Genomic DNA, 44160 nt, shown 5'->3' with positions numbered 1-44160 from the left:
GGATTTCGCCGAAGAACCCGAGCTGCAAGCTCGAGGCGATACGTTCCGCCACCAGGATCGCCTCCTTCGCATCCTCCGCCCCGAAGACCTCGATCGCCGTCAGCTTGAACAGCGTCAGCCAGCGGACGAAATGCTCCTTGTCGATGCCGCTCAGGGCCATGTGCTTGCCGAACACATTGCCCTCGAACTCGCCGGTCCCGAGCAGGACCTTGGTCCAGAAGGCGTACATCCTGGGCATGTGCTCCTGCCACTTGCCCGCCAGCTTGGCCTCGAACACGGGCCCCAGCACGGAATCCGTGCGGACGCGGCCGTAAAAGGTATCGACCAGCCGGATGATGGAAGATGGTGTGATTGCAACTGCGCTCATCGCTTTGCCTCTACTGGAAACCCCGCCATTCTAGCAAATATGCATTTTCGATGCTGCTTATAGAGACCGTGGCGGCGCCGTTTTCACCGAATCTTTCCGGTAGAGCTTGCGTCGTCCGATTTGCAGCCTAAGCTGAATGTGCGCCGCCATTCCGGCAGCGCCGCGCCGGGCTTGCCAGGTGCGCCGACACATTCGATCACTCCGGAGACAATGATGAACCATCGCCTGATCTTCCGCATCGTAGCCATCGTCGGACTAGCCTTCGGTCTTGCGCTGCTGCTCGCACCGGACGCCCTCATGAACGCCTACGGCGTCGAAAGCATGAACAGCACCGGCCGCCACATGGCGATGCTGTACGGGGCCGCGCTCACCGGTTACGGCTTCATGAACTGGGGCGCCAGCCGCGCCGTCGACCTCGCAGAGATCCATTATGTCCTGATCGGCAACCTGGTCGGCAACGCGCTCGGCCTGGTCGTGAGTCTCTACCGTGTGCTGATGGTGCCCGCGGAGCCGCAATCCGTCTGGCTGAACGTTGCCATCTTCCTGGCCTTTACTGGCATGTTCGCCTACCTGTACCGGACCAGCCCGGCCGGCTACCGCCTGCATGCGGCGGCGCGGCACGCGTGATTCACGCCGCGCTGTCCTGCGACAGCGTCTCGTACCATGGCGCGTAGGGAGTGTTGACCACCAGGCGCCGGTTGAGGTCCGGCGCGCCGTCCGTCCACCAGACGGGTCCGCGCTCCCCCAGCGCGCGCTTGACCGCGTCGACGGCGGCGCGGGCGCGGCGCTCCGCCTCGGCGTCCTGCGCCTTCATCGCCGCGCCCACCTGCCGGCGCGCATGCATGAGTTCCTTGACCAGTTCCTGCCTCCGCTCCGGCGCGAGCTGGGGATTGCTCATGCGCCAGAGGCGGCCCGCTACGACGAAGTAGCGTCCGTCCGGCGTGACGGGATGGTGGCGGGCGTCGGGCATGGCCCTACTATACCCAGCCTTACTGCCGCGTGTCGTCCTCCAGGCCGCGCAGGACCAGGGTCGCTTCCAGGCCGCCTTGCGGATGATTCCTGAGCGTCAGCGCGCCATCCATCGCCTGCGCCAGCTGCCTGGCGATGGACAGGCCCAGGCCGGTCCCGCCGGTATCGCGGTTGCGCGAGGCTTCCAGGCGGTAGAAGGGTTCGAACACCTTCTCCAGCTCGGCCTCGGGAATGCCGGGCCCGAAGTCGCGGATGCGGATCGCGATCTCTCCCGGTCCCTGGCGGCCGATGCCGACCTGGACGGCGCCCGCATACTTGAGGCCATTGTCGACCAGGTTGCCGAGGATGCGCCGCAAGGCCTGCGGGCGGGTCGCGATCGTCATGTCCGCCCTCCCCTCCAGCCCGACCTCCTGGCCCGCGTCCTGGTAGTCGCCCACCAGGCTCTCCAGCATCGCATCCGGATCGATCCGGCAAGGCGCCTCGCGCGCGCCGTGCAGGGTGCGCGCGTAGGCCACCCCGTCCTTCACCAGCGCTTCCATCTCGCGCAGGTCGCGGTTCATCTTGTCGCGCTGGACCTCGTCGTCCAGCATGTCGGCGCGCATGCGCATGCGCGTGATCGGCGTCTGCAGGTCGTGCGAGATCGCGGCCAGGATCTGGGTGCGCTCGGTCATGTAGGCGACGATCCGCTCCTGCATGGCATTGAAGGCCCTGGCCGCGCGCGCCACTTCCAGCGGCCCGGATTCCGGCAGCCGCTCCGAGCGCAGGTCCGGCCCCAGGCTGTCGGCCGCGCCGGCCAGCTGGGCCAGCGGGCGGGTCGCCAGGCGCACGCCGGCCCAGGTGCACAGCGCCAGCAAGGCCAGCTGGGCGAGCAGCAGCGCGGGCAGCCAGCCGGATACCGGCAGCCCGGCCGGCCGCATGTCGATGGTGAGCGGCGTGCCGTCGCTCAGCGTCACGTGGGCCTGGACCCGGTTCGGATGCCCGGGCGCCGCGCTTGCGGTGACGCGGTAGCGCTGGCCGATCGCCTCGACGAAGGCATCGGCGATGCGGCGCGACAGCACGGTATCGGGCGCGTGTCCGGGCTCGCCCGGAGTCAGGGAAAAGCGGTAGGTGCGGCGCTCCAGCCTGGGCAGCCACGCGGCGCGCTCGTTCGCCGGCAGCCGGTCCAGCAGCGCGACCGAGCTGGCCACGTCCTGTTCCAGGAAGTTGAGCATCAGGCCGACGGTGGCTTCCCTGCGCTCGCTCATGATCAGCACATAGGACAGCGCCTGGGCGAGCGCGAGCCCCGCCAGGAGGATCAGCATCAGCCGCATGAACAGGGTCCGCGGCCACCGCAGCCAGGTCTTCATGCCGGACCGTCCGCGACCTCGACCGAGGACGAGAACACATAGCCCTCGCTGCGCAGGGTCTTGATGTAGCGCGGCTCGCGCGCATCGTCGCCCAGGCGCTGGCGCACGCGGCTCACCAGGAGGTCGATGGAGCGGTCGAACAGGTCGGCTTCGCGGCCCTGGGTCAGGTTGAGCAGCTGGTCGCGGGTGAGCACCCGCTGCGGGTGGTCGAGGAAGACGCGCAGCAGGCGGTATTCGGCGCCGCTCAGGGCCACCATCGTGCCCTCGCGGTCGAGCAGGTGGCGGCCGACCGTGTCCAGCTTCCAGTCGCCGAAGGCCAGGAACTGGCCCGGCTCCTTGACTTCGAAGTTGGGCGGCAGCATGCGCGTGCGGCGCAGCACGGAACGGATGCGCGCCAGCAGCTCGCGCGCCGCGAACGGCTTGGTCAGGTAGTCGTCCGCGCCCATCTCCAGGCCGACGATGCGGTCGGTTTCCTCGTCGCGCGCGGTCAGCATCAGGACCGGGACCGCGCGCCATTTGCCCGCCCGCAGGTCGCGGCACAGGCTCAGGCCGTCCTCGCCCGGCATCATCAGGTCCAGCACCACCAGGTCGACCTGCTGCTGCTCCATCAGGGTGCGCATCTGGCGGCCGTTGGCGGCGGTGGAGGCGCGCATGCCGTTCTTTTGCAGGTAGGTAGCCAGCAGTTCGCGGATTTCGAGGTCGTCGTCGACGATGAGGATGTGGTCGGTGGTGTCCATGTTGTCTCGGTCAGAGTGAGCGGCCATGCCGTCTTTATAGCCTGCTTGCGCCAGGCTTTTGTATCCCAGTGTATCCGGCGCCGCCATCGCTACAGTGGCTTGCAAAAAACCCGGGGTTGGACACAGCCGGGATACGCCGGGGCGATGTAATGCGGTCATCCAACCAGGAGGACCGTGCCATGCAACATCTTATCGACGCTCCGCTCGCCCTGCTCGGCGGCGTACTGACCATCGCCTCGCCCTGCGTGCTGCCCATCCTGCCCATCGTCCTGGGCGGCACCCTGCAGGAATCCAGCCGCAGCCGGCCCCTGTTCATCGTGGCCGGCTTCGTCCTGGCCTTCGCCTCGCTCGGCCTGCTGCTGGCCAGCGCCTCGCAGCAGGTCGCATTCGCCCACGAGACCCTGCGCCTGGCCGGCATCGCCATGCTGGCGCTGACCGGGCTGGCGATGCTGTGGAAGGCGCCCTATGCCTGGCTGGCGAACCGCGTGAGCCAGTTCGCGGGCGCCATCCTGCCCGCCGGCGGCGAACGCGCCGGCAAGCTGGGCGGCTTCGTGCTCGGCATGTCGCTGGGCGCCGTCTGGACGCCCTGCGCCGGCCCGGTGCTGGCCTCGATCCTGGTGCTGGTCGCCCAGGCACAGGATATTGGCTGGTCCTCGACCCTGCTTCTTCTCTACGCCATAGGCGCCAGCATCCCCATGCTGGCCATCGCCTACGGCGGCCAGTTCGCCCGCCAGCGCATCCGCGCCCTCGCCCGCTACACCGGGCGCCTGCAGCAGGTCTTCGGCGTCCTGATCCTGGCGACCAGCGCCGCCATTTACTTCCAGTACGACGTCTTGCTGGTCGCCCACCTCGCCAATTTCATCTCGCTTTGAAAGGAAACGCATGAAAACCATGATCGCCCTGCTGTTCGCCGCCGCCAGCCTGTCCGCCCACGCCGCCCCCGCACCGGAGTTCACCGGCATCGACAACTGGCTCAACTCGCCGCCCCTGAGCATGCAGCAGCTGCGCGGCAAGGTGGTGCTGGTCGACTTCTGGACCTACACCTGCATCAACTGCATCCGCACCCTGCCCTACGTGAAGAGCTGGCACGAGAAGTACAAGGACAAGGGCCTGGTCGTGGTCGGCGTGCATACGCCCGAGTATCCCTTCGAGCGCTCGACCGCCAACGTCCAGTCGGCCATCAAGCGGCTCGGCATTCCCTACCCGGTCGCCCAGGACAACCGCTACGCCACCTGGCAGGCCTATTCGAACCAGTACTGGCCGGCGGTGTACCTGATCGACAAGCAGGGCCGGGTCGTCTACACGCACTTCGGCGAAGGCGCCTACCAGGAAACCGAGGCGAAAATCCGCGCCCTGCTGGCGCAGGCGCAGTAAGGCCCCGCTTTGTATCCCACTGTATCCACTTGCGCGCCATACACACGCGATTGCAAAAAACCGGGTTCCGAACACATCCGGGATACGTGGGGGGAATGTAATGAACACATCGACCAACGCATGAAGGAGCAAGCATGAACACCCAGAAGAAAACCGCACTCGTCATCGGCGGATCGCGCGGCATCGGCGCCGCCATCGCCTGCGCCTGGCGCGCGATGGCGCCAACGTCGCCCTCACCTACGCCAGCGCCGCGGCGAAAGCGGAGCAGCTGGCCGGCGCCATCGAGGAGCACGGCGTGCAGGCCCTGGCGCTGAAGGCGGACAGCGCCAATGCCGCCGAGCTGCAGGCCGCCGTGCGCTTCGGCCGCATCGACATCGTCGTCCTCAACGCCGGCATCCTGCACATCGCCGATATCGCCGAGTTCGGGATCGAGACGCTGGACCGCATGCTGGACGTGAACGTGCGCGGGGTCTACCTGGCGATCAAGGCGGCGCTGCCGCACATGCCGCCGGGCGGACGGGTGATCACCATCGGCAGCAATACCGCCGTGCGCAGCGGGCACCCGGGTTCCAGCGTCTATGCGATGACCAAGGGCGCGGTGGCGGTCATGGTCAAGGGCCTGGCGGTCGACCTGGCGCCGCGCGGCATCACCATCAACAACATCCAGCCCGGTCCCATCGAGACCGACATGACGGCGGACATGATCGAACTGGTCAAGGACTGGATTCCGCTCAAGCGCGTCGGCCAGCCGTCCGAGATCGCCGGCCTGGCTGCCTACCTGGCCGGCCCGGAATCCGGCTACATGACCGGCGCCAGCCTGACCATCGACGGCGGCATGTCCCTCTGACCCATCCGACTGGAGAAACGCATGAACACCAATCTGAAACGCAGGAGTTTCCTGAACGCCGCCTCGCTGGGCATCGCCGCCGCCCAGCTGGGCTTGATCGCCGGCGCGAGCGCCGCCGTGCCCACCGTTTCCGGCGGTATCTCGCCGGCCAGCAATACCTTTACGGACATCAAGCAGATCCGCGCGGGGTTGCTGGACGTGGGCTATGTCGACATGGGACCGCGCACGGGCTATCCGGTGGTGCTGTTCCATGGCTGGCCCTACGATATCCACGCCTTCATCGATGTCGCGCCCATCCTGGCGGCCGCCGGCTACCGCGTGATCATCCCGCACCTGCGCGGCTACGGGACGACCCGCTTCCTGTCCACGGACACCCCGCGCAACGGCCAGCAGGCCAGCTTCACGGCGGACGCCATCGCCTTCCTGGATGCGCTCAAGATCGACAAGGCCATCGTTGCCGGCTTCGACTGGGGCGCGCGCATCGCGGCGACCCTGGCGGCGCTGTGGCCCCAGCGCTGCACCGCCCTGGTGTCCGTCAGCGGCTACCTGATCGGGAGCCAGGAGGGGAACCGCAAGCCCCTGCCGCCCAAGGCGGAGCTGCAATGGTGGTACCAGTATTACTTCGCCACCCCGCGCGGCGAGCAGGGCTACCGCGAGAACACCCATGCCTTCGCGCGCCTGATCTGGGAGCTGGCTTCGCCTGACTGGAAATTCGACGACGCCACCTTCGCGCGCTCCGCCAGGTCGCTCGACAATCCGGACCACGTGGCCATTTCGATCAGCAACTACCGCTGGCGCCTGGGCCTGGCGCCCAGCGAAGCCCGCTACGAAGACCTGGAGCAGCGACTCGCGAAGTTCCCGGACGTCGCCGTCCCGGCCATCACGATGGAAGGCGACGCGAACGGCGCGCCGCATCCGGACCCGAAGCTCTACGCCAGGAAATTCCTCGGCAAGTACGAGCATCGCCACCTGAGCGGCGGCATCGGCCACAACCTGCCGCAGGAAGCCCCGCAAGCCTTCGCCCAGGCCATCCTGGACGTGGCCAAGTGGATTTGAATTTTTATTGAACAGGAAACATCATGCGCGACACCACCACTGTGCTTTATACCGGCAAGACCCGTACGACTTCCGGAGGCCGCGACGGCGCGGCCCGCAGCAGCGACGGCCGGCTCGACATCCAGCTGTCCTCGCCCGGCTCCAAGGGGGCGGGCACCAACCCCGAACAGCTGTTCGCGGCGGGCTGGTCGGCCTGCTTCATCGGCGCGATGGGACTGGCGGCAGGCAAGCTGGGCCTGAAGCTGCCGCCCGAGGCCCACGTCGATGCCGAAGTCGACCTGTGCAACCTGAACGGGGCCTATTTCCTGCAGGCGCGCCTCGACGTGCACCTGCCCGGCCTGCCGGCCGAGATCGCACAGGCGCTGGTCGCCGCGGCCCACCAGACCTGCCCCTACTCGAAGGCGACCCAGGGCAATATCGACGTCGACATCCGCGTGCTATAAAAATGTCTGCCGGCGTGTCGAATTCCGGCCCGCCCGTTCGTCGTGATGGCAGAGGGATGTCCTCTGCCATCACCAGACAAAGGAACCGATCATGTCCAATACCGTCGAATTTCACCGCGTCCTGAAATCCACGCCCGACCGCGTGTACCGCGCCTTCACGACACCGGCCGCCCTGGCCAAATGGCTGCCGCCGCACGGCTATGTGGGCACCGTGCACGAGATGGACGCCAGGGTCGGCGGCCGCTACCGGATGTCCTTCACCAATTTCACGACCGGCAACAGCCACGCCTTCGGCGGCGAATACCTGGAACTGGTGCCGGGCGAGCGCCTGCGCTACACGGACGAGTTCGAAGACCCGAAGCTGCCGGGCCGGATGGAGACCACGGTGAGCCTGCGCCAGGTATTTTGTGGAGTGGAAGTGAAGATTCGGCAGGAAGGCATTCCCGCCGCGATTCCGGCCGAGCTCTGCTACCTGGGCTGGCAGGAATCGCTGGAGCTGCTGGCCAGGCTCGTGGAACCCGAGATCAAGGAATGACTACTTCTTTGGAGAGAACCATTTGACCGCGGCGCGCGCATTGGCCTTGACGGTGTAGTCGATCACGGCGAACTGTTCTTCCAGCGCCTCGGCCATCACGCTGCCGGGGCTGGGCGGCGGCAGCTGCAGGTAGGCGTCGGCCTCGCCGTGTTCGCGCTTGATGCGCATGCCGGCCTTTTTGGCGATGTGCATCATGGTCTGGTTCGAGGACAGGCACTGCATGTACAGGGTGTCGATGTCGGAATTGCGGCAGTGAATGGCCGCGCGCTGGAACAGGCGCGTGCCCACGCCCTGCCCGCGCGCCGAGGCCGAGACCGAGACGCCGAATTCGGCCACCCGCTCCTTGGTGGTGGTGCCGCGCCCTTCGGAGGTCGAAAATCCGAGGTGGCCGACGCCCACCAGCTGGAAGATGCCGTTATAGACGCCCAGCACGATGTCGCGCGAAAAATCGATTTTCGCGACATAGACCTTGATCTGATCGTCAGGAATGATGCTGCCGAAACGCAGCAGGCGGTCATTGCCGTCCAGCGCCAGGAAATGCTTCAGCACCCGGCGGCGGTCGCGCTCGGCCAGTTCCTTGACCAGCACGGTCGGCTGGCCCTTCTTTCCGCCCAGGCCCCGGATCCAGCGGCGTAACGGATTGTCCAACATGATGACGCCCTTATTGTGCACTGCAACAAACCAATTCTAGCCGAAGCCGGCCAGCTCTGCTTTATTGTGGGGCTTGCTGTGCGGAAAGGCTAGCTTGGCGTGAGCCACTGTGACTCCGGGCTGACAACGAAGGTGCCCTTGCCGGATTGCTTGGCTTCGTACATGGCCTTGTCGGCGTCGGCCAGCAGGGCCGCCTGGCCGCGCGCGGCGCCGGCCTGGCCCCTGGCGGCGGCGATGCCGATGCTGGCGGAGATGCGCACCGGGTTGCCGTCGGCCTCGGTGATCGACTCGATCTGCTCCAGCGCCAGCCGGGCGACGCGCAGCGCGCCTTCGCGCGCGCTGACATCTTCGAGCATGATCACGAACTCGTCGCCGCCCAGGCGCGCCAGCGCATCCTCGGCGCGCAATTTGTCCTGCACGCGGCGCGCCACCATCTGCAGCACCAGGTCGCCGGTGGCGTGGCCCCAGGTGTCGTTGACGGCCTTGAAGCCGTCCAGGTCGATGAACATCAGGACCACCACGCTGTCGCGGCGGTCGGCGCGCGCCAGGGCGCGGTCGAGCAGGCGGGTCAGCTGGCGGTAGTTGATCAGGCCGGTCAGGCTGTCGTGCTGGGCCAGGCGTTCGAGCTGCTTCGATTGCGTTTCGAGTTCCGCCGTGCGCTCGGCCACGCGGTGTTCCAGGGTTTCGTTGGCGGCCTGCAAACGCTGGTTGACCTCGCCGATGATGCGGTAGCTGCGGCGCAGGCGCCAGCCGGCATAGGCCAGCAGGACCAGCAGCACCGCCGAATAGGCGAACAGGTAGCCGCGGAAGCGCTGGCGCTCCAGCAGCACGGTGTCGAAGGAGCGGTCGAACTCGCGCCCCAGGCGGTCGAGGGCGGCGCCGGTGCCTGCGCCGGCGATCTGGGCTTCCAGGCGGTTTTCCAGCGGCCGCTTTTCCAGGATCACGCGGCAGCTGTGGATCAGGGCGTCCATCTTTTCGACCACGGCCGGCGAGAAGGCGATTTCCTGGGCCGCGACGTCGCCCAGGATCTCGTCGATGCGCGTGGCCAGGGCCGGCGTCGGCGCCAGGTTGTAGCGCAGGATCTCGGTGAGCAGCGCGTTGAGCGTGGTGTCGAGCCGGACCACGATGCGCGCCGGCGCCAGCGCGCCTTCGATGCCGCTCAGCTCGGTCTTGAGATCGGCCACGGCGGGCGGCACGTGCATCAGGGCCTCGCGCAGCGGCGGGTTATGGACGGCGAACAGGGTGACCAGCTGTTCCTTGGTGCGCATCGACTGGCGCAGCTGGTCGTAGGCGGCGGGCGCGGCGGTGCCGGTGGTGTGGGGCAGCGCTTCGCCCAGGCGCGCCACCAGGTCGTGCATGCGCGGCAGCTGGGTGGTGAGGCGCTGTTCCGGAGGCGCGCGGCCGATGTGGGCGCGCAGGATGTTGGCGTCCCACTCGGCGTCGAGCTTTTCCAGCTCGCGCAGGTTGAGCATGACGCGGTTGCGGATTTCCGGGTCGACCGATTCGGTACGGATGTAGAGGAAGGCGAGCAGGATGCTCAAGGCGACGACCGCCGCCCCGGCCAGCAGCAGGCGGCGGCGCGGACTCAAGTTCGCTACACGCTGCGCCAGTACGGCAAGCATAATTTTCCCCTAACGCAACAAAACCCGACAGCGAAGGATAGCAAATCTATTAAATGTATTACGGGTAGGGTGTAAGCGAATGTAACACATGCGTGGCGGGTAGCCGCGCCTGTACGCCTCAGTGTCCTGGGCCGAGCGCTTCCTCGACCGCGCTCACCCGTCCCGCATGTACGGCTTCCGGAATCCTGTCCTTGCTTTCCACGTAGCGCTGGGCGATTTCACCCGCGTTGACGGCGCGCGCCGCGGCCAGGGCCTTTGTGAGTTGGGGCGCCGTTTGCTGCAGCAAGTTCGGCACACGCGGCGCGCTGGCGGCGGCCAGCAGCATCTGGGCAAAGCGCTCCGGCTTGCGGAAGGCGTCGCAGCGCTCGAACAGGCTCACGATCGCCTCCGGGTCGAGCGCGACGCTCCGCTGCGCGGCCAGGCCGGTTTCACGCGCGGTCATCAGCGCCAGGTCGCGGCATTCGTTGGGCACCTTGAGCCGCTTGCATACGTCCTGGACCGGCTTCGGGTCCGGCGCCGCGCCTGCGCCGATGCCAAGCATCAGCACCGCGAAGCGCACCTCCAGCGGATGCGCGCGCCGCGCCGCGCCGTCGATGGCTTCCATGATGCGCGCGTCCCCCTCCTCTCCTGGCTCCTGCGGAACACCGAGCTCCGGCAGGATGCGCGCCAGCGCGCCGCAGTCGCGCAGCACCGCCAGCATGCGCGAAGGCCGCTGCTCCATCAGGCCGCGCGAGAGTTCCTGCCACACGCGCTCCGGGACCAGGGCGTCGACCTCGCCCTCGTCCACCATGCGCCGCATCAGGGCGTTGGTCGTGTCCGCCACGCGAAACTCCGGCAGCCGCGCGGCGAAGCGCGCCACGCGCAGGATGCGCACCGGGTCTTCGGCGAAGGCCTCCGAGACATGGCGGAACACACGCTCGCCCAGGTCGGCCTGGCCGCCGTAGGGGTCGACGATTTCGCCCTCTTCCCCCAGGGCCATGGCGTTGATGGTCAGGTCGCGCCGGACCAGGTCCTGTTCCAGGGTGACGTCGGGCGCCGTGTAGAAGGCGAAGCCGTGGTAGCCCTTGGCGGTCTTGCGCTCGGTGCGCGCCAGCGCGTATTCCTCCTGGGTCTCGGGATGCAGGAACACGGGGAAGTCCTTGCCCACCGGGCGGAAGCCCGCCGCCAGCATCTGTTCCGGCGTGGCGCCGACCACGACATGGTCGCGGTCCTGCACGGGCAGGCCCAGCAGCTGGTCGCGGACCGCGCCGCCGACAACGTAACTGCGCATGCTCAGTCGCCCGGCAGGTCGGCGTCGTGCAGCGGGGTCGGGTCGTCCTCCGCCAGCGCCTCGGTCACCCAGCGCGCCACGGCCGGATGGGCCAGCACACGGTCGCAATAGGCCTGCAGGGCCGGCGCCAGCGCCACGCCGTAGGTGCGGAAGCGGGTCACGACCGGCGCGTAGAAGGCGTCGGCGATCGAGAACTCGCCGAACAGGAAGTGATGGTGGCCGAAGCGCGACAGGCAGTCTTCCCAGATCTCGCAGATGCGGCCGATGTCGGCCTGGGCGCCCGGCGTGCGCCCGCGTCCCGGCAGGTGGGCCTGGATGTTCATCGGCATGGCGCTGCGCAGCTCGCCAAAGCCCGAGTGCATCTCGGCCACGATGGAACGGGCCAGCGCGCGCGCCGCCACGTCCTGCGGCCACATGTGCTTGTCGGGGAATTGCTCGGCCAGGTATTCGGTGATGGCCAGGCTGTCCCAGACCGTCATGTCGCCGGCCAGCAGCACCGGCACCCGGCCGGCATGGGAATAGCGCGCGATGTTGGCCGAAGTATCGGGCTGGTCGAGCAGCACGCGCACTTCGGTGAACGGAATGCCGAACGCGACCGCCGCCACCCAGGGACGCATCGACCAGGACGAGAGGTTCTTGTTGCCGATGACGAGCGTCAGGCCCGGCCGGCGCGCCTGGTCCAGGGTGTGCGAGAGGATCGGGTCGAGTTCGATGGTCTGCATGGCGTTCCTGTATCAAAAATGTTGGGATCTTGGTCGGTGCTGTCCCCGTTTCCCGTAGGGTGGACGGCTCTGCCGTCCACGCGGTGATCGTTAACGGCTCCGTTTTCGCGCACGGTCCGGATGGCGTGCGTCGAACGCGTGGACGTCTGTCCTTCAGGCCACTGGCCTGAAGGACCCCGTCCACCCTACGATCAGCGTCCGGCCCTGGTGCGGTAGGCATCGAGAGGATCGCGCCCCGCCAGGTAGTGCGGCGCCACGTCCTCGATCGACGTGAGCTTGATTCCCAGTGACTCGGCTGTCAAGGCTTTCGTTCCCGGATCGACCACGTTATCCACTTTCATGGAATCGAGGTTGTCGCGGCTGATGAGGGGATCGCCCGGCAGCAGCTCGATCAGGCCGGCCTGCAGGCGCGCCATCCAGTCCGGCAAGCCAACCACCGCGCGTTCGTGGCCGGCGTAGCGGCCCGCCAGGCGCACCAGTTCGGCCAGGGTGTAGACCCGGGGGCCGCCCAGCTCGACCACTGCGCCGCGCGTGTGCGGCTGGGCCAGCGCACGGACGAAGGCGGAGCACACGTCGCCCACGTAGACCGGCTGGAAGCGCGCCTCGGCGCAGGCCAGCGGAATCACGGGAAGGTGGCGCTGCATGCGCGCGAACATGGTCAGGAAGTGGTCGCCCGGGCCAAACACCACCGAGGGCCGGACGATCGTGGCCGCGATCTGCGGCCGGCTGCGCGCGGCGGCCTCGCCGTCGGCCTTGGAGCGCTGGTACATCGAGGGCCCGTGCGGGTTCGCGCCCAGTGCGCTCATGTGCAGGTAGCGCGGCACGCCCAGGTCGGCGCAGGCGGCGGCGATGCGGTGCGGCAGCTCCACGTGCAGGCGGCGGAAGCCCTCGCCGTAGGGTTGGCCGTGGCCGCCGTGCAGCACGCCCACCAGGTTGATCACGGCCTGGCAGCCTTCCATCAGGCTGCGCAGCACCTTGTCGTCGTGGATGTTGGCCACGCGCAGGTCGACGTCGGGCAGCAGGGTCAGCTGCTTGGCGGCTTCGTAGTGGCGCGCCGGCACCACCACGTCCACGCCCTCCTCCGCCAGCCGGGCGACAAGGTGGCAGCCGATGAAGCCGGTGGCGCCGATGGCCAGGACCTTGAGGGAGCCCATGGCGGCCTCAGGGCAGCACGATACTGCCCGTGCGCGGCTGGATGGTGGACAGGCGGGTCTTGATCGACTGCGGCTTGCCGTCGAACACGGCCGCGTAGTTGGTGGCGTTGGCCATCACGTTGCGCACGTAGCCGCGCGTTTCCGAGAACGGGATGGTCTCGACGAAGACCGCGCCTTCCATCGGTTCGCGCAGCAGGCCGCGCCAGGCGCGCGCGCGTCCCGGCCCGGCGTTGTAGGCGGCGGTGGCCAGCACCTCCGAGCCGTCGAAGTTTTGCAGCACCATGTTCATGTAGTTCGCTCCCAAGGTGATGTTGGTGCGCAGGTCCGTCAACATGTCGTGCACGAAGTTATCCAGGCCGATCTTGGCGGCCACCCACTTGCCGGTGGACGGCATCACCTGCATCAGTCCCGAAGCGCCGACGCCGGAGCGCGCGTCCTGGATGAAACGCGATTCCTGGCGGATCAGGCCATACACCCAGGCCTTGTCCAGCCCCAGGTCCTGCGCGGTGGGGCGCAGGATCTCGAGGTGGGGCGCCGGGAAGCGCTGGGCGTAGTCGAGCTCGGTGCGCGTGCGCAGCGAGGTTTCGACCATGCGGTCGAGCAGCTCGTTGCGGCGCGCGAACTCGGCGGCGGCCAGCAGCTGACGTTCAGACAATCCGCGCAAGCCCCAGTTCCATTCGCGGTTGCCTTCCGCGCGCAGGCGCAAACCATAGAACTTCAGGGCGCGCTGCAGGCTCGGGTTGGCGCCCGCCTGCGCCAGTTCGGCGGCCGTGACCGGGGCCGCCGGCGGCGGCGCCGTCACCATGCGGCCCAGCTCGTCCATCGCCAGCTGGCCATAGAAGTTCGACTGCACGGCGATGCGCTCGAACAGCTCGCGCGCCTGATCCCCGCGTCCTTCGGCCTTGTGGGCGCGGCCCAGCCAGTAGACCCAGGCCGGTTCGGCGCGCAGGCCGGCCGGCATGGATTCGATGGCCGTACGCACCCCCTTCCAGTCGCCGTGGCGCAGCGCGATGCGGGTCTTCCACTGCATTTGTTCGTTCGTCAGCTGGGCGCCGTTGGCGCGGCGCCAGTAGTCGTCCGCCTCCGGCGACAGGCCGATCGAGGCGGCCAGCGCCAGGTTGGCCCAGCCGACGGCGCGTTCCTCCGCCGTGAGCTTGGCGCTGTTCTTCTCCAGGGCGACGGTGGCCAGCTTGAGGCTGGAGCGCGCCATGCGTCCGAGGGCGACCAGGTAGATGGCGCGCTCGGCCTGGGTCTTGCCGATCCCGCGCGCCATCGCCACGGCCGGCAGGTCGACCGCCTGGGCCGCACGGGTGTCCGATGCGCCGAGCAGCAAGGCGGCGCGCCGGGCCGGGCCGGTGGCGTTCATCTCGCCGGCCAGGCGCAGCTGCCACAGCAGGTCGGCCTGGGTGAACTGGCCGCCCTGTGCCAGCTGCGCGATCAGGGCCGCGCAGCCTTCGCCGTAGGCGGGTGGATTGGCCAGGATGGCGCGGGCTTCCTGCGCCACGTTGTCGCCGCGGCTGGCGCGCGCCAGCAGTGCGTAGCAGCGGATCTGCAGCTCGCCGTTCTGCCCCAAGGCGCCCATCTCGCGCTCGAAGCTGGCCCAGTCGCGGCGCCGTCCCAGCTCCAGCAGCCAGTCGGCGCGCAGGCGCTCGGCGATGGCGCTGCCCTCGTGGCGGCGCAGGGCCTCGCGGATTTCCTCGGGCGCCGCCTCGCGCAGGCGGGGTTTCAGACGATAATAGTCGACATACGAGGCCAGCTGGTAATGCGGCAGGCGCGAGGCCAGCGCGTTGACCTTGGCGCTGTCGTTCTGGCGCGCGGCTTCGCGCAGAAGCAGGAAGTTGCTGTCGTCGTCCGCAGCCGGATTGGCGTTCTGGGCGCCAGGCACGGTCGGGGCGCCGGCGGGAACGGGAGGCACGGCCTGCTCGGGCTGGGGAGCCTCGGGGTCCTCCTGGGCCGATGCGGGCGGCATCCACGCAAGGGACAAAGCAAGGGCAATGGGGGCAATGGCGGTCGGCAAGACGCCGGTTGTCAGACTCGATCGAAACATCAGAACTCTCAAAGTACGCTGCATTCAAACCATGACCGGCGATTCAAGAATACCACGCGCTTCCGGGCCACTGCCAGACGCGCACGGCACTAATGATGACGTGCTACAACAAGATAAATCCGCCTTGCGCAACGCGCTCAAGGCGCGGCGCCGCGCCATCGACCACGCCACCAAGCTGGCCTGGGACGACCGCATCGGCGCCCAGGTGCTGGCCTGGCTGCGGGCCCATCCCCAGGCCATGCTGGGGGTGTACTGGCCGCTGGCCGGCGAGCCGGACTTGCGTCCAGCCTACGCGGAATTGGCGGAGGCGGGCGTACGGCTGGCCTTGCCTGTGGTGGTGGCGCGCGACACGGCGCTCGGCTTTGCCGAATGGATACCGGGGGAGCCGACCGTGACCGACAGGCTCGGGGTGGCGGTGCCGGCGGAACTGCGCATGGTGGAAAGGCCGCCGGCGCTGCTGGTGCCCTGCCTGGGCTTCGACGCGGATGGATACCGGCTGGGATATGGAGGCGGGTTCTACGACCGCACCCTGGCGGCGCAGCCGCGGCCGCGGACCCTGGGCATCGCCTATGCCTTCCAGCGCGCGGAATTCCCGCTGGACGCGTACGACGTGCCGCTGGACCGGGTGATCACCGAGGAAACGTGATCGATCGTTATGGAATGCGGGATTGCGTTGAGCGCGTGGACGGCGAAGCCGTCCACGCTACGGAAGATGCCGCGATGTTTCATGTAGGGTGGACGGGTTCCCCGTCCACGCGTCAAACGGCCTGGATCACTTGACCAGGCGTTGCCAGAGCGCGGTGGTCGCCACCGCCTGGTTCATGCTATAGAAATGCAGTCCCGGCGCGCCGCCCGCCAGCAGGCGTTCGCACAGCGCCGTCACGACGTCCAGGCCGAAGGCCTTGATCGAGGCGCTGTCGTCGCCGAAGCTGGCCAGCTTGAGGCGCACCCAGCGCGGGATCTCGGCGCCGCACATGTCCGAGAAGCGCATCAGCTGCGTATAGTTCGTGATCGGCATGATGCCGGCCACGATCGGCACGTCCACGCCCAGCTTGCGTGCGTTGTCGACGAACTGGAAGTAGGCGTCGGCGTTGTAGAAGTACTGGGTGATCGCGGCGTTGGCGCCGGCCTGTACTTTACGCGCGAAGTTCTGCAGGTCGTCCTGGGGCGAACGCGCCTGCGGGTGCATCTCGGGATAGGCCGCCACTTCGATGTGGAACCAGTCGCCGGTTTCCTGGCGGATGAATTCGACCAGCTCGTTCGCGTAGCGGAACTCGCCGGCGCCGCCGTAGCCGCTCGGCAGATCGCCGCGCAGGGCCACCAGGCGGCGGATGCCGTTGTCCTGGAACTGCTTGAGGATGGCGCGGATCGACGCGCGGTCGCCGCCGATGCAGGACAGGTGAGGCGCGGCCTCATGCCCTTCCTGGCGGATCTCGAGCACGGTCTGCAGGGTGCCGGCCTGGGTGCTGCCGCCGGCGCCGAAGGTCACCGAGAAATACTTGGGCTGCAGCTCGGCCAGTTTCTGGCGCGTGACGCGCAGCTTCTCCGCGCCCTCTGCCGTCTTGGGCGGGAAGAACTCGATACTGAAATTAGGAGTTTCCATCTTTGTCTGAGAGGAGCAAGGTTGAAAGCGCCCACGAAATGATGCTGTACAAAATGGCCGCCAGGAAGGCGGACCAGAAGCCCGCCACTTCGAAACCTTCGATCCAGTGCGCCACCAGCCAGAACAGCAAGGCGTTGATTACCAGGATGAACAGGCCCATCGACACCAGGGTCACCGGCAGGGTCAGGATCACCAGCAGCGGACGGATCAGGGTGTTGACCAGTCCCAGCACCAGCGCGGCGATGAGGGCGGTGCCGACGTTGGTGATGTGGACGGAATCCATCAGGAACGGCAGGGCCATGAGGGCGGCGGCGTTGATCAGCCAGGTCAGGAGCAGGCGCATCGGGGCATCGCTTTCGTGGGCGGCTTTGAGGGAAGCGCCAGGCGCGCTGCTGCGCGCCTGGCGTAACAGTACAGCGGAGCTACCGGATCAGTAGCGGTAGTGTTCCGGCTTGTACGGGCCTTCCTTGCTCACCGAGATGTAGGCAGCTTGCTCTTCGGTCAGTTCGGTCAGCTGCGCGTTCAGCTTCTTGAGCTGCAGGCGCGCCACTTTTTCGTCCAGCTTCTTGGGCAGCGTGTAGACGCCGACCGGGTAGGCGGCGGTGTTGCTGAACAGTTCGATCTGGGCGATGGTCTGGTTGGCGAACGAGGAGCTCATCACGTAGGACGGGTGGCCCGTGCCGCAGCCCAGGTTCACCAGGCGGCCTTCGGCCAGCAGGATGATCCGCTTGCCGTCCGGGAAGATCACGTGATCGACCTGGGGCTTGATGTTGTCCCACTCGTACTTCTTCAGCGCGGCGACTTCGATTTCGTTGTCGAAGTGGCCGATGTTGCAGACGATCGCCTGGTCCTTCATCTTGAGCATGTGCTGCTCGGTGATGACGTGGTAGTTGCCGGTGCAGGTGACGAAGATGTCGCCATGTTCGGCGGCGTAGTCCATGGTCACGACGCGGTAGCCTTCCATCGCGGCCTGCAGGGCGCAGATCGGGTCGATCTCGGTGACCCAGACCTGGGCCGACAGCGCGCGCATGGCCTGGGCCGAGCCCTTGCCCACGTCGCCGTAGCCGGCGATGACGGCGATCTTGCCGGCGACCATCACGTCGGTGGCGCGCTTGATGCCGTCCACCAGCGATTCGCGGCAGCCGTACAGGTTGTCGAACTTCGACTTGGTGACCGAGTCGTTGACGTTGATCGCCGGGAAGGCCAGCTTGCCGTCCTGGTGCATCTGGTACAGGCGGTGCACGCCGGTGGTGGTTTCCTCGGTGACGCCCTTGATACACGGCAGGCGCTTCGAGTACCACTGCGGATCGCGCGCGAGGCGGCCCTTGATGGCGTTGAACAGGCAGATTTCCTCATCCGAGCCCGGCTTGTCCAGCACCGAGATGTCCTTTTCCGCGCGCACGCCCAGGTGCAGCAGCAGGGTGGCGTCGCCGCCGTCGTCCAGGATCATGTTGGCGTGGTTGTCCGCCGGCCATTCGAAGATGCGGTGGGTGTATTCCCAGTACTCGTCCAGGGTCTCGCCCTTGACGGCGAACACCGGGGTGCCGACCGAAGCGATGGCGGCGGCGGCGTGGTCCTGGGTCGAGTAGATGTTGCACGATGCCCAGCGCACTTGCGCGCCCAGGGCTTCCAGGGTGCGGATCAGGACCGCGGTCTGGATGGTCATGTGCAGGGAACCGGCGATGCGCGCGCCCTTGAGCGGCTGGGCAGCGGCATATTCCTCGCGGATCGCCATCAGGCCCGGCATTTCGGTTTCGGCGATGCGGATTTCCTTCTCGCCCCAGGATGCCAGGGAGATGTCGGCGACGAGGTAGTCGGGGGATTCTTTGAGTACGGCGCTCATCACGCCCTCCTTTCAATGTTTAGAAAAAAGTAACGTGAGCGCGGTTGCTGATATCCGAGCCTGGCGAAGATGGGAACCTTCGTCGCAACGCTCCTCGGAATGGGCTAGTTTAACACGAGTGTGCGGGTGCTGCCCGGGGGTGTTGTTGGATTGCTTGCTGTGGGGGTGGTGCAGGGATGCGGATCGGTGTGCTACGAAACTTGGGCCCCGGCCTTCGCCGGGAGTCGTAGCCTCCAGTGGAGGCTACGACGTGCTGAAAGTATCACTTAAAGATGAGGCGTCGTTCCGGGACTCGGCGTCCCCCTCGGCCGGAACCCAAGTTTGCGTACGTAACGATACCGCCCGCTTGAACCCTGAATTACGCCAGCCCTGCCTCGGCACGCAGCAGCGCCGCCTTGTCGGTGCGCTCCCAGGTGAATTCCGGCTCTTCGCGGCCGAAGTGGCCGTAGGCCGCGGTCTTGGCGTAGATCGGGCGCAGCAGGTCGAGCATCTGCACGATGCCTTTCGGGCGCAGGTCGAAGTGTTCCATCACCAGCTTGGCGATCTGCTCGTCCGGGATCACGCCCGTGCCTTCGGTGTACACGGTGATGTTGATCGGACGCGCCACGCCGATCGCGTAGCTGACCTGGACCTGGCACTGGCGCGCCAGGCCGGCGGCGACGATGTTCTTCGCCACGTAGCGCGCGGCATAGGCTGCCGAGCGGTCGACCTTGGACGGATCCTTGCCCGAGAACGCGCCGCCGCCGTGCGGGGCCGCGCCGCCGTAGGTGTCGACGATGATCTTGCGGCCGGTCAGGCCGCAGTCGCCCTGCGGGCCGCCGATGACGAAGCGGCCGGTCGGGTTGACCAGGAACCTGGTGCCGTCCAGCCATTCGCGCGGCAGCACCGGCTTGATGATTTCCTCGATCACCGCTTCCTGGATCTGCGAGTGGGTGATTTCCGGTGCGTGCTGGGTCGACAGCACCACGGTGTCCACGGCCACCGGGCGGCCGTCGACGTAGCGCAGGGTCACCTGCGACTTGGCGTCCGGACGCAGCCACGGCAGACGGCCATCCTTGCGCAGCTGCGACTGGCGCTCGACCAGGCGGTGCGAATAGTAGATGGCGGCCGGCATCAGTTCCGGGGTCTCGTCGCAGGCATAGCCGAACATCAGGCCCTGGTCGCCGGCGCCCTGGTCGAGGTCGATGCCCGCGCCTTCGTCGACGCCCTGGGCGATGTCGGGCGACTGCTTGTCGTAGGCGACCAGCACCGCGCAACCCTTGTAGTCGATACCGAACTCGGTGTTGTCGTAGCCGATGCGCTTGATGGTGTTGCGCGCGACCTGAATATAATCGACGTTGGCATGCGTGGTGATTTCGCCGGCCAGCACCACCAGGCCGGTGTTGCACAGGGTTTCGGCAGCGACACGCGCGCGCGGATCCTGTTCCAGGATCGCGTCGAGGATGGCGTCGGAGATCTGGTCAGCGACCTTGTCGGGATGGCCTTCCGAGACGGATTCGGAAGTAAAAAGATAGTCGTTGGACATTGAGGCTCCAAAGTTACTGTTCAATAAACTGCCGCAGCAACTCGTGCCTGCGACGCTTTAGCGACATTTATATTCCGCTTCGCAAGTTGTCATTAACTCGGCGGATCCTGCATAAAGTGGTATTTTACGCTCCTTGTGAATTTTGGTGTGGAAACTCACGCGCCACTCAACCCTGATCAATCGAATGCTAGTCGTCCTCTTCCGCGTCCTGTCCGTGTTTCCGTTGCCAGTCTTGCATGCACTGGGAGCGGCGCTGGGCTGGCTCGTCTATCTCCTGTCGCCCTCCTACCGCCGCCGCCTGCGCGCCAACCTGCGCCAGGCCGGCTATGACGGCTGCTTGCGCGCAGCCGTTTCCGAAGCCGGCAAGGCCATCGTCGAGCTGGCCTTCGTCTGGTGCGCCAAACCCGAGCGCGTGGCGCGCCACGCCACGGTCGAGAACTGGGAGCTGGTGCAGAGCAAGCTCGACGCCGGCCGCGGGATTGTCTTTTTGACGCCACACCTCGGCTGTTTCGAAATGACCGCGCAGCAGATCGCGCTGAAAACGGCCCTCACCGTCATGTACCGCCCGCCGCGCAAGAATGCGCTCAAGCCGCTGGTCGAAGGCGCGCGCGCGCGCCACAACCTGCACCTGGCGCCGGCCACCCTGGCGGGCGTGCGCATCCTGGCCAAGACCCTGAAGAGCGGCCAGCCGATCGGCATCCTGCCCGACCAGGTGCCGCAGGAAGGCGAAGGCACCTGGGCGCCCTGGTTCGGCCGCACCGCCTACACCATGACCCTGCCGGCCAAGCTGGCCCAGCTGGGCAAGGCCGACATCCTGCTGGTGTACGCCGAGCGCCTGCCGCGCGGCGCCGGCTACACGGTGCGCTTCGTGCCCTTCGAGGGCGACCTGTCCGGCGACGCCGCCAGCCAGGCCGCCGCCATCAACCGCGCCATGGAGCAGCTGATCGCCCGCTGCCCGGCCCAGTATTTCTGGAGCTACAACCGCTACAAGCAGCCGGAAGGCGTGGCCGCGCCCGACAGCGAGGTGGAGGCATGAGGGTCCTGCTGTTCGTCATGTGGCTGCTGCACTTCCTCCCGCTGCCCATCCTGGGCCGCCTGGGCGAAGCGGTCGGCAGCCTGATGTTCCTGATCATGGGCAAGCGCCGCCATATCACGCTGACCAATCTGCGCCTGTGCATGCCGGAGCTGGACGAAGGCGCGCGCCGCGACATCGCGCGCCGCCATTTCCGCGCCTACGCGCGCAGCATTTTCGAACGCTCGATCCTGTGGTGGGCGCCGGAAGAACGGGTGCGCAGCCTGATCCACGTCGAGCCGGCGGTGCCGCAGGCCGAGATGGAAGCCGGCCCCACCATCCTGCTGTGCCCGCACTTCGTGTGCCTGGACGTGGCCGGCGTGGCCTCGCGCGTGATCCCGGTGTGCAGCATGTACGTACCGCAGAAGAACGAGGCTTTCGACAAGCTGCTGCGCCACGGGCGCGAGCGCTACGGCCCGGTGCGCCTGGTGACGCGCAAGGAAGGCATCAAGCCCATCCTGCGCGCCCTGCGCGACGGCCTGCCCTACTTCATGCTGCCGGACATGGACTTCGGCGAGAAGGATGCCGAGTTCGTGCCCTTCTTCGGCGTGCCGGCCGCGACCCTGACCGCCCTGGGGCGCATCGCGGCGACCACCGGCGCCAAGGTGATCCCGGTGATCGCCACCTACCTGCCGGATTACAAGGGCTGGCGTGTGGTGTTTTATCCGGCGTGGGAGAATTACCCCGGTGACGACATGATCGAGGCGACCCGCCGCATGAATGCCTTCATCGAGGACCGGGTGCGCGAAGCGCCGGAACAGTACTTCTGGACCCACAAGCGCTTCAAGACCCGCCCGCCGGGCGAGCCTTCGCTGTATTGAACCTGTATTTGCTGCACTGGACACTGCCATGAAATTGAAATTCACCAAGATGCACGGCGCCGGCAACGATTTCATCGTCGTCGATGCGATCAGCCAGGACGTCTCCCTGAGCACCGGACAGTGGCAGCGCCTGGCCGACCGCCGCTTCGGCATCGGCGCCGACCAGATCCTGATCGTCGAGCGCCCGACCGAGCCGGGGGTGGATTTCCGCTACCGCATCTTCAACAACGACGGCGGCGAAGTCGAGCAGTGCGGCAATGGCTCGCGCGCCTTTGTTCGCTTCGTGGTGGATAAAGGCCTGAGCAAGGAGCGCAGCATCCGCGTGCAGACCATGTCGGGCATCATCAATCCGCGCATGGAAGAAGACGGCAGCATCACCGTGGACATGGGCGCGCCGCGCCTGGAGCCCGCCGAGGTGCCCTTCGACGCCGCGGGGCTGGGCGGCTGGGCCGAGGGCGAGGATACCCTGTGGCCGCTGCCGGTGGCGGGGAAGACCGTGTTCGTGTCGGTGGTTTCGATGGGCAACCCGCACGCGGTGCAGGTGGTCGACGATGTCGACAGCGCCCCGGTGGCCGAGACCGGCCCGCTGATCGAATCGCACGCGCGCTTCCCGAAACGGGTCAACGCCGGCTACATGCAGGTGGTGGACCGTCACCACATCCGCCTGCGCGTCTACGAACGCGGCGCGGGCGAGACCCTGGCCTGCGGCACCGGCGCCTGCGCGGCGGTGGTGGCGGGCATCCGCCGCGGCCTGCTCGATTCGCCGGTGCGCGTATCGGCGCGTGGCGGCGAGCTCAGCATCGCCTGGGCAGGACCGGGCCAGCCGGTTTACCTCAGCGGTCCCGCCGTGACCGTGTTCGAAGGCGAAGTCGAGATCTGAAGATTCCGCCGGGCCTGGCCTAGCCTGGCCTGCGCTTCAGGCCGCAAGCCCGAAATCCGGCGTGCCGGCGGCTGGCGTCCCGGCGGCGGGAACCACCGCGTCGGGCGCCCCCGTCGTCGCCCCGGCGCCGGGTAAGCCAGCGCTGGCGGCCCCTAGGCCGGGCGCCCCTACGCCGGGCGCCCCTACGCCGGGCGCCCCTACGCCGGGCGCCCCTAGGCCGGGCGCCCCTACGCCGGGCGCCCCCTCTTCCTCATTCATGCGTGACGCCGGGCCCAGCAAGGTACGCAGCCGGTACAGGCGCTGGCGGTAATTTCCTTCCGGTCCGGACGGGCCGCAATCCACCTGCGCGAAGAGGCGCACGATGCGGTCGAGCGCCTGGCGCTCCTGGCCCGCTTCCACCAGCACCAGGCGGCGCTTGCTGCGCCCGTAGCTGGCGCGGATGTCGATCACGAGGCAATGTCCCTGGTCCGCGGCCTTAACGTCCAGCAACAAAGCCTCGGCCCGCGTCAGCTTGAAGAGCGCCGCCAGCTCCAGCCTCGCAGCCAACAGCGGATGGGCCTGAAACAGATCCGGCCGGGCCGCGTCGAACCCGGCGCCGGACTGGGCCTGCCCGGCGTATTGCCTGAGCAAAGCGCCGGTTTCCGTGTACAGCGACGCAGCCGGACGCGGGGCGATCCGCGCCAGCAGCGCGCCGGCTTCGCTCGAACCCTGGGCGGCGGCCTTCTGCAGCCAGTACACCGCGCGCACGTCGTTACTCTCGTTCTCGCGCCGCGCGCGCCAGGCGTTGTGGCCGCATTCGAGCTGGGCCTCGCGGTAGCCCATCTCGGCCGCCCGCTCCAGGTATTTCTGGGCATCGGCCACATTCCGCTGCGAGAACTCCGGCTTGATATAAATGCGCGACAAGGCATACCAGGCTTCGGCCAGGCCCTGCTCGCCGGCCAGGGTCAGCCAGCGGATGGCTTTCTTGAAGTTGGCGGGGCCGTTCCAGCCCGTGCTTCTCCCGGCTGCCCGGTCGCCGGCCCGTTCGCCGGCCTTGCCGGCAATCCGCCGCCCGTCGATCTGCATCCGGGCGCAGCGCAAGCCCATTGTCAGCTGGGCATGGCGGTCGTGCTCGGCGGCAGCCAGCTCCCAGAAGCAATCCGGCTCGCCCGCCTCCAGCGCCACGCCCGCTGCCCGGCCATCGAGCAGGCGCGCACAGCGCGACAGCAGCGCGATCTCGTCGGGCGCGAAGCGCTGCATTTCGCCCTGCTCCTCCCGCACGCGCACCAGTTCGCGCGCCAGCGGCAGCGCCTGTTCCAGGTATTCCTCGGCCCGCCCGGCTTCCCAGGCCTGCTCGAGGACGGCGTACTGGTCGGCTGCGGCGCCGTGTTCGGCGGCCGGCCAGCCCGGCGTGGCGCCGGCGCCGCGCCGCGCGGATGCCTGGACGCTGCGGGCGGCAGCGGCGGGCGCAGCTGTGGAAAGCGATGCGGCGGCTGCCCCCGCCATGGGCGCCGCAGGTCCCCGCTGCTGGGCAAGCATCCATTGCGCGTGCGGAAAGCCGGCCCTGGCCGCGTCTTCCAGCGCACGCAGGGCCTTGGCGCGGGCGTCCGCGGAGGCGGCCACGCCGGTCTCCAGCGCCAGCTGGGCGAACACCAGGCCCGCGTGGACGCTGCCGTCGTCGTAGGCGCGCTCGTACCAGGTGGCCAGCGCGGAGCCATTGCGCTGGGCCAGTTCGAAAGGAATGTGGTTGCCGATCAGCTGCCATGCGGGGGCGCAATCCTGGCGCGCGGCCCGCTCCAGCCAGTGCAGCGCGGTCGGCAGGCTCTGCGGCAGTCCGGCGCTGCCGAACAGGTAGAGCTTGCCCAGCTCGAGCTGGGCGGCAGCCTGCCCGGCCCGGGCGTTGCGGATGATCGCCAGTTCTTCGCGGTTAGCCATTGTTCGAATACACCATTGATGAGTCAGGTAGGCAAAGCGCAGTGGCAACGCAAGACGGCAGGCTACGGCGCAAGCCGGAGCGGCTCGGCGGAAAAGTTGCCAATATACAAGGTATTGACGGAGTGCGTCGCCACGCACGTGGATTGGGCCAAAGTCTAAGCCGCCGGTATGGCCGATTCGTTTCAAGCCATGGCTTTGTTTGCGGCGCCGCAAATGCTGTAAGGCGGACTCACCAGGAGGAATGGCTTCCGAACGACAGTTTTGTGCCATGCGCCAGCTGGAATCGGCTAGCCGCCTGCGGCCCTGCGCAGGTGCAAATCTCATGTATACGAGGGCGCGACAATGCCCCCAAACCCATGCCGGGTCGATTTGTTACATCCTGCCTGATGCACGTTTCAAAAATACAACAACACAATTGGATTTATTGGCTTTCGACCAAGTGCCGCAGTCATAATTGACCAATCAGTCAATCTTCCCGCAGGAAACTATTAAGGTACATGTGTCCGGGTGTTCAGCTCAGCCTCAATGCTCCACGACTGCGTAACTTAATGAAGGAAACACGAATAATGAAAAAAACCCTCATGGCCGTCGCACTGTCCGGCGCTGTCGCCGGTGCGGCCCACGCGCAGAGCACGGTGCAGGTCTATGGCAACCTGGACGCCGGCCTCGTCAAGCGTACCGGCCAGTCGCTGAGCATCGGCAAGCGCGCCGCCAACACCCTGGGCTTCAAGGGCACGGAAGACCTGGGCAACGGCCTGAAGGCGCTGTTCCAGCTCGAGATCCGCTACGAGCCGGACACCGGCACCCTCGAGGTGGGCGGCAACGGCGTGCAGCGCCAGCTGTTCCAGGGCCAGAGCCGCGTCGGCCTGCAAGGCGACTTCGGCATGCTGCGCATCGGCCGCGGCCTGACCCCGTACCACGAAACCATCGGCGCCTTCGAGCCCTTCCACGCCCTGCCGTCGCCGGCCGGCTTCTACACCGACCTGACCGTCGCCGGCTACACCTCGCAGCCGCTGGATCCGTCGGGCGCCTCGCATAACCGCTGGAGCAACGCGGTCTGGTACAACACCCCGATCGTCAGCGGCGTCCAGGTGAACACCGCGATCGCCACCAAGGAAAACAACGGCGGCGCCGCCGTGATCGGCCGCGGCAGCGAAGCCTTCCCGCAATACCCGGCGGGCGCCCAGGCCTCGGCCAACCCGTTCTCGGTCAGCGCCACCTACAACAACGGCCCGGCGGCCTTCATGGCCGGCTACGAGCGCAACGCGATCGAATCGAAGGTCTGGTCGATCGGCGCCTCGCTGAGCGCCACCCCGGAACTGAAGCTGATGGGCACCTACAGCCGCCAGGACCAGGAGCACAACCGCCTCGCCAACGCCGACACCAGGTCGTGGGTGCTGGGCGCCAACTACACCCTGGGCCCGGGCAAGCTGCTGGCCGGATATGGCCAGAAGGACACCGACGGCCTGCAGAAGGTCAAGCAATTCTCCCTGGGCTACGAGTACAGCCTGTCGAAGCGCACCTACCTGTACGTGGACGCCTCGCGCAAGCGCGGCCTGCCGACCAATCCGTCGGCCGTCAACCACTACGACGTGGGCATCAACCACTCGTTCTAAGCCACACCAGACATGCGGCTGCCCGAAGGCGGACATGGGAAACCATGTCCGCCTTTGCCGTTTACCTCGTCTTGTAGTGTTTTCACAACGAGAAACAGTTCGCGAGCACTTTCCGCACGAGCGTTCTGTACAGGGCGCAAGGCGGATGGCATATTGGCAAGGTAAGTGAGTTATAGCAACTCGCTAGTCAAGAACATAATACGGAGACCTAATGAAGAAGAGCCTCATCGCAGCCCTGATCGGCGCCACCTTTGCGACTTCCGCCCTGGCCCAGTCCAGCGTCCAGATCTATGGCATCGCCGACGCCGGCGTGATGTTCCAGAAGGGCGGCCCGACCAAGATCTACAGCGGCGGCGCCGACGGCTCGCGCATCGGCTTCAAGGGCACCGAGGACCTGGGCAATGGCTTCAAGGCCATGTTCAACCTGGAAGCGCGCGTTGAGCTCGACAACGGTAGCCAGCAGCCGACCCTGATGAACGACAATCCGGGCCGCTACCTGCTGCGCGGCATGAACGCCATTCCGCTGCCGCCGGCCCTGCGCGATCCGCTGCTGGCCGGCCTGCAGAACGCCATCCAGGTGCCGGGCGAGGCAGCCGTCAACCGCGAACGCGCGCTGTTCGACCGCATGGCGATGGTCGGCCTGGTCACCCCGGTCGGCGCCTTCCTGCTCGGCCGCATGTACACCCCGGGCTATGAAGTCTTCAACATGGCCGACACCTTCGAATCGGGCACCGCGGGCACCTGGGGCCACGTGACCGGCGGCACCGCCGGCTACACCGCCCTGAGCGCCGACATCCGCTCGCAGGAAGCGATCCAGTACCGCATCGCCCTGCCGAACGGCATCGGCGCCGCCGTGATGTACGGTGGCAAGAATTCGGGTTACCTGGGCCGCTACAACAAGTTCCGCGCCGGCCACCTGACCTACAAGGCCAACGGCTTCGACGTCGGCATCGGCTACAACCACGGCTACGACCGCGACGACCGTCCGAGCCTGCGCACCACCACCGTGGGCGGCTCCTACACCCTGAACGACCAGTGGAAGTTCTTCGCCGGCTTCCACAGCCAGCGCAACACCAATTCGGCCCTGCTGCCGGACTACCTGGCGGGCTGGGATGCCGCCGTGGCGCCGCAGCTGGCAGGCCGGGTCCCGGCCGCCACCGCGGCCGCGCTGCGCGGCTTCTTCCAGCGCACCATCGCCGCCAACACGCAGCAGGACGCGAACAGCTACCAGATCGGCCTGCACTACAAGGTCGGCAGCGGCCGCATCATGACCTCGTACGCGCACCAGAACGACCGTACCGCTTCGAACAGCGACGCCAACCTGTTCGCGATCGGCTACGACCACTTCCTGTCGAAGCGTACCGACATCTACACCGTGTTCGCGAACATCAAGAACAACAACGAAGCCCAGTACGCCCCTGGCACCGCTGGCAACCCGGGCGGCTTCACCAAGGCGCCGGGCGAAGACGGCCGCGCACTGCAGGTCGGCATCCGTCACCGCTTCTAAGACGCACGGTGCGGCGCGCCGCACCCCCGAAGACGCCTGCGGGCGTCTTTTTTTATGTCCGGGCGGCTGTGCCGCTCAGGTAAAATGGCAGCCCGGACCTTAATTCACCGAAGATTTTCATGACCACCGCAACACTGGACTCCACCGCCGTCGCGCAATACCTGATCGACCATCCGCAGTTTTTCGAGGAGCACGCCGGCCTGCTGGGCGAGGTCAAGCTGTCCAGCCCGCTGACCGGCCGCGCCGTGTCGCTGCAGGAGCGCCAGATGGAGGTCATGCGCGACAAGTACCGCGCCCTCGAGCTGCGCCTGGCCGAACTGACCCGCCGCGCCGAGGAAAACGCCGCGATCGCCAACCGCTTCCACGCCTGGACCCAGGCCCTGCTGGTGTCGCAGGGCGGCGCGGCGATGGCGCGCGACCTGGCCGACGGGCTGCGCATCCACTTCTCGGTGCCCCAGGTCAGCCTGCGCCTGTGGAACGTGGCGCCGGAACATGCCGGCGAATGGTTCACCGGCGGCGTCTCGGACGACGCCCGCATCTTCGCCAACAGCCTGCGCGCGCCGTATTGCGGTCCGAACAACGATTTCGAAGCCGTGCGCTGGCTCGAGGACCCGGCCGCCGTGCGCTCGACCGTGATGCTGCCGCTGGGCCCGCATGGCCAGACCTTCGGCATGCTGGTGCTGGGCTCGCCCGATCCGGACCGCTTCACCACCGTGATGGGGACCGAGTTCCTGGTCCACATCGCCGCCACCGCCAGCACCGCGCTGGCCCCGCTGCGCGCCTGAGGACCGGCTAGGCATGAGCGCCCCGGCCGACGCCAGCGACTGGGCTGCGCGCTACCTGGGCGAGCTGGCCACCCAGCGCCAGCTCTCGCCCCACACCGTCGAGGCCTACCGGCGCGACCTGGAAGAACTCGGCCAGCTGGCCGGCCACACCGACTGGCCGCGCCTCACCCATTTCGATATCCGCCGCTTCACCGCCAAGCTGCATGCGGGCGGCCAGTCGGCGCGCTCGATCGCGCGCAAGCTCTCGGGCTGGCGCGGTTTCTACGCCTGGCTGTCGCGCCAGACGGTCCTGGCGGCCAACCCGGTCGAGGGCGTGCGCGCCCCGAAGCGGCCCAAGACCCTGCCCAAGGCGCTGCCGGTGGATGCCGCCGTGCAGCTGATGGAAGCCAAGGTCCAAGGCCATCCGGAACCCTTCGAGCTGTGCAACCGCGCCATGTTCGAGCTGCTGTACTCGAGCGGCCTGCGGGTGTCGGAACTGAGCGGCCTGGACCTGGCCTACCGCGAGGCCGAGGCCGGGCAGCCGGCCTCGCTCGGCTGGCTGGACCGCGAGGCGGGCGAGGTGGTCGTCACCGGCAAGGGCGGCAAGATGCGCCGGGTGCCGGTCGGCGGCCCGGCGCGCGAGGCGCTGGCGGCCTGGCTGGCGGTGCGCCCCGCCGCCCGCGACGGCAGCGCCGCCCTGTTCCTGTCGGCGCGCGCCACCCGCATCACGCCGCGCGTGGTGCAGCAGCGCCTGAAGCAGCACGCCCTGCGCGCCGGCAGCCCGGTGCACGTGCACCCGCACGTGCTGCGCCACTCCTTCGCCTCGCACCTGCTGCAATCCTCGGGCGACCTGCGCGCCGTGCAGGAATTGCTCGGGCACGCCAGCATCACTTCGACCCAGGTGTATACCTCGCTCGACTTCCAGCACCTGGCGGCGGTGTACGACCGCGCCCATCCGCGCGCCAAGTCGAAATAGGCTAAAGCAGTCCCAGCAGCGCCGCCTTGACCACGGCGGCGGTCTTGTTCGCCGCGCCCAGCTTGAGCAGGGCATTCGCCACGTGGAAGTTCACGGTCCGCTCCGACAAACCCAGGATGGCGGCCGCCTCGATGGAAGTCTTGCCGTCGGCCATCCAGCGCAGCACTTCGGCTTCGCGCGCGCTGAGCGGCGCCTGCCCGCGCTTGCGTTCTTGCAGCCGGGCCATCGCTTCGTGGGCCGCATGCGCCAGCCAGCTCATGTCGCGTTCGCTGTGCGCGAGCTCGCGCTCGGACAAGGGTTCATGGGAACGGGCCAGGGTCAGCATGCCGATGCTGCCGTCCGGCGTGCGCGAGGACTGGGCCCAGCCGACCCGCAGCTGGTGGCCGCGCGCCTCTTCCCACAGCGGACGGGCGCCGGCGAACAGCTGCTCGCTCCACAGCAGCGGGCGCTGGGAGGCGGCGCCATGGGCCACGGTGGGATCGACGTCCAGGTAGCCGGCGGCGGCATAGCGCGCCTGCCATGCCGGCGCATAGTTGTTCACCATGAAGGTGGCGGGATGCGTCAGCGGCAGCGGCATGCGCATGCCATAGGCGCAGTAATCGAAACCCAGTTCGCGCGCGGCGCCGGCCAGCACGGCGAACAGGGCGTCCGCATCCGGCGCCTGCGCCATGTCTTCCAGGTGGCGCTCGCGCCAGCCGGGCATTGCCTCCCCCATCACTGCCATCGCGTCTCCTGTGCGGCTGTTATATTTGACAGTTTCGAGGCCGCTCCGTGCTTCCTACAATGGGCCCCGCCGTCGGATTGTCGCCCCTGGCGGCAACGGCGGCAACGACTTCCGGAGCCTTCATGCAAGCTGCATTCCCGCCGCGCCTCGGCGCCGCCCTTCCCGCCCTCGTGCTGGCCGTCCTGGCCATCCTGCCCGCCTCCGCCCAGGACCTGGTCAAGGTCGGCGACCGCCAGGTCCAGATGGCGGCCATGGGCAGCGGCCGCTACACCGTGATCTTCGAGTCCGGCTTCGGGCGCGACCTCAGCGTCTGGCGGCGCGTGGCCCCGCCCCTGGCCGACGCGGCCAGGCTGGTCGCCTATTCGCGCGCCGGCCTCGGACGCTCGGATGCGCGGCCCGGCGCCGTCGACCTGGCCGCCCGTACCGGCGAACTGGAGGAGCTGGTGGCCGCGGCCAAGCTGCAGCCGCCCTTCATCCTCGTCGGGCATTCCTATGGCGCCTTCCTGGTCCGCAGCTATGCGGCGCGCCATCCGGAGCAGGTGGCCGGCATGGTGTTCGTCGATCCCAGCCACGAGCGCTTCGAGCTGGAGCTGCGCAAGCTCGATGCGGCCCGGGTCGACAGCGACAACCGCGCCATCGAAGGCTTTACGCCGCCGGCCCTGCGGGCCGAGCTGCGCAGCGTGCAGGCGATCCTGGAGCGCGGCGCTCTCGACACGCCCGCGCGCCTGCCCGATGTCCCGGTGGCGGTGCTGACCTCGGTCCAGAACCGCGAGCAGCCCCAGCTGTTCCTGGAAACGCCGGCCGCGGTGCAGGTCTGGCGCGGCCTGCACGACAGCTTCTTCCGCGGATTCAGCAGCGGCAGCCATGTGGTCACTCCGGACAGCGGGCACAACATCCACCTGGAACAGCCCGAACTCGTGGTCGCCGCGGTGCGCCAGGTGATCGCGACGGCCGAGGCCAAGGACGCCCGGCGCCGGCTTGCGGAAGCGCGCGCACAATTGTTCCGCCGCCTGGAGCAGGACGGCGCTGACGGCGCCATCGCCAACGCCCTGGCCGCGAGCGGCTTCGACGAAGCCGAGCGCAACCGCATTGCCTACGAACTGCTCGGCCCGCGCAAGCAGGCCCAGCTGGCGGTAAAGGTGATGAAGGCGAACGCCGAGCGCTTCGGCGACTCGGCCAATGCCCAGGACAGCTACGGCGAAGCGCTGCTCGCCACCGGCCAGCACGCCGCCGCCAAAGCGCAGTTCCTGAAGGCGCTCGCCCTGGCGCAGGCCCAGGGCAAGGAAGGCAAGGCCCTGGCGGGCTACCGCAGCAACCTGGACAAGGCCGAGCGGGCGCTGGCGGCTGCACCCTGATCCCGCGCCGCCTTTCGCTTCTTTCAGAACGGTGGCTTGAGCTTTATCAAGCACCGATACGGTTGATGGTGGTCTTGCAAGAATTGCGGCATAATCCCCCGATTCTCCTGTCCCATCCCGGACCCATCTGAACGAGTAGCGAACATGGACCTGATCCCAAGCACCATCCTGACCGGCTTCCTCGGCGCGGGCAAAACCACCCTGCTCAACCGCATCCTGCAGGAAGAGCACGGCATGAAGATCGCCGTCATCGAGAACGAGTTTGGCCAGGAGAGCATCGACAACGAAATCCTGGTGCGCGACACCACCGAGCAGATCATCGAGATGAACAACGGCTGCATCTGCTGCACCGTGCGCGGCGACCTGGTCGAGGGCCTGACCAAGCTGGCGCAGAAGCGCGCCGCCGGCGAAATCAGTTTCGACCGCGTGGTGATCGAAACCACCGGCCTGGCCAACCCGGGCCCGGTGGCCCAGACCTTCTTCGTGGACGAGGAAGTGGGCGCTAACTACCTGCTCGACGCCGTGGTCACCGTGGTCGATGCGCGCCACGCGATGGACCAGCTGGACCAGCACGAGGAAGCCCAGCGCCAGGTCGGTTTCGCCGACAAGATCCTGCTGTCGAAGACCGACCTGGTCGATGCGGCCGCAGTGGACGCGCTCAAGACGCGCCTGCACCGCATGAATCCGCGCGCGCCGATCTCGACCAGCGACTTCGGCCGGGCGCCGATCTCGGACGTGCTCGACCTGCGCGGCTTCAACCTGAACGACAAGCTGGAACTCGACCCCGACTTCCTGCGCGTGGAAGAAGGCCATGATCACGACCATGACCATGAGCACGATCACGACCACGCCCACTGCGGCCACGATCACGCCCACGGCGAGGCATGTTCCCACGATCACCATCATTCCCACCACACCGACGACATCGCCGCCTTCGTGTTCAAGAGCGATCGCGCCTTCGACCCCGAGCGCCTGGAACAGTTCCTGGGCAGCCTGGTGCAGGTCTTCGGCCCGCAGATGCTGCGCTACAAGGGCGTGCTGCGCATGCAGGGCGTCGACCGCAAGGTGGTGTTCCAGGGCGTGCACCAGATCATGGGCAGCGACGTGGGACCGAAGTGGGGCCAAAATGAGACGCCGGCGAGCAAAATGGTGTTTATTGGCAAAAATTTACCAAAAGACGTTTTTATCCGCGGTCTCGAACAATGTTTGGTATAAACTACATCAGTTTTACTGGCATGCCCGGGCCTGTCTGAACCCTGCCTCGACAGTGTGAAGGGCACCCCGGAGAGAAGGGATGGCGCCCCGACGCCATCAAGGCAGCTGCTCCCCCGCGCACTCCAGCCGCAACGGGTGTCACGGCTGAGCAAGCTGATACAATGAAACCTCTGTCGTATCGAAGGCATCATGACTAAAACAACGAAACCGAATACCGCCCAACCCGAAGAACGCCTCCTGACGGAAGAAGAGATTCGGGCGATGAGCGACGACGACTACATGAATCCGGCCCAGCTGGCCTTCTTCAAGAACCGCCTGCAGGAGCTCGAGAAGGAACTGCTGAAAAACGCCGGAGAGACCACCGAACACCTGCGCGAAACCGTGCTGGTGCCGGACCCGGCCGACCGGGCGACCATCGAGGAAGAACACGCCCTGGAACTGCGCACCCGCGACCGCGAGCGCAAGCTGCTCAAGAAGGTCCAGCAGTCGCTGCAGGCCATCGAGGCCGGCGAGTACGGCTGGTGCGAAGAAACCGGCGAGCCGATCGGCATCCCGCGCCTGATCGCCCGTCCGACCGCTACCCTGTCGCTGGAAGCCCAGCAGCGCCGCGAGCTCAAGCAGAAGCTCTACGGCGACTGACACGCTTGCCACTCCACGAAAAAAGCATGCGCTTCACCCCGCATGCTTTTTTTGTTTGCACGGCTCACTTACCATCCGTGCATACTTTTTATTTCCCATCGGATACACTACCAGCCGCCGCGTGTGCGCAGCACGCTGGCGCCCGGACCGTGCTACCGTTTTGCACGGACGGGCTGGCTGAAGGACAACGGTGAGCATGGGGCTTTTCTCCTTCCTCAAGAGAAAGAACGACGACGCGGGCGCAGGCCTCCTGATGCCCGAGACCCGGCTGCGCGCCGGCGAGCCGTCGCGCCTGGACACCGAGGCCGAGCGCGAGCGCCAGCGCGAAATAGCACGCGCCACCGCCGCCAAGATCGACGAGATCGAGCTGGAAATGACCTCCAGCATCTTCAACGACGAGCCCGACTGGGGCAGCGGCGCGCGCCGTCCGGCCGCCGCCATCCCGGTTGCGCCCCCTGAACCGGAGGAAGTACCGGAACCGGCCGCCCTGCCCGCCACCGCCCCGGCGGTCGAGGAAAGCGCCATCCTGTACGCCAACGGCCAGGCCGTGCTGGCCGAACAGCTGCTGCGCGACAGCCTGGCGAGCCTGGGCCGCCACGAGCGCCTGCCGTGGTGGATGCTGTTCGACCTCTACCAGGCCACCGGCCGCGAACAGGATTTCGAGAGCGTCGCGATCGACTATGCCAGCCACTTCGAGACCTCGCCACCCGCCTGGCAGCCGCTGCTGCCGGCGCCGGATGCGGGAGGATCGGGAGGGCCAGCCCCGGCCGTGGCCGCCGCCGAAGCCTTCTGCGCGGTGCTGGACGCCAGCGTGGCGCCGCGCCTGGCGCGCCTGCTGGCAAGCAAGGCGCCGCTGGTGCGGCTCGACTTCGGCGCGCTGCGCAGCGCCGATGAAGAGGGCTGCGCGCGCCTGCTGGCGGCGCTGCAGTCCCTGCGCGCCGGCGGGCGCGAACTGGTGCTGGCCGGCGCCGACACGCTGCTGACGGTGCTGCGCCCGATGCTGGCCATCGGCGCGCGCGAGGCCAGCCAGGCGCCCTGGCTGCTGCTGCTCGAACTGCTGCTCCTGACCCATCGCGAGAAGGATTTCGAAGAAGCGGCGATGGACTATTGCGTCACCTTCGAGGTGTCGCCGCCCTCCTTCGAAGCGCCGCAGCATGTGTCCACCGCCGCGCCCGCGGCGGCCGGCGGCGACCGCTACATGCTGCCGGCGGTGCTGGCCGGCGAAGCCCTGCCCCTGTTCGAGGCCATCGACGCCTATGCGGCCGGGCGCGACACCCTGGTGCTGGACTGCTCGCGCCTGGCGCGCATGGACTACGCCTGCGCCAGCGCCCTGCAGGCGCGCCTGCGCGTCCACCTCGAGGCCGGCAAGCGGGTCGAGCTGCGCGAACTGAACCACCTCGTCGCCACCCTGCTGCGCCTGCTCGGCGCCGAAGCAGGCCTCAAGCTCTACCCGCACCGCTACTGAAGCCGCTCAATGCCCTGCGGCTTCGATTCTCAGGAGCTCCAGGTTAGTTCGAAGACGCTCGGCCATTTCGCCCTGCCACTTCTCGTCGAGCAAAGGCTGAACAAGATCGAATCCCGCCTCGATCCGCTGGAGCAGCTTCTCAAGGTAGTCGGATGCATCCACCTGGTTGAGCAATCCGAAGCGGTGGGCATCGGCCAGCACCGCTTCACGCGAGATGTCGAAACGCCCCAGGGAAAGCTGCATGTGCAGGCGCTTCGGCGTCTCGACCGGATTGGGAACCACATCGAAGGCCGGCGCGAGGCGCCAGCGCCGTTCCTGCGCGTGGTAGACGACGGCATGGTTTCGAACGTGGTCATCGTCGTTGCCGCAGACCGCATTGAACACCATGCGTCCAAACAGTTCGAGACGGTCTTCCGGCGGCGCACCGATCCGTTTCAATTCCTCGGCAAGGCGCGGATAGCTCCAGCGCTCTGTTTGCCTGAGATCGTCCGGATATTCGGCCTGGAGCAGCGACGCCGCGCTGACGCACATATGGCGCTGCCGTCCGCTCCGGTCGAAGCGCAGGACGCGCAGCGCACTGCGTCCCCCGGCCGACGGGTGGAAAACGGTGGGCGCGAAACGCAGGCCGCTTTCCGCACCCCACCGCTGGCCGGCATGCTCGAGCCGCGGAATATCGTCGACGTCCGTCGCAATCTCGGGCTTGACCAGCCAGTACTGTCCCTCGTCTCCCTGGACGGTCGCTTTCGGCCGGGCGCCGCCGACGCTGGCGGTCTGCACCAGGCGGGCGCGCAGCGCCGTGCGCACTGCGGGTCTGCGCTCCGCCAGGGCGACCAGCTCCACCACCACCTGGTCGAGCTTGGGCAAGGTCGGACTGTCGAGCTTCGTGCCGGGAAACTTCACGCTGGTTCCCACGGCAAGCGCGCCCCAGCGATCGAGATTGCTGGCTCTCAGCAAATACTGCAAGGGGGGCGCATTCCCGGGCAGGTTGTACTCGCGGCGCAGCAAGGCTTGTCCCCAGGCATCCGGGCAAGCGTCGCGCAGCACATCGTGCAAGCCGCGGTAGCGCGTGGCGGCAAAATCCTGCCCAGGCAGGAAGGGAAGATTGACCGGATCGATCGTCCACGCCAGGCCGGCCTCGGCATACGAGGGAGCGTACTTGAACAAGCCTTCTTCCGGCCTGTCCGCCTTGTACCTGCCGACCGTGACCCATTCGCCCGTATCGGGACGCTGGAGATAGACATAGAGCGGCTTAGAAATACTCTGCATCGTCCTCGCCCTTTTCGTGCTTGCTCAGCTTGACGCGCTGTCCCTGGCTGCGCTGCCACAGCTCCGGGACCAGGGGCGGAATCGCCTGGTCGGCCACACCCAGGGTCAGCAGAGCGCTCAGGTAGGCGCCCACACCCGCGCTCGGGTCGCCCTGCTCCAGGCGGCGCAGCGTTGTCCTCGACACGCCCAGACGCGTGCAGAGGTCGGCGGCTGTAATGCGTTGCTGCAAGCGTTGCGCATGGATGCACTTTCCCCACATGGCAAGGCGTTCCTGCACCAGGGTAGGCCACATTTCAGCAGTCAGAATACGCTTTGGCATAGGATTTCACGCGTTCATAGATAAGGCATTATAGCAAATAAGGTATTCTCTATGAATCTCAAGATAACATTCAATGGTCTATAGAGGATACTTTATCATTTATAATGTATCTTCTATAGCTCATTTAAGATCAGTGTCGTGCAGACGCCCAGGTGCGTCTTCCGGCAATGCCGAAACCAGCGTTCCAAACAGGTTCGCGAGATTAATGTCGAGCTCATCTTGCAATTCAATGCACGGCCCCCACCTGCGGCTTGCTAGACAACCACGAGGTCAAACATGGAACAATTTCACGGCACCACCATCGTCAGTGTCAGGCGCGGCAGCCAGGTCGCGCTGGGCGGCGATGGCCAGGTCACGCTCGGCAACGTCGTCATGAAGGGCTCGGCCCGCAAGGTACGCAAGCTGTACCAGGGCAAGGTCCTGTGCGGCTTCGCCGGCGGCACCGCCGATGCCTTCACCCTGCTCGACCGCTTCGAAGCCAAGCTCGAGAAACACCAGGGCAATCTGCTGCGCGCCTCGGTCGAACTGGCCAAGGACTGGCGCACCGACCGCGTGCTGCGCCGCCTGGAAGCGATGCTGCTGGTGGCCGACAAGGAGTCGACCCTGATCATCACCGGCAACGGCGACGTGCTGGAGCCGGAAGACGGCATCGGCGCGATCGGCTCGGGCGGCGTGTACGCCCAGTCCGCGGCCAAGGCCCTGTACGAGAACACCGACCTGCCGCCCGCCGAAGTGGTCAAGAAAGCCCTGACCATCGCGGGCGAACTGTGCATCTATACGAACCTGTCCCACATCATCGAAACCCTGGATTGAGAATGGCCGCCACCATGAACATGACCCCACCCGAAATCGTCTCCGAACTGGACAAGCATGTGGTCGGCCAGGGCAAGGCCAAGCGCGCGGTCGCGATCGCACTGCGCAACCGCTGGCGCCGCCAGCAGGTCGAGGAACCGCTGCGCCACGAGATCACGCCGAAGAACATCCTCATGATCGGCCCGACCGGCGTCGGCAAGACCGAGATCGCGCGCCGCCTGGCCAAGCTGGCCGACGCGCCCTTCATCAAGATCGAGGCGACCAAGTTCACCGAGGTCGGCTACGTCGGCCGCGACGTCGACACCATCATCCGCGACCTGATCGACATCGGCGTCAAGCAGACCCGCGCCAGCGAGCAGAAAAAGGTGCGCCAGCGCGCCGAGGACGCGGCCGAAGACCGCATCATCGACATCCTGGTGCCGCCGGCGCGCGACTTCGGCTTCAACGTCAACCACACCGACGACAGCAAGGAAGGCGACGCCACCCGCCAGACCTTCCGCAAGCGCCTGCGCGAAGGTTCGCTGGACGACCGCGAGATCGAGATCGAAGTGGCCGACGCCATGCCGCAGATGGAAATCATGGCGCCGCCCGGCATGGAAGAAATGACCGAGCAGATCAAGTCGATGTTCGCCGGCGTCGGCAACGCGCGCAAGAAGGCGCGCAAGATGAAGATCAAGGAAGCGATGAAGCTGCTGGTCGAGGAGGAAGCCGCCAAGCTGGTCAACGAGGACGAGCTGAAGCAGAAGGCGATCGCCAACGTCGAGCAGAACGGCATCGTGTTCCTGGACGAGATCGACAAGATCGCCACCCGTTCCGAGCACGGCGGCGCCGACGTCTCGCGCGCCGGCGTGCAGCGCGACCTGCTGCCGCTGGTCGAGGGCACCACGGTGAACACCAAGTACGGCATGATCCGCACCGACCACATCCTGTTCATCGCTTCGGGCGCCTTCCACCTGTCCAAGCCCTCGGACCTGATTCCGGAGCTGCAGGGCCGCTTCCCGATCCGCGTCGAGCTGGAGTCGCTGTCGATCGAGGACTTCAAGAGCATCCTGACCTCGACCGACGCCAGCCTGACCAAGCAGTACGAGGCCCTGCTGGCGACCGAGGGCGTGAAGGTCGAGTTCCTGGACGAAGGCATCCACCGCCTGGCCGAGATCGCGTTCTCGGTCAACGAGCGCACCGAGAACATCGGCGCGCGCCGCCTGTACACGGTGATGGAAAAGCTGCTCGAAGAAATCTCGTTCAGCGCCGGCCTTGAGAAAGACCAGGTGGTGCGCATCGATGCGGCCTACGTCAACGAACGGCTCGACAAGCTCGCGGTTAACGAAGACCTGTCGCGCTACGTGTTGTAATCCCTTAGGAGGCCCGCATGGCGAACAAGGCACTGGCGACCCGGCAAAAGATGCGCCTGCGGGTCGAACCCTCGCAGAACTTCGGCAAGCCGCGCAATCCGATCGCGGCCCTGGCCAAGGCGCGTGCGGCCGGACCGCACGCCAAGCCGCTCTCGAGCGAGCGGCAGGAGGCCAAGCGGGCCCTCAAGAAAGTCAAACTGGTCGCGGACGAGGACGAATAAGCAGCGTCCTGCGGCACAACCGAGTCTCCTCTTGCGGGCGCCACGTGTGCCCGCTTTTTTTGGGCCGGCCGCCGGCCTATTCACCCCCGGCATTGCGCGGACGCCCGGTCCGGACCTGATGGCGGGTGCGCAGCGCGCGCCACCAGCCCAGCAAGACCATCACCAGCAGGGCTTCCATGGCGACCAGCATGCAGCACAAGATACCCAGCCCCGTGCGCGTCTGCGTGAACATCCAGTCGCCCAGGGCGCTGCGTCCCTCGAAGTCCGGTCCCGGCAGCACCAGGGGAAAAGCCATGAACAGCAGCGCGGTCCAGCCCCATGCCAGGAAGTTGAAGGATGTGCGGCCGCGATCGAGATCGGCGACCTGCAGGTGCCAGTAGGCATAGGACAGCCCGGCAGGCAGGGACAGCGGCAGGGACAGGGCCAGCATCGCGTAGCTCAGCTGGGGCCATGCCGACGCGGCCGCGTATTCGCCCATGTAGGGAAACCAGGCGCTGACACTGCCGGCGATCCGTCCCAGGAAGGGGAAACGGCCGATCGCGTCCGCCGGCAGCAGGTGGGCGGCCAGCAAGACGAGCGCCATCGGAATCAACAGGGACAGGGTACGGCAGCGACGGGGATGCATGGCAGCGTTCATGGCGGCGGAGCCCGCATCTTAGCGCAAGCCGGCAGCCAGCTCCGGCGGCGTCTTGCCCGCGGCACGCTTCGCCTGTACAGTCGGCGCATGAGCAACCATCACCTTCTTCCATGAGCTCCCCCGACCTGGTCCTCGACGTCCTGCGCGCCCAGCTGCGCGCGGCGGGCATCACCTACAAGACGCTGGCCGAGCGGATCGGCGTGAGCGAATCGAGCGTCAAGCGCATGTTCGGGCAGAAGGACATGGCCTTGTCGCGCCTGGCGCAGATCTGCCAGGCCACCGGCATCGCCATGGAGGACGTGCTGCGCGGCGCACTGGAAGCACGGCCGCAGTCCGATGCGCTGACCCTGCCGCAGGAAACCTCGCTGGTGGCCAATCCGCGCCTGCTGCTGGTGGCGATCTGCTGCCTCGGCCACTGGAGCCTGGAACAGATCGTCGAGACCTACCGCTTGACCGAACCGGAATGCATCAAGCTGCTCGCGGAACTCGACCGGCTGGGCGTGATCGAATTGAAGCCGCTCAACCGCTACACGCTCAGGGTGTCGAATGCCTTCCGCTGGCTGCCGGACGGGCCGGTGCAGCGTTATTTCCGCGAGCATGTCGTGGCGGATTATTTTTCGGGCGGCTTCGACGGCGCGGGCGAGACCTTGCTGTGCCTGCCGGCGCGGCTGTCGAGCGCGAGTGCACAGGAGATCGCCCAGAAGATCGGGCAGCTGGCCGGGGAACTGGCGAGGCTGCACAAGAACGACCGCAGGCTGCCGCAGGAGGAGCGGGATGGGTTTACGCTGCTGGTGGGGTTCAGGTCGTGGGAATTGGCGGCGTTTACAGCATTAAGACGATAAGGATTTGTGCTCGCCAGCCAGTTACATCGTTAGCCGTAAACCGTCGTTCCGGCGAAGGCCGGAACGACGGCGCATAGTGTGCGGGCATAGAAAAGGACTCACGCAGCTCAAGCGCCCTGACAAACATCTTACGTCTTGCCTGCTTGCAGCGCTCCTACCATTACTGCGTCGTCGAATTCTGCCCCACCGGGCTATTGACCGACCGCGTAGGCGGCGCCATCTGCACCTGGTTCGGCGGCGGCGGCGGCGGTATCGCGCCCGGGTCGGCATCCGGCCCCTGGGCCGCCCCCAGGTCCGGCTGGGGCTCCTGGTTCGGCTGCGCCACGCCTTGCCCTGGCGCCGCGCCGCGTGCGTAATTCTCCGGCGTCGGTGCAGCCTGCATGGCCGGCGGGGCGCTGACCACGCCCGGCGCGGTCTGCGGCTCGATACCGGGCGCCGGTGCGGCGGCCACAGGCATCTGCACAGGCGGCGGTGGCGGCGCGGAGCCGCCGCCGGCCGGCCTGGTGTCGGTCGCCAGTTCCACGCGCTTCATGACGCCGCCCTCGGACAGCATCACGTACTTGGCATGCACTTCCTGCACCACCACGCCCGGCGCGATTTCGCGGCCGATGCGCACCGCCACCGGCGGCGCGCCGTCGGCCACGATGATGACCGCGCTGTTGGGACCGGCCGATACCACGCCGGTCAGCTGGAAATTCGAGATGGCCGCCACCGAGGGCTGGCCGCCGAACAGGGTCGCGGCGGCGTCCGGGCCTGGTTCGGCCTGGGCCGTGACCGGGGCCGCGGCCAGCGGCCGCTGCTCGGGCTTGTACAGCTGCAGCACCCAGTAGGCGATCGAGGCCGCCAGCAGGATCAGGGCGAGCAGGCTGAGAAGAAGGGGCAAACGCTTGTTCATGGTGTCCTTCGCTTCAACGCACCAGCTGGTTGATTTCAATGATCGGCATCAGGACCGCGAGCACGATCAGCAGCACGACCAGGCCCATCGCCAGGATCAGCACGGGCTCGAGCAGGCCGGCGATGGTGAGCGTGCGGCGTTCGAGGTCGGCCTGCTGGGAATTCGCGGCGCGCTCCAGCATGGCCGGGAGTTCGCCGGTGACTTCGCCGGCGCGGATCATGTGCACCAGCATCGGCGGGAAATGCTTCTGCACCGACAGCGCCCGCGCCAGGCTCACGCCTTCGCGCACGCTCGCGGTCGCCTGTTCCACCAGTTCGCGCATCGCCACATTGGACAAGGTGTCGCGGCTGGTGTCGAGCGCGCGCAGGATCGGCACGCCCGATCCGGTGGTGATCGCCAGGGTGCTGGCGAAGCGCGCGGTGTTCAGGCTGCGCTCGAACTTGCCGTAGATCGGCGCATTCAGCAGCCAGGTATGCCAGCGCCGCTTGAGGTCGGGATTGCGCAGCGCGCGCCGCCACATCCAGAAGGCGCCGATGATCAGGATCGCGACGTAGATGCCGTAGGCGCGCACGAAGTCCGAGATCGCCAGCATCATGACGGTCAGGAAGGGCAGCTTCTGCTTGGTGTTGGCGAACACCGAGACGATTTGCGGCACCACGTAGGTGAGCAGGAAGATCACGATCGCGAAGGCCACCACGGTCACGATCGCCGGGTAGGTGAACGCCAGGCGCACTTTCTGCACCAGGGCGTTGCGGCGCTCGATGTAGTCCGCCAGGCGCGACAGCACGCGCGACAGCTGGCCGATCTGTTCGCCCGAGGACACCAGGCCGCGGTAGATCTCGGCGAAGTCGCGCGGGTGGTGCGACAGCGCCGTCGAGAAGGCCGCGCCGCCCATCACTTCGGCGCGGATCGAGGCGATCAAGTCGCGCATGTAGGGACGCTCGGACTGCTCCAGCAGGGCCGTGAAGGCCTGCTCCAGCGGCAGCCCGGCTTCCAGCAGGCTGGCCAGCTGGCGCGTGAACAAGGCCAGCTCGACCTGCGACAGGCGCTCGCCGAAACCGCGCGAGCGGGTGGCGCCGCTTTCGTCGACCTGGGCCGCGATCGCTTCCACGCTCAGCGGCGTCAAGCCCTGGGTGCGCAGGTCGGCGCGCGCGGCGCGCGGGCTATCGGCGTTGACCACGCCCTTGCGGGTGGCGCCGCCCGGATCGACGGCTTCGTAACGGAAAGCAGGCATGGCTTGGTCCCTAGTCCTTCACCACGCGCAGCAGCTCGGCGCGGGTGGTGGTGCCGTCCGCCACCCAGCGCTCGCCGTCCTCGCGCATGGTGCGCATGCCGCTCTGGATCGCGGCGCTGCGGATCTCGGCTTCGGAAGCCTGGTTGTGGATCTGCGAGCGGATCTGCTCGGTCGTTTCGAGCAGCTCGTACACGCCGACCCGGCCGTGGTAGCCGGTGTGGCCGCAGCGCTCGCAGCCGACCGGGTGCCAGGCCTGGCCATCGAAGGTCTTGCACTGCGAGCACAGCTTGCGCACCAGGCGCTGGGCCATCACGCCGATCAGGGAGGACGACAGCAGGAAGGGCTCGATGCCCATGTCCAGCAGGCGCGTCACGGCGGCGGCGGCGTCGTTGGTGTGCAGGGTCGCCAGCACCAGGTGGCCGGTGAGCGAGGCCTGGACCGCGATCTGCGCCGTTTCCAGGTCGCGGATCTCGCCGATCATGATCACGTCCGGGTCCTGGCGCAGGATGGCGCGCAGGGCCTTGGCGAAGGTCATGTCGATGCGGGCGTTGACCTGGGTCTGGCCGATGCCGTTGAGGTCGTATTCGATCGGGTCTTCCACCGTCATGATGTTGGTGGTCGACGCGTTCAGGCGCGACAGCGCCGCGTACAGGGTGGTGGTCTTGCCGGAACCGGTCGGGCCGGTGACCAGCACGATGCCGTGCGGCTGGTTGATCAGGCTGTCGAACTGCGGCAGCATGTCCGGGCTCATGCCCAGGTGGCCGAGGTCGAGGCGCCCGGCTTCCTTGTCCAGCAGACGCAGCACGGCGCGTTCGCCGTGGCCGGTCGGCAGGGTCGAGACGCGCACGTCGACCGGCTTGCCGCCCACCCGCAGGGTGATGCGGCCGTCCTGCGGCAGGCGCTTCTCGGCGATGTCGAGCTGCGACATGATCTTGATACGCGAGATCAGCGACGCGTGGATGGCCTTCTTGGGCCGCACGATGTCGCGCAGCGCGCCGTCGACGCGGAAGCGCACCACCGAGGTCTGCTCGAAGGGCTCGATGTGGATATCGGAGGCGCCTTCGCGCAGCGACTGGGTGAGCAGCGCATTGATCATGCGGATCACCGGCGCGTCGTCCGAGGATTCGAGCAGGTCTTCGATGGCCGGCACGTCCTGCAGCAGCTTGGTCAGGTCGAGGTCGGCGTCGAACTCGTCGGCGACTTGCGAGGCGTCGCCGCCCGCGCCGGCATAGGCGCTGGCGATGGCGTCGTCGAGCTCGCCGCGCTCGAGGCGGCGCAGGGTGATGCGCCCGAAACGGCGCGACACTTCGGCGATCGCGGCGGGCGAGGTGGCGCTGGAGACCAGCACTTCCACGCTCTGCCCCGGTTCGTCGCCGCCGCGCGCCAGCACGACGTGGTCGCGTGCGAAGGCGTAAGGCAACAGATTGTTCATGATGGTGTCACTTCCCGTTCGGTGGCGTCACCGGGCGAAACTGGGACGCGGGCGCGGCCGGCTGGGCCGGAGCCTGGCCCGGCTGTCCGG

45 protein-coding genes and 1 riboswitch are annotated in these 44160 nt (G+C 67.3%); of the genes, 23 read left to right on the top strand and 22 right to left on the bottom strand.

What is annotated here, in order from left to right; genetic code table 11:
• On the bottom strand, window positions 1-367 hold a 367-nt coding region (locus tag J8847_RS18770; RefSeq protein ID WP_211526233.1), incomplete at its 3' end, for a group III truncated hemoglobin.
• A 213-nt stretch (window positions 368-580) separates the two neighbouring features.
• Between J8847_RS18770 and J8847_RS18765 the strand changes: the two genes are divergently transcribed.
• A complete protein-coding gene (locus J8847_RS18765; RefSeq protein WP_211526232.1) occupies window positions 581-994 on the top strand; it encodes a hypothetical protein in 414 nt (137 codons plus the stop codon).
• Between the two features lies 1 nt (window position 995).
• Here J8847_RS18765 and J8847_RS18760 read toward each other — a convergent pair whose 3' ends face one another.
• From J8847_RS18760 to J8847_RS18750, 3 genes are all read right to left on the bottom strand, one after another.
• The gene (locus J8847_RS18760; protein WP_211526231.1) at window positions 996-1265 is read right to left on the bottom strand and encodes a hypothetical protein; all 270 of its coding nucleotides are present in this window, start codon (window positions 1263-1265) and stop codon (window positions 996-998) included.
• A gap of 91 nt (window positions 1266-1356) precedes the next feature.
• Complete coding sequence (locus tag J8847_RS18755) at window positions 1357-2682, bottom strand: HAMP domain-containing sensor histidine kinase (protein WP_211526230.1); 1326 nt, start codon at window positions 2680-2682, stop codon at window positions 1357-1359.
• A complete protein-coding gene (locus tag J8847_RS18750; RefSeq protein WP_211526229.1) occupies window positions 2679-3419 on the bottom strand; it encodes a response regulator in 741 nt (246 codons plus the stop codon). The genes J8847_RS18755 and J8847_RS18750 overlap by 4 nt, the downstream gene beginning before the upstream one ends.
• A 179-nt stretch (window positions 3420-3598) precedes the next feature.
• Between J8847_RS18750 and J8847_RS18745 the strand changes: the two genes are divergently transcribed.
• The 6 genes from J8847_RS18745 (at window position 3599) to J8847_RS18720 (ending at window position 7674) form a co-directional block, all read left to right on the top strand.
• Window positions 3599-4291 carry a cytochrome c biogenesis CcdA family protein gene (locus tag J8847_RS18745; RefSeq protein WP_211526228.1) on the top strand — a complete coding sequence of 231 codons (693 nt, stop codon included), beginning with the start codon at window positions 3599-3601 and terminating at the stop codon, window positions 4289-4291.
• Between the two features lie 10 nt (window positions 4292-4301).
• Window positions 4302-4793 (top strand): thioredoxin family protein, encoded by a 492-nt coding sequence (locus tag J8847_RS18740; protein WP_211526227.1) that lies wholly within the window; start codon window positions 4302-4304, stop codon window positions 4791-4793.
• A 172-nt stretch (window positions 4794-4965) separates the two neighbouring features.
• Complete coding sequence (locus tag J8847_RS18735) at window positions 4966-5640, top strand: SDR family oxidoreductase (protein ID WP_373999944.1); 675 nt, start codon at window positions 4966-4968, stop codon at window positions 5638-5640.
• Window positions 5641-5661: 21 nt separating this feature from the next.
• Window positions 5662-6696, top strand: a complete 1035-nt coding sequence (locus tag J8847_RS18730; RefSeq protein WP_211526226.1) for an alpha/beta fold hydrolase — start codon at window positions 5662-5664, stop codon at window positions 6694-6696.
• Between the two features lie 23 nt (window positions 6697-6719).
• Complete coding sequence (locus J8847_RS18725; RefSeq protein WP_211526225.1) at window positions 6720-7139, top strand: organic hydroperoxide resistance protein; 420 nt, start codon at window positions 6720-6722, stop codon at window positions 7137-7139.
• Between the two features lie 91 nt (window positions 7140-7230).
• Complete coding sequence (locus J8847_RS18720; RefSeq protein ID WP_229513020.1) at window positions 7231-7674, top strand: SRPBCC family protein; 444 nt, start codon at window positions 7231-7233, stop codon at window positions 7672-7674.
• On the opposite strand, the gene J8847_RS18715 is transcribed toward J8847_RS18720, so the two are convergent.
• The 6 genes from J8847_RS18715 to J8847_RS18690 all read right to left on the bottom strand — a co-directional run bounded on the left by J8847_RS18715 (window position 7675) and on the right by J8847_RS18690 (window position 15062).
• Window positions 7675-8325: a GNAT family N-acetyltransferase gene (locus tag J8847_RS18715; RefSeq protein WP_211526224.1), complete on the bottom strand. Its 651-nt coding sequence runs from the start codon at window positions 8323-8325 to the stop codon at window positions 7675-7677.
• Between the two features lie 89 nt (window positions 8326-8414).
• Entirely contained in the window at window positions 8415-9947 is a 1533-nt protein-coding gene (locus tag J8847_RS18710) for a diguanylate cyclase (protein ID WP_211526223.1), read from the bottom strand.
• Between the two features lie 118 nt (window positions 9948-10065).
• A complete protein-coding gene (locus J8847_RS18705; protein WP_211526222.1) occupies window positions 10066-11217 on the bottom strand; it encodes a multifunctional CCA addition/repair protein in 1152 nt (383 codons plus the stop codon).
• Window positions 11218-11219: 2 nt separating this feature from the next.
• Complete coding sequence (locus J8847_RS18700; protein WP_211526221.1) at window positions 11220-11939, bottom strand: glutathione S-transferase family protein; 720 nt, start codon at window positions 11937-11939, stop codon at window positions 11220-11222.
• A 191-nt stretch (window positions 11940-12130) separates the two neighbouring features.
• Entirely contained in the window at window positions 12131-13093 is a 963-nt protein-coding gene (locus J8847_RS18695) for a complex I NDUFA9 subunit family protein (RefSeq protein WP_211526220.1), read from the bottom strand.
• Window positions 13094-13100: 7 nt separating this feature from the next.
• Window positions 13101-15062, bottom strand: coding sequence for a lytic transglycosylase domain-containing protein (locus tag J8847_RS18690; protein ID WP_211526219.1), 1962 nt, complete (start codon window positions 15060-15062; stop codon window positions 13101-13103).
• Between the two features lie 109 nt (window positions 15063-15171).
• Here J8847_RS18690 and J8847_RS18685 point away from each other — a divergent pair, with 109 nt between their 5' ends.
• Complete coding sequence (locus J8847_RS18685) at window positions 15172-15786, top strand: 5-formyltetrahydrofolate cyclo-ligase (RefSeq protein ID WP_211526236.1); 615 nt, start codon at window positions 15172-15174, stop codon at window positions 15784-15786.
• Window positions 15787-15912: 126 nt separating this feature from the next.
• Here J8847_RS18685 and metF read toward each other — a convergent pair whose 3' ends face one another.
• From metF to metK, 4 genes are all read right to left on the bottom strand, one after another.
• Window positions 15913-16743: a methylenetetrahydrofolate reductase [NAD(P)H] gene (gene metF / locus J8847_RS18680; RefSeq protein WP_211526218.1), complete on the bottom strand. Its 831-nt coding sequence runs from the start codon at window positions 16741-16743 to the stop codon at window positions 15913-15915.
• Window positions 16730-17086: a phage holin family protein gene (locus J8847_RS18675; protein ID WP_211526217.1), complete on the bottom strand. Its 357-nt coding sequence runs from the start codon at window positions 17084-17086 to the stop codon at window positions 16730-16732. The genes metF and J8847_RS18675 overlap by 14 nt, the downstream gene beginning before the upstream one ends.
• 87 nt (window positions 17087-17173) lie before the next feature.
• The gene (gene ahcY, locus J8847_RS18670; protein WP_211526216.1) at window positions 17174-18586 is read right to left on the bottom strand and encodes an adenosylhomocysteinase; all 1413 of its coding nucleotides are present in this window, start codon (window positions 18584-18586) and stop codon (window positions 17174-17176) included.
• Window positions 18587-18615: 29 nt separating this feature from the next.
• Window positions 18616-18688: riboswitch (S-adenosyl-L-homocysteine riboswitch) on the bottom strand.
• A gap of 256 nt (window positions 18689-18944) precedes the next feature.
• Complete coding sequence (gene metK / locus J8847_RS18665) at window positions 18945-20111, bottom strand: methionine adenosyltransferase (protein WP_211526215.1); 1167 nt, start codon at window positions 20109-20111, stop codon at window positions 18945-18947.
• A 184-nt stretch (window positions 20112-20295) separates the two neighbouring features.
• On the opposite strand from metK, the gene J8847_RS18660 reads away from it, so the two are divergent.
• Genes J8847_RS18660 through dapF form a run of 3 tightly spaced genes read left to right on the top strand, consistent with a single transcriptional unit; the run spans window position 20296 to window position 22884 of the window.
• Entirely contained in the window at window positions 20296-21147 is an 852-nt protein-coding gene (locus J8847_RS18660) for a lysophospholipid acyltransferase family protein (RefSeq protein WP_211526214.1), read from the top strand.
• Window positions 21144-22004, top strand: a complete 861-nt coding sequence (locus J8847_RS18655) for a lipid A biosynthesis acyltransferase (protein WP_211526213.1) — start codon at window positions 21144-21146, stop codon at window positions 22002-22004. The genes J8847_RS18660 and J8847_RS18655 overlap by 4 nt, the downstream gene beginning before the upstream one ends.
• A 28-nt stretch (window positions 22005-22032) precedes the next feature.
• Window positions 22033-22884, top strand: a complete 852-nt coding sequence (dapF, locus tag J8847_RS18650; RefSeq protein WP_211526212.1) for a diaminopimelate epimerase — start codon at window positions 22033-22035, stop codon at window positions 22882-22884.
• A gap of 36 nt (window positions 22885-22920) precedes the next feature.
• On the opposite strand, the gene J8847_RS18645 is transcribed toward dapF, so the two are convergent.
• The gene (locus tag J8847_RS18645; RefSeq protein ID WP_229513017.1) at window positions 22921-24798 is read right to left on the bottom strand and encodes an SEL1-like repeat protein; all 1878 of its coding nucleotides are present in this window, start codon (window positions 24796-24798) and stop codon (window positions 22921-22923) included.
• Between the two features lie 566 nt (window positions 24799-25364).
• On the opposite strand from J8847_RS18645, the gene J8847_RS18640 reads away from it, so the two are divergent.
• The 4 genes from J8847_RS18640 (at window position 25365) to xerC (ending at window position 29661) form a co-directional block, all read left to right on the top strand.
• Window positions 25365-26414, top strand: coding sequence for a porin (locus J8847_RS18640; protein WP_211526211.1), 1050 nt, complete (start codon window positions 25365-25367; stop codon window positions 26412-26414).
• Window positions 26415-26625: 211 nt separating this feature from the next.
• On the top strand, window positions 26626-27921 hold the full coding sequence (locus tag J8847_RS18635; RefSeq protein WP_211526210.1) for a porin: 1296 nt from the start codon (window positions 26626-26628) through the stop codon (window positions 27919-27921).
• 119 nt (window positions 27922-28040) lie between these two features.
• Window positions 28041-28706 (top strand): DUF484 family protein, encoded by a 666-nt coding sequence (locus tag J8847_RS18630; RefSeq protein WP_211526209.1) that lies wholly within the window; start codon window positions 28041-28043, stop codon window positions 28704-28706.
• 13 nt (window positions 28707-28719) lie between these two features.
• Window positions 28720-29661 carry a tyrosine recombinase XerC gene (gene xerC, locus J8847_RS18625; protein ID WP_211526208.1) on the top strand — a complete coding sequence of 314 codons (942 nt, stop codon included), beginning with the start codon at window positions 28720-28722 and terminating at the stop codon, window positions 29659-29661.
• Window position 29662: 1 nt separating this feature from the next.
• Here xerC and J8847_RS18620 read toward each other — a convergent pair whose 3' ends face one another.
• On the bottom strand, window positions 29663-30385 hold the full coding sequence (locus tag J8847_RS18620) for an autoinducer binding domain-containing protein (protein ID WP_229429780.1): 723 nt from the start codon (window positions 30383-30385) through the stop codon (window positions 29663-29665).
• A gap of 122 nt (window positions 30386-30507) precedes the next feature.
• Between J8847_RS18620 and J8847_RS18615 the strand changes: the two genes are divergently transcribed.
• The 4 genes from J8847_RS18615 (at window position 30508) to J8847_RS18600 (ending at window position 35059) form a co-directional block, all read left to right on the top strand.
• A complete protein-coding gene (locus J8847_RS18615; protein ID WP_211526207.1) occupies window positions 30508-31740 on the top strand; it encodes an alpha/beta fold hydrolase in 1233 nt (410 codons plus the stop codon).
• Between the two features lie 144 nt (window positions 31741-31884).
• Window positions 31885-32955 carry a GTP-binding protein gene (locus tag J8847_RS18610; protein WP_211526206.1) on the top strand — a complete coding sequence of 357 codons (1071 nt, stop codon included), beginning with the start codon at window positions 31885-31887 and terminating at the stop codon, window positions 32953-32955.
• A 189-nt stretch (window positions 32956-33144) separates the two neighbouring features.
• On the top strand, window positions 33145-33594 hold the full coding sequence (dksA, locus tag J8847_RS18605; RefSeq protein ID WP_211522146.1) for an RNA polymerase-binding protein DksA: 450 nt from the start codon (window positions 33145-33147) through the stop codon (window positions 33592-33594).
• A 196-nt stretch (window positions 33595-33790) separates the two neighbouring features.
• Complete coding sequence (locus tag J8847_RS18600; protein ID WP_211526205.1) at window positions 33791-35059, top strand: STAS domain-containing protein; 1269 nt, start codon at window positions 33791-33793, stop codon at window positions 35057-35059.
• A gap of 6 nt (window positions 35060-35065) precedes the next feature.
• Here the strand turns inward: J8847_RS18600 and J8847_RS18595 are convergent, their stop codons facing one another.
• Both J8847_RS18595 and J8847_RS18590 read right to left on the bottom strand, forming a co-directional pair.
• Window positions 35066-36325 carry a type II toxin-antitoxin system HipA family toxin gene (locus J8847_RS18595; protein WP_211526204.1) on the bottom strand — a complete coding sequence of 420 codons (1260 nt, stop codon included), beginning with the start codon at window positions 36323-36325 and terminating at the stop codon, window positions 35066-35068.
• The gene (locus J8847_RS18590; RefSeq protein WP_267875468.1) at window positions 36309-36584 is read right to left on the bottom strand and encodes a helix-turn-helix transcriptional regulator; all 276 of its coding nucleotides are present in this window, start codon (window positions 36582-36584) and stop codon (window positions 36309-36311) included. The genes J8847_RS18595 and J8847_RS18590 overlap by 17 nt, the downstream gene beginning before the upstream one ends.
• A gap of 336 nt (window positions 36585-36920) precedes the next feature.
• Here J8847_RS18590 and hslV point away from each other — a divergent pair, with 336 nt between their 5' ends.
• The 3 genes from hslV to J8847_RS18575 are packed head-to-tail and all read left to right on the top strand — an operon-like array spanning window position 36921 to window position 39030.
• Window positions 36921-37457 (top strand): ATP-dependent protease subunit HslV, encoded by a 537-nt coding sequence (gene hslV, locus J8847_RS18585; RefSeq protein WP_211526202.1) that lies wholly within the window; start codon window positions 36921-36923, stop codon window positions 37455-37457.
• A gap of 14 nt (window positions 37458-37471) precedes the next feature.
• Window positions 37472-38809 (top strand): ATP-dependent protease ATPase subunit HslU, encoded by a 1338-nt coding sequence (hslU, locus tag J8847_RS18580; protein WP_211526234.1) that lies wholly within the window; start codon window positions 37472-37474, stop codon window positions 38807-38809.
• A gap of 17 nt (window positions 38810-38826) precedes the next feature.
• Window positions 38827-39030 (top strand): hypothetical protein, encoded by a 204-nt coding sequence (locus tag J8847_RS18575; protein ID WP_211526201.1) that lies wholly within the window; start codon window positions 38827-38829, stop codon window positions 39028-39030.
• A 76-nt stretch (window positions 39031-39106) separates the two neighbouring features.
• Here J8847_RS18575 and J8847_RS18570 read toward each other — a convergent pair whose 3' ends face one another.
• A complete protein-coding gene (locus J8847_RS18570; protein ID WP_211526200.1) occupies window positions 39107-39655 on the bottom strand; it encodes a hypothetical protein in 549 nt (182 codons plus the stop codon).
• Between the two features lie 122 nt (window positions 39656-39777).
• Between J8847_RS18570 and J8847_RS18565 the strand changes: the two genes are divergently transcribed.
• The gene (locus J8847_RS18565) at window positions 39778-40509 is read left to right on the top strand and encodes a helix-turn-helix transcriptional regulator (protein WP_211526199.1); all 732 of its coding nucleotides are present in this window, start codon (window positions 39778-39780) and stop codon (window positions 40507-40509) included.
• A 160-nt stretch (window positions 40510-40669) separates the two neighbouring features.
• Here the strand turns inward: J8847_RS18565 and J8847_RS18560 are convergent, their stop codons facing one another.
• From J8847_RS18560 to gspE, 3 genes are read right to left on the bottom strand one after another with little or no spacing between them, the layout of a single operon-like run.
• Complete coding sequence (locus J8847_RS18560) at window positions 40670-41404, bottom strand: hypothetical protein (RefSeq protein WP_211526198.1); 735 nt, start codon at window positions 41402-41404, stop codon at window positions 40670-40672.
• Between the two features lie 13 nt (window positions 41405-41417).
• Window positions 41418-42638 carry a type II secretion system inner membrane protein GspF gene (gspF, locus tag J8847_RS18555; RefSeq protein WP_211526197.1) on the bottom strand — a complete coding sequence of 407 codons (1221 nt, stop codon included), beginning with the start codon at window positions 42636-42638 and terminating at the stop codon, window positions 41418-41420.
• A gap of 10 nt (window positions 42639-42648) precedes the next feature.
• Window positions 42649-44070, bottom strand: a complete 1422-nt coding sequence (gene gspE / locus J8847_RS18550) for a type II secretion system ATPase GspE (protein ID WP_211526196.1) — start codon at window positions 44068-44070, stop codon at window positions 42649-42651.
• Window positions 44071-44160 lie beyond the last annotated feature (90 nt).

This window comes from Massilia sp. AB1, from assembly GCF_018119385.1.
Classification (GTDB): Bacteria; Pseudomonadota; Gammaproteobacteria; order Burkholderiales; family Burkholderiaceae_D; genus Telluria.
The sequence above is the reverse complement of the archived record's forward strand: the minus strand, read 5'-3'. Positions and strand labels throughout refer to the sequence as shown.

Coding starts and splice junctions, on each gene's coding strand:
- J8847_RS18765 (WP_211526232.1), top strand. CDS start 581: ATGAACCATCGCCTGATCTTCCGCATCGTAGCCATCGTCGGACTAGCC.
- J8847_RS18760 (WP_211526231.1), bottom strand. CDS start 1,265: ATGAGCAATCCCCAGCTCGCGCCGGAGCGGAGGCAGGAACTGGTCAAG.
- J8847_RS18755 (WP_211526230.1), bottom strand. CDS start 2,682: ATGAAGACCTGGCTGCGGTGGCCGCGGACCCTGTTCATGCGGCTGATG.
- J8847_RS18750 (WP_211526229.1), bottom strand. CDS start 3,419: ATGGACACCACCGACCACATCCTCATCGTCGACGACGACCTCGAAATC.
- J8847_RS18745 (WP_211526228.1), top strand. CDS start 3,599: ATGCAACATCTTATCGACGCTCCGCTCGCCCTGCTCGGCGGCGTACTG.
- J8847_RS18740 (WP_211526227.1), top strand. CDS start 4,302: ATGAAAACCATGATCGCCCTGCTGTTCGCCGCCGCCAGCCTGTCCGCC.
- J8847_RS18730 (WP_211526226.1), top strand. CDS start 5,662: ATGAACACCAATCTGAAACGCAGGAGTTTCCTGAACGCCGCCTCGCTG.
- J8847_RS18725 (WP_211526225.1), top strand. CDS start 6,720: ATGCGCGACACCACCACTGTGCTTTATACCGGCAAGACCCGTACGACT.
- J8847_RS18720 (WP_229513020.1), top strand. CDS start 7,231: ATGTCCAATACCGTCGAATTTCACCGCGTCCTGAAATCCACGCCCGAC.
- J8847_RS18715 (WP_211526224.1), bottom strand. CDS start 8,325: ATGTTGGACAATCCGTTACGCCGCTGGATCCGGGGCCTGGGCGGAAAG.
- J8847_RS18710 (WP_211526223.1), bottom strand. CDS start 9,947: ATGCTTGCCGTACTGGCGCAGCGTGTAGCGAACTTGAGTCCGCGCCGC.
- J8847_RS18705 (WP_211526222.1), bottom strand. CDS start 11,217: ATGCGCAGTTACGTTGTCGGCGGCGCGGTCCGCGACCAGCTGCTGGGC.
- J8847_RS18700 (WP_211526221.1), bottom strand. CDS start 11,939: ATGCAGACCATCGAACTCGACCCGATCCTCTCGCACACCCTGGACCAG.
- J8847_RS18695 (WP_211526220.1), bottom strand. CDS start 13,093: ATGGGCTCCCTCAAGGTCCTGGCCATCGGCGCCACCGGCTTCATCGGC.
- J8847_RS18690 (WP_211526219.1), bottom strand. CDS start 15,062: ATGCCGCCCGCATCGGCCCAGGAGGACCCCGAGGCTCCCCAGCCCGAG.
- J8847_RS18685 (WP_211526236.1), top strand. CDS start 15,172: ATGACCGGCGATTCAAGAATACCACGCGCTTCCGGGCCACTGCCAGAC.
- metF (WP_211526218.1), bottom strand. CDS start 16,743: ATGGAAACTCCTAATTTCAGTATCGAGTTCTTCCCGCCCAAGACGGCA.
- J8847_RS18675 (WP_211526217.1), bottom strand. CDS start 17,086: ATGCGCCTGCTCCTGACCTGGCTGATCAACGCCGCCGCCCTCATGGCC.
- ahcY (WP_211526216.1), bottom strand. CDS start 18,586: ATGAGCGCCGTACTCAAAGAATCCCCCGACTACCTCGTCGCCGACATC.
- metK (WP_211526215.1), bottom strand. CDS start 20,111: ATGTCCAACGACTATCTTTTTACTTCCGAATCCGTCTCGGAAGGCCAT.
- J8847_RS18660 (WP_211526214.1), top strand. CDS start 20,296: ATGCTAGTCGTCCTCTTCCGCGTCCTGTCCGTGTTTCCGTTGCCAGTC.
- J8847_RS18655 (WP_211526213.1), top strand. CDS start 21,144: ATGAGGGTCCTGCTGTTCGTCATGTGGCTGCTGCACTTCCTCCCGCTG.
- dapF (WP_211526212.1), top strand. CDS start 22,033: ATGAAATTGAAATTCACCAAGATGCACGGCGCCGGCAACGATTTCATC.
- J8847_RS18645 (WP_229513017.1), bottom strand. CDS start 24,798: ATGGCTAACCGCGAAGAACTGGCGATCATCCGCAACGCCCGGGCCGGG.
- J8847_RS18640 (WP_211526211.1), top strand. CDS start 25,365: ATGAAAAAAACCCTCATGGCCGTCGCACTGTCCGGCGCTGTCGCCGGT.
- J8847_RS18635 (WP_211526210.1), top strand. CDS start 26,626: ATGAAGAAGAGCCTCATCGCAGCCCTGATCGGCGCCACCTTTGCGACT.
- J8847_RS18630 (WP_211526209.1), top strand. CDS start 28,041: ATGACCACCGCAACACTGGACTCCACCGCCGTCGCGCAATACCTGATC.
- xerC (WP_211526208.1), top strand. CDS start 28,720: ATGAGCGCCCCGGCCGACGCCAGCGACTGGGCTGCGCGCTACCTGGGC.
- J8847_RS18620 (WP_229429780.1), bottom strand. CDS start 30,385: ATGGCAGTGATGGGGGAGGCAATGCCCGGCTGGCGCGAGCGCCACCTG.
- J8847_RS18615 (WP_211526207.1), top strand. CDS start 30,508: ATGCAAGCTGCATTCCCGCCGCGCCTCGGCGCCGCCCTTCCCGCCCTC.
- J8847_RS18610 (WP_211526206.1), top strand. CDS start 31,885: ATGGACCTGATCCCAAGCACCATCCTGACCGGCTTCCTCGGCGCGGGC.
- dksA (WP_211522146.1), top strand. CDS start 33,145: ATGACTAAAACAACGAAACCGAATACCGCCCAACCCGAAGAACGCCTC.
- J8847_RS18600 (WP_211526205.1), top strand. CDS start 33,791: ATGGGGCTTTTCTCCTTCCTCAAGAGAAAGAACGACGACGCGGGCGCA.
- J8847_RS18595 (WP_211526204.1), bottom strand. CDS start 36,325: ATGCAGAGTATTTCTAAGCCGCTCTATGTCTATCTCCAGCGTCCCGAT.
- J8847_RS18590 (WP_267875468.1), bottom strand. CDS start 36,584: ATGTGGGGAAAGTGCATCCATGCGCAACGCTTGCAGCAACGCATTACA.
- hslV (WP_211526202.1), top strand. CDS start 36,921: ATGGAACAATTTCACGGCACCACCATCGTCAGTGTCAGGCGCGGCAGC.
- hslU (WP_211526234.1), top strand. CDS start 37,472: ATGAACATGACCCCACCCGAAATCGTCTCCGAACTGGACAAGCATGTG.
- J8847_RS18575 (WP_211526201.1), top strand. CDS start 38,827: ATGGCGAACAAGGCACTGGCGACCCGGCAAAAGATGCGCCTGCGGGTC.
- J8847_RS18570 (WP_211526200.1), bottom strand. CDS start 39,655: ATGCATCCCCGTCGCTGCCGTACCCTGTCCCTGTTGATTCCGATGGCG.
- J8847_RS18565 (WP_211526199.1), top strand. CDS start 39,778: ATGAGCTCCCCCGACCTGGTCCTCGACGTCCTGCGCGCCCAGCTGCGC.
- J8847_RS18560 (WP_211526198.1), bottom strand. CDS start 41,404: ATGAACAAGCGTTTGCCCCTTCTTCTCAGCCTGCTCGCCCTGATCCTG.
- gspF (WP_211526197.1), bottom strand. CDS start 42,638: ATGCCTGCTTTCCGTTACGAAGCCGTCGATCCGGGCGGCGCCACCCGC.
- gspE (WP_211526196.1), bottom strand. CDS start 44,070: ATGAACAATCTGTTGCCTTACGCCTTCGCACGCGACCACGTCGTGCTG.